Source organism: Ruegeria atlantica (assembly GCF_001458195.1).
GTDB lineage: Bacteria > Pseudomonadota > Alphaproteobacteria > Rhodobacterales > Rhodobacteraceae > Ruegeria > Ruegeria atlantica.
In genome coordinates this window covers 54194-107274 of sequence record NZ_CYPU01000070.1, presented here as the reverse complement: position 1 = coordinate 107274, position 53081 = coordinate 54194, and the positions used below count along the sequence as shown (strand labels likewise).

Genomic DNA, 53081 nt, shown 5'->3' with positions numbered 1-53081 from the left:
GCCCAAATAAGGCGCCCCTAAGGGCGCCTTATTCAATTAGATCAGTTCGCGGCAATCAATTCGGCCTGCGCCACGATCACCTCGGCCTGTTTGATCGAGGCGATGTCGACCAGACGGCCTTTGTAAACGGTTGCGCCTTCGCCATTGGCTTTGGCCTGCTCCATCGCAGCCAGGATTTCGCGTGCCTCGGACACGGCTTCATCCGACGGGGTGAAGACCTGGTTGGCCAACGCGATCTGCTTGGGGTGAATGGCCCATTTTCCGACCATACCCAGGGTAGCCGAACGTTTTGCCTGGGCGATGTAGCCTTCGTCGTCTGAGAAGTCGCCAAAGGGTCCGTCCACGGGCAGAACGCCATGTGTGCGGCACGCAGCAACAATGGCCGCCTGCGCCCAATGCCACGGGTCGGACCAGTGTTTTTCGCCTTCGCGCAGCATGTAATAGTTTTCTTGCGTGCCGCCGATACCGGTGGTCTGCATCCCCATCGAGGCTGCAAAATCAGCTGCACCCAGGCTCATCGCTTGCATGCGCGGAGACGAGGCCGCGATCTCTTCGACATGGGCAACGCCGGCTGCGGATTCGATGATGACCTCAAAGCTGACGGGCTTTGTACGGCCCTTGGCACGCTCGATGGCGGTGACCAGCGCGTCTACGGCATAGACATCTGCCGCGCAGCCGACCTTGGGGATCATGATCTGATCCAGCCGGTCGCCAGCTTGTTCCAGCAGGTCCACCACATCGCGGTACCAATAGGGTGTGTCCAGTCCGTTGATGCGCACGGACATGTATTTGTTGCCCCAATCGACGGTGTTCAGCGCTTCGATCACATTTGCGCGCGCGGCGTCCTTGTCCGACGGCGCGACCGAGTCCTCAAGGTCGAGGTTGATTACGTCTGCGGCAGACGCGGCCATTTTCGGGAACAGCTTGGTGTTTGATCCCGGTCCGAACAACTGGCAACGGTTGGGGCGCGCGGGGGCGGCGGGTTGGATGCGAAAGCTCATCTGGACCTCGTGCGAGAAAGGAAATTACGATTTTCTTGCCTCATGGGGTATTAAATTGCGCAAGCCATAGCAAGCATCTTTGTGCAGGTGCGGCAATGCAATCGCAGCAATTGCTGCAATACAGGGTCAAAACAGTGATTAAAGTTTAATCGCTTTGAAAACTTGCAAGATCAGTGCGCCATTTAGGGAGGGGGCGCAAAAATTTCCCACGTGACGGGGCGTTGTCAGACGAAAACGCGAAACACTCGTGGAAATCGTCCCCTAGATTGCGCCAGAATCAAAGGAGTAAACCGCAATGATCGAGACACCGTACCTGCTGTTTTTGGGCGATGCGCCCGACCAATTGGCGGCCAAAGTTGCAATCGGCATCAAGGACTGGCGTCCTGAGAATGCCGTTGGCCAGTACCGTATGGAAGGTTGCAAGGCTGATCTGGGCCTGACCGACATGTCCCTGACCGAGGCGAAAGAAGCCGGCGCCAAGACGCTGGTTATCGGCGTTGCCAACCGTGGTGGCGTGATCAGCCAAGAATGGAAAAAGGTTCTGGTCATGGCGTTGGAGGAAGGCTTTGACCTGGCCTCGGGTCTGCACAACCTGCTATGCGACGAACCCGATTTGGTAGCTGTTGCTGAAGCCACCGGCCGCAAGCTGCACGATGTTCGCGTACCTTCGGTGGAATACCCGATTGCAAACGGCATCAAGCGCAAGGGCAAGCGCTGTCTGGCTGTTGGCACCGATTGTTCTGTCGGCAAGATGTACACGGCGATGGCGATGGATGCCGAGATGCGCGAGCGCGGCATGAAGTCGACCTTCCGCGCAACCGGTCAGACAGGCATTCTGATCACCGGGGACGGTGTGCCGCTGGATGCGGTCATTGCCGATTTCATGGCCGGTTCGGTCGAATGGCTGACGCCTGACAACGATGACGATCACTGGGATCTGATCGAAGGGCAGGGGTCGCTGTTCCACGTGTCTTATTCCGGTGTGACCATGGCGCTGATTCACGGTGGCCAACCCGATGCGCTGATCCTGAGCCATGAGCCGACCCGCGACCATATGCGTGGGTTGCCGACCTATCAGTTGCCGACATTGGAAGCGCTGCGCGACACGGCGCTGGGTCTGGCCAAGGTCGCTAATCCGGATTGTCAGGTCGTCGGTATTTCGGTCAACACCCAGCATATGTCCGAAGAGGACGCCACCGCATATCTGGCCAAGGTTGAGGCCGATATGGGCCTGCCCGCGACTGACCCGTTCCGCTTTGGTTCGGGCAAGCTGGTGGATGCGCTGGCCGCACTGTGATCTAAGCGGCGCGTCGGAGGCGGGCTTGTCCGCCTTCGGCGAAAGTATTTTGAAAAAGATGAAGGAGCTGGCGCGTGCAGGTAGAAGTCTCTCGTGACGTGTTTCGGCTGGCGCAGGTCTTTACGATCTCGCGCGGGTCTCGGACCGAGGCCAAGGTGCTGACGGTTCGGATTTCTGACGGTACCCATCAGGGGTGGGGCGAATGCGTGCCCTATGCCAGGTATGATGAAACGCTGGATTCGGTCGAGGCCGAGATCGCAGCTTTGCCTGCCGAGTTTACCCGCGACAGCCTGATGGACCTTTTACCTGCCGGGGCGGCACGGAATGCGGTTGATTGCGCCCTTTGGGACCTTGAGGCCAAGCGCGCAAGAAAGCGGGCCTGGGATCTGGCCGGGCTGCCGGTTCCGGGGCCAGAAATCACAGCGTATACGCTGTCGCTGGACACCCCGGAAAAGATGCAGGCGCAGGCCGCAGCCAATGCGCATCGGCCCTTGCTGAAGATCAAATTGGGCACACCGGATGACATGCCCCGGCTGGAGGCTGTGCGCGCAGGTGCACCAGATGCCACGATCATCGTGGATGCCAACGAAGGCTGGTCAGCTGCGGTTTACGCCGACCTTGCCCCGCATCTGGTGCGTTTGGGTGTAGCCCTGGTCGAGCAGCCTTTGCCCGCCGGGGAAGATGATGCCCTGATTGGAATGGAGCGCCCCGTGCCGGTGTGTGCTGATGAGTCCTGTCATGATCGCACAAGCCTTCCGGGCCTCAAGGGCAAGTACGATGTGGTCAACATCAAACTGGATAAAACGGGCGGCCTGACCGAGGCGCTGGCCCTACGCCAGCAGGCGCTGGCTGAAGGCTATCGCGTGATGGTCGGCTGCATGGTTGGCAGCTCTCTGGCTATGGCACCTGCGACACTGTTGGCACAGGGTGTGATGGTGACAGACCTTGACGGCCCGCTTCTGCTGGCCGAAGACCGCGACAACCCGCTGATTTTTGATGATGCCGGAGTGCACCCGCCCAAGGCGGACCTCTGGGGCTGAGGAGACAAGACATGACCCGCACCGTTTTTGTAAATGGCGAATACCTGCCCGAGACCGAGGCCAAGGTGTCCATCTTTGACCGTGGTTTTCTGTTTGCAGACGCCGTCTATGAGGTCACCAGCGTTCTGGATGGCAAGCTGATCGATTTCGAAGGTCATGCCGTGCGTCTGAAGCGGTCACTGGATGAGTTGGAGATGGCTGAGCCCTGCACCAAGGATGAGCTGCTGGAAATTCATCGCAAGCTGGTGGAACTGAACGGCATCGAAGAAGGGCTTATCTACCTGCAGGTCAGCCGTGGATCGGATGGCGACCGCGATTTTGTGTTTCCGTCGGCGGATACCAAGCCCAGCCTCGTGCTGTTCACTCAGAACAAGCCCGGCCTGGCCCACAGTCCCGCAGCCAAGAAGGGTGCCAAGATCATCTCGATCGAGGATATCCGCTGGGGCCGCCGCGACATCAAGACCGTTCAGCTGCTGTACCCGTCCATGGGTAAGATGATGGCCAAGAAGGCTGGCTGTGACGATGCGTGGTTGATTGAGGACGGTTATGTGACCGAAGGCACCAGCAACAACGCCTACTACGTCAAAGATGGTAAAATCGTCACGCGTCCGCTGTCGAATGACATTCTGCACGGCATCACCCGCAAGGCCGTCCTGCGCATGGCCGCCGAAGCGCAGATGGAAGTGGAAGAACGCCTGTTCACTATCGACGAAGCCAAAGAAGCCGACGAAGCTTTCACCACCTCGGCCAGCGCTTTTGTGATGCCGGTGGTTGAAATCGACGGAGTGACATTGGGTGATGGAACACCCGGCCCAATCGCCAAGCGTTTGCGGGAAATCTATTTGGACGAAAGCCGCAAGGTCGCAATCTAAAGAAAAGGCCCGCCAGGTTGGCGGGCCTCTTTCGTTTTGGGCGTCAGCCCTTGTTCGTTACATTCTCTTTGAACGCGACTTTGAAGGCGGCCTGTTTTTCCGCGCTGGCGTCGGTCTGGTATTTGGCTTTCCACTCATCCATGGTCATGCCGTAGAAAATTTGACGGGCTTCGTCCTTGCCCATCTGAATACCTTTTTCGTTGGCTGCTTCCTGATACCACCGCGACAGGCAGTTGCGGCAGAACCCGGCCAGATTCATCATGTCGATGTTTTGCACATCAGTGCGGTCCTCCATCAGATGCTGTTGCAAGCGACGGAATGCGGCGGCCTGAAGTTCGGTTTCGGTTTGCTTGTCCATGGTCTGGCTCCGGATGACAGAAATACGTGCTGTATGTGACCTAGCGGCCCGGGGGCGATGATTCAACAATCAGCGTATCAGGCCAGTTTCAAAGCCAGCCATGGGGTGATGCAGAAGATCAGCGTCAGGATCTTATAATTTGCCAGGTACCGGAAGTAAGCCCGTTTCACTGCGGGGCGCTCCATCTGGAACATTTTGCCGTGAATGCCAGCGATCCAGTCCTGCAACAGCAAGATCATCAATGTGGTGAACAGCAGAACCGCGATGTTGAGCACGGCCATCCAGCCAAAGACGGACGTCAGAAATTCCTGAGTCATAGTGGCCTCCTTTACCCCTATAATATGGGGTCTGGGGTTGGCTCTCACAATTAAGTGAGGGCTTTTGTCACAAGCCGCTTTGGTCCAGCGCGTCCTGCAGGATAGGGGCTAGCCGCTCGGCCCATTCTCGCTGTCCTGCGTGTTCGGCAATCAGATCATTGCGCAGTTCGATCAGTGCGTTGGGGCGACCAAAACTGGTACAGTGTTTGTCAATGGCATCACCGGGCAGCACGCCGGTATAGGGTTCATTAACGCCGACGCAAAGGTCACCTTCGGCCTCAAGGCGGTTGATCAACGGGCCCGAGAACCGTTCGTCCGGAGTATGCAAAACCCCGACATGCCAGGGGCGGGGATCACGACCCCTTAGTTGCCGCGTGAACGAGTGCATCGACACGATCACTGCATGCGGCAACGCGGCCATCTGCGCCAGCGCGTCATGATACGGGCGATAGCACATGTTCAAACGCCGCTCTCGTTCTGCCGCATCGGCGTGCCGGTTGCCTGGAATGATCGACCCGTCATAGAGCTTCATCAACAAGGTCGGATCATCTTCGCCGCGGTTCGGATCAATCACGAGGCGGGAAAAATTGGCTGCGATCACGGACGCATTCAAAAGCTCACCCAGATGCTTTGACACCTCGTAGGCACCTACATCATAAGCGATGTGGCGTTCCATATCTTCACGAGGCAGGCCAAGGTCGCCACCGTGGATGTCGGGCGGAACCAAGTTGGATGCGTGGTCGCATGTGATCAGCCAACGCGAGGGCCGATCCGCGCCATGGATAAAAAACGGGGAATACGTCATAAGCCTGTCATCTAGTTTGTCGCAGGTTTAGGGCAGTTGCTTTGAAAAGGGAATTGCGCAATAAGCAGGCGGAGCAATGTTTGCGGTAACATTTGCGCAGAATCAAGAGAAGACGGTAGGAGAGCCAGACCAATGCGACGCCTGAGAAATGTGAAAATCGTGGCGACGCTGGGACCGGCGTCAAATGACTATGACATGATCCGCGCGCTGTACGAGGCAGGCGCAGACGTCTTCCGCCTGAATATGAGCCACGGCAGCCATGATGAGATCCGCGAACGCCACCGGATCATCCGACAGATCGAAAAAGACCTGGACAGGCCAATCGCAATTTTGGCCGACCTTCAAGGACCCAAGTTGCGTGTCGGGGTCTTCACCAACGACGCAGAAGAACTTGAAGAAGGCGCGGCCTTCCGTCTGGATCTGGACCCTGCGCCCGGAGATATCAACCGCGTTTGCCTGCCGCATCCCGAGATTTTTGCCGCGTTGGAGCAGGGTGCGCGGCTTCTGGTCAACGACGGCAAAATCCGTCTGACCGTGCAGGACTGTGGCCAGGATTTTGCCAATTGCACCGTTGAGGTCGGCGGTACAATCTCGAACCGCAAAGGTGTGAATGTTCCTGACGTGGTGCTGCCACTGGCAGCTCTGTCGGCCAAGGATCGCGACGACTTGGAATTCGTCTGCCAACTGGGTGTGGATTGGCTGGCATTGAGCTTTGTGCAGCGTGCCAAGGATGTGTTTGAAGCGCGCGCGCTGGCCGATGGTCGCGCCTCGATCCTGTCCAAGATCGAAAAGCCTGCAGCGGTCGAGGCATTCGACGACATTCTGGATGCCTCTGACGGGATCATGGTCGCGCGCGGCGATCTGGGTGTCGAGCTTCCGGTGTCGGCGGTGCCCCCGATCCAGAAGCGATTGGTGCGCAAATGCCGTGGGGCGGCTAAGCCTGTGATCGTGGCCACTCAGATGCTGGAAAGCATGATCGAAAGCCCGATGCCAACCCGGGCCGAAGTTTCGGACGTGGCGACAGCAATCTACGAAGGCACGGATGCGATCATGCTCAGCGCGGAATCCGCTGCGGGTACGTACCCAATCGAGGCCGTGCAAACCATGAACAAGGTTGCGATCGAGGTCGAAGCGGACCCGACCTACACGCAGATTATCGCAGCGTCCCGGACGGCAAAGGGGACCACTATTGCCGATGGTATCGTTGCCGCCGCGCGTGAGATTGCAGAAAAAACAGATATCAAGGCGATTTGCTGTTTTACCCAAAGCGGCACCACCGCGCTTCTGACTGCCCGCGAACGTCCAGGCGTTCCGATCATCGCGATGACGCCTGCCACGGGAACCGCGCGGCGTCTGTGTCTGAGCTGGGGCTGTCATTGCGTGATGACGCCCGAGCTTGAGCGGTTCAAAGGCGCTGTCGTCAACGCGGCCCGTGCGGCCCGTGCCGGTGGGTTCGCATCCGAAGCCGATCAGATCGTGGTGACTGCCGGAGTGCCTTTCAACGTCCCGGGAACGACCAATATTTTGCGTATCGCGCCTTGCGATGAACGGCTGATCTACAACACTGATCCCGGGTGACAGTTGCGATGCAGGGCATTGAAAAGCTGGTATCAAACCGATACGCCTAAATTTTAGGCGGAAAAAGTATATAAATTTCAATAACATGTCGAAATAACGGATGTGTCTGGAAGATAACTCTCTGTTTTTGAGGGTTTTTCCGGGATACTCGGGCGCATGGGCGGTCCACTTAATAAGTTCCAGGTTCCGGCTGCCCTGCCGGGGGCACGGGTCCCGGCATAACCAAAATTATTGGAGGAACGTTATGACAACGAAAATTGTCATTGGACTGGACGGGACAGAAACCGGAGAACACGCCATCGCCTTTGCCAAAGATCTGGCTGGCCGAATTGGTACGTGTGAATTGCTGGTTGTTTATGTCATCGAATGGTCCCCATTTACTTTTCAGACCCCTGAAGAGAACGCATTGCGGCACAAGCGGCGTGAAGAAGAAATCGAACTTGCGACGAACCGAATTGTTACCCCGGCTGTCGAAGCCCTGACCGCAGATGGTTACACAGTTCAGGGCATCGTGCGTCATGGCGACGTGGCTGAAACTCTGAACGCAATCACCGTCGAGAATGGCGGTTCGCAGATCATCGTCGGGCGCGCCTCGGCCGATGGGTTCAAGAAACGCTTGTTTGGCAGCTCGACCCAAAATCTGGTCATGCACGCCGATGTGCCAGTCACTGTTGTGAACTGACGGGAGGGATGAGAATGACTATGTTGAAACATCTCTGGTTGGCTGTAATCGCCGCCTTGATCGCCGCTCCTGCAATGGCGCAAGACGCGCCTGGACTAGACGACAAGATCAATCAGGCATTTGCCGATTTCACCGGGCCATTTGTCAGCTTTATCTTTGCGCCGTTCCCGGGAACCAGTTTCCCGTGGATCGTGGGTTGGTTGGTCGTCGCGGCGACTGTCTTTACGCTGTACTTTGCCTTTGTGCAGCTCAGGTTCTTTGGCCACGCGATCAGCCTTGTCAAAGGCGACTACTCCGATCCCAATGACGCGGGTGAGGTCAGCCACTTTCAGGCTCTGGCCACGGCGCTGTCGGGGACGGTTGGCCTAGGCAACATCGCCGGTGTGGCGGTTGCTGTCGGCATTGGCGGACCGGGTGCCACCTTCTGGATGATTGTCGCGGGCCTTCTGGGCATGGCGTCGAAATTCACCGAATGTACGTTGGGCGTGAAATACCGCAACGAATACGAGGATGGAACCGTTTCCGGTGGCCCGATGTATTATATGTCCAAGGGCTTTGACGAGCTTGGCTTGCCTGGAGGCAAGATTCTGGCCGTCCTGTTCTCGATCTTCTGTATTCTGGGCGCGCTGGGCGGGGGCAATATGTTCCAGGCCAATCAGGCGCATCAACAGATCGCGGGTATCACGGGCGACTATCCCGGATGGATCACAGGGGTTGTCTTTGCAATCATCGTGTTCCTTGTCATTGTGGGTGGACTGAAATCCATCGCACGGGTGACCGAAAAGGTCGTTCCATTCATGGGCATCCTGTATGTGGCTGCTGCGTTGGTGATCATCATCATGAATGCTGATCAAATCGGCTGGGCGTTCGGCCAGATTTTCGCAGGTGCCTTCACCGGCCTCGGCGTTGCTGGTGGTATGGTCGGGGCGCTGATCCAAGGCTTCCGTCGTGCTGCGTTCTCGAACGAAGCGGGCGTGGGTTCTGCAGCGATTGCACACTCGGCGGTGCGGACCAAAGAGCCGATCACCGAGGGATTCGTCTCGTTGCTTGAGCCGTTCATCGATACGGTCGTGATCTGTACGATGACTGCGCTGGTCATCATCATCACCCAGCAGCTGATCGTCGATCCGGAAACCGGCAACTACATGCTGAACGAAGCGGGTAATGCCATTGCGACTGTTGATGGCAACTCGGGCGTCAGCCTGACCTCGGCGGCCTTTGGTAGTGCCTTCAGCTGGTTCCCATATGTACTGGCGATTGCGGTGGTCTTGTTTGCCTTCTCAACCATGATCAGCTGGTCCTACTATGGCCTCAAGGCCTGGACTTATCTGTTCGGGGAAGGCCACGCCAAGGAGCTGGTGTTCAAGGTCATCTTCTGCATCTTCGTTGTTATCGGCGCGGCGGCCAATCTTGGCCCTGTCATCGACTTCTCGGATGCGGCGATCTTTGCGATGGCGGTCGTGAACGTGTTTGCGCTCTACTTCCTGATGAAGGTGGTGCGTGAAGAACTGGCCAGCTATGCGAGTCGACTAAAGACCGGCGAAATCCGCAAATTCGAACACTAAATCAAACCACCGGGGCGGCCTTTGTCGCCCCGGTGCCTGATCAGCCTGTAAAAAGCGCAGATTCTGGTCCAAACCCCCTTGCCAGTATAGTCGAACTTGCGTAAACGGCGCTTCTGATCGCGTGACCGGCCGAGATGGCATGCCGAGTCGCGTCTGAAACCGAACCCCGAAAGGAGACGGAAATGCCTAAGATGAAGACAAAGTCGAGCGCCAAAAAGCGCTTTAAGGTGACTGCGACCGGTAAGGTCCTTGCTGGCCAGGCCGGCAAACGTCACGGCATGATCAAGCGGACCAAAAAGTTCATCCGCGACGCCCGTGGCAACACCACCCTGTCCGCCCCCGACGCCAAGATCGTCAAGGGCTACATGCCCTACGACCGCTAAGAGGAGATTAAGAGATGTCCCGCGTTAAAGGTGGAACCGTAACTCACGCCCGTCACAAGAAGGTTATCAAGGCCGCCAAAGGTTACTATGGCCGCCGCAAGAGCACCTTCAAGGTTGCCCGTCAGGCCGTCGACAAGGCGAACCAGTATGCAACCCGCGACCGTAAAAACCGCAAGCGCAACTTCCGCGCGCTGTGGATCCAGCGTATCAACGCTGCTGTCCGTTCGCATGACGAAGCACTGACATATTCCCGCTTCATCAACGGCCTGACCTTGGCTGGTATCGAAGTGGATCGTAAAGTTTTGGCCGACTTGGCCGTGCACGAACCGGAAGCGTTCGGCACGATCGTCGCCCAAGCTCAGGCTGCTCTGGCTGCCTGATCCTCTCTTAGCAGAGACAGTGAATGAAAGGCCGTCCCATTTGGGGCGGCCTTTTTCATTGATAGCCGAAAGTGGACTCAGCAACACTTCGAGAATTAAAAGCGCACAATGGCCATGGTGATACTCCGACGGATCACTCCTGCACTGGCGGTACCGCCCGCTGATAAAGATGCCATGTGGTGTGGCCAAGGATCGGCAACGTAAAGATCAGGCCCAGAAACGCCGGAACCAGCGACAACAGCACGGTAACTGAGATGATCGCGGCCCAAGTGAGCATGACACCCGGGCTTTCCGCGACGACGCGCAAAGAAGTCAGCATGGCCGAAACAAAATTGGTTTCCCGGTCGAGCAGCATGGGCATGGCAACGACAGTCACCGAGAATAGTACGGCCGACAAAAATGCGCCGACGCAGGTGCCAATGGCAAGGAAGGTCCAGCCCTGAGGTGTGAAGAATACGATATTCAAGAACCCTTCAAAATCCGAAAAGGATGCGTTCTGCAGGGTGATCGCTAGCCAAAGCCGAATCTGGTAAATCCACACCCAGAAAATGAACAGGGTGACAAAGGCCATCCATCCCATTTCGCGTTTGCGTTGATTGGCCATCACGGTCAGGATTTCTGACCAGCCGAACCTCTCTCCGTTCTGCAACCGACGGGACATTTCATAAAGCCCAGCGGCAGCGAAAGGTGCGACCAGAGGAAAACCAACAATGGCGGGAATGATCATCCAAATCTTGCCGAGCCAGACCAAGCTCCAAACCATCAGGATTCCGAAAACCGCATAGAACAGGCCGAAGAATCCGCTCATAAAAGGGCGTGCCAGAAAGTCGGAAAACCCTGCCTTCAGCGATGCGGTGATATCACTTGTCGTTACCCTATTGATTTGGGGCATAGCCGCTTGTTGCGGCGTCAGGTTGTCCGGTGGTGTGGACCCTGTAGCTTTGGATGCCATGACACACTCCTCTCAAAGAATGGTGTCGCGCTGGGTGGTCTGCCAACTTGCTAAGTGGTGAAGCAGATATCCTTCCTGATTCAAGTCTGCATCAGTGGAGGCATAACGGCAAGAGATAGGATGGCGGCCAAACTTTGGCTGGCGTGTTTCGCTAATTTTTAGCGGAGCCATAAGCCTATTTGCTTGGGTCTTTCTTTACCAACTGCGCTGCAAACGCCACGCCGGTTCCCGGACCGGCATAGGTGACCATGATCACGTCATCCAGGTAGACTCCGTTGAAAATCCCCGCCGAGACGTCTTCGCCCGAAATCCCGGCCTCGGCCAGAACAAAGCGAGTGGGATCGTCCAGGCTGAAGGTGCCCATTGCTTCTTCGACGATCCACTCGGTGTCACCGATGCGCCGCCAGCGATTGGTGGCGGTGATTAGGTTGCCGTCCAGCTTGGTGACTTCCAGCTCCATCTCGGTTTTCAGCAGGCCTTTCCCGTGGTTTGGGTTCGATTTGGCGAAAGCGACCAGATAGGTGCCGTGCCAAGTGCCGACGATCTGGGGAAAGCCGCTGCCTTCATCAGCGCCGGAAGGGGTGGCGACCGCAAGGATGGCCACGGCGGCGAGGCTTCGGATGAGCTTGAGTACCATTGGACACGTCTCCTGCAAGGGGTGTGATAGCCACAAGGTACTTGAGTTGGCGCTTTTGACAAACCCGCGTGTGTAAACACAAAAAAACCGGCGCGGTGGGCGCGCCGGTTTAAGTTCATCTGCCGTTATTGCGTGAGTGGTGGCAGATGTTTTCAGTTACGTTCAGCCGAATACACGACCCAGTGCGCCGTCGACCGCATCAGTGATCTGGTCGATGTCGTCTGCGGTTGCAATCAACGCAGGCGAGAAGCACAGCGTGTTGTTGCGGCTGGGGATCGAACGGTTGGTGGCCCCGATGATGACGCCCTGCGCCATACAGTCGGCAACAACCGCCTGAACCTTTTTCTCGTCCATGGGCTCTTTGGTGGCCCGGTCGGAAACCAGTTCGGCACCCAGGAACAGACCCTTGCCGCGCACGTCGCCGATAACTTCGTGCTTATCCATCAGCGCCTGCAGGTTGCCCAACATCCGGTCGCCCATATCAATGCAATTCTGCAGCAGGTTCTCGTCTTCGATAATGCGCATGTTTTCGATTGCCGCAGCTGGACCGGCGGTGCAGCCACCAAAAGTCGAGATGTCGCGGAAATAGCTCATCGGGTCCGACATGTCGTCTTTGAACATGTCAAAGACTTCCTCGGTGGTGACCATCACGGCAATCGCCGCATAGCCCGAGGCAACGCCTTTGGCCATGGTCACGAAGTCCGGCTTGATCCCGTACTGCTGATAACCGAACCAGGTGCCGGTACGGCCCACGCCGCAGACAACTTCGTCAATATGCAGCAGGATGTCGTACTTTTTGCAGATTTCCTGCACGCGTTCCCAGTAACCTTCGGGCGCTTCGATGACGCCACCACCGGCGGTCACAGGCTCAAGGCACAGCGCACCAACGGTTTCGGGGCCTTCGCGCAGGATCACCTCTTCGATGGCGTCTGCCGCGGCTTTGCCGAATGCTTCGCCGGACAGCTCTTCCAAGCCCAGCTCGTGCTTGCGGTATTCCATGCAATGCGGAACGCGGACAAAGTCTGGTGCGAACGGACCGTACTGCGCCGTACGCTCGTCCTGGCCGCCTGCAGACATGGTTGCCAGGGTCGAGCCGTGATAGTCGCGGTCACGGTACAGGATCTTGGTTTTTTTGCCGCCGTAGCGCTTGTGCGCGATCTGGCGAACCATCTTGAACGCCTTCTCGTTCGCTTCGGAACCGGAGTTGGTGTAATAAACGCGGCTCATGCCCGGCATTTTGCTGATCAGCTTTTCAGCAAAGATCGAACCGGGGATAGACCCTGCGGTATTGGCGAAATAGCACAGCTTCATCAGCTGGTCGTGAACCGCCTTACAGATCGATTCGCGGCCATAGCCGACGTTAACGGTCCAGACGCCACCGGACACGGCATCCAGATGCTCTTTGCCGTTCTGGTCCCAGACACGCATGCCTTTGCCTTCGACAATGATCTTCGGATCGTTGCTTTCCAATGGCTTATGCTGCAGCAGGTGGTGCCAGATATGGGCGCGGTCGGCTTCGACCACGCGCGAGAGATCGTTTTCGTTGAACGTGCCGTCCATGACATGTCCTTTCAGAATGGCTGGGGCGCGGGCGGCGAAAAGGGCCGTCCCGGCTTTGTGTTTTCGATGGCTCAGATCACCGCGAAAGCTCTGTCGGAGATAGGGCCAGATTGCACCATCCCGTAATTCCAGTCCATGGCCACGCCGTATTTTTACGGGTTTGTCAGAGGAACGACTTTGTGCTCAATTCGCCGGAACCGCAGAGGGAGGGTCAGCAAATGACACAAGCCAGCATCTATGAGCGTCATTTGGACAAATGTCGGGCAAACTATACACCGTTGTCACCGCTGAGTTTTATCGAGCGGACAGCGCACATTTACCCGGACTATCCTTCCGTGGTTTACGGCGCGCGTCGCTATACATGGGCTGAAACCTATGCCCGCTGCCGCCGGCTGGCAGGCGCATTGTCCGCCCGCGGAATCAGCACGGGCGACACGGTTTCAGTCATCGCGGCCAACATTCCGGAAATGTATGAGGCGCATTTTGGCGTGCCGATGGCAGGTGCTGTTCTGAATGCCATCAACACTCGATTGGACGCACCGATCATTGCCTTCATTCTGAATCACGCGGAATCCAAAGTCCTTCTGGTCGATCCCGAGTTTTCAGGCGTGGTCAAAGAGGCGCTGAAACAGGTGGATCATGATGTACTGATCGTCGATATCGAGGACCCGAGCTTTGGCGGTGGTGAGAAGCTGGGTGGCCTGACCTATGACGCCTTGCTGGCCGAGGGCGACCCTGAATTCAACTGGTCCTTACCCAAAGAAGAGTGGGACGCGATCACGTTGAACTATACCTCGGGGACAACAGGCAATCCCAAGGGCGTCGTGTATCACCACCGGGGCGCTGCGCTGAACGCGCAGTCGGACCTGCTGGACTGGAACATGCCAAAGCATTCGGTCTATTTGTGGACCCTGCCGATGTTCCACTGCAACGGCTGGTGTTTCCCCTGGGCGATGGCCGCGAATGCAGGCGTTTCGGTCTGTCTGCGGGCCGTGCGGGACGAACCGATTTACGCGGCGTTTCGGGATGAGAAGGTGACCCACTTCTGTGGCGCGCCGATCGTGCTGAACATGCTGGCCAACGCGCCCGATCACCTCAAGGACTTCGATCACGAGATCAAGGTAATGACCGCTGGTGCACCACCGCCTGCCGCAGTTATCGAAAGCATGGAAAATATGGGTGTCGAGGTTACCCATGTCTATGGATTGACTGAGACTTATGGTCCGTCGGTTGTCTGCGCCTGGAAAGACGAGTGGAACGACAAGGGGGCCGAAGACCGCGCCGCGCTGAAGATCCGTCAGGGTGTGCGCTATACGGCTCTGTCGGGGCTGATGGTTGCCGACCCGGACACGCTGGAACCTGTGCCCTCTGATGGCGAGACGATGGGTGAGATTTTCATGCAGGGCAACGTCGTCATGAAAGGGTACCTCAAGAACGCCGAAGCCACAGATAAGGCGTTCCGGGGTGGATGGTTTGCCTCGGGTGATCTGGGGGTGATGCATCCGGACGGCTACATCGCGCTTAAGGACCGGTCCAAGGACATTATCATTTCAGGTGGCGAGAATATCTCATCCGTCGAGGTTGAGGATATCCTTTACAAACACCCAGCCGTTATGGAGGCAGCCGTGGTCGCCCGCCCGGACGACAAGTGGGGTGAAACACCCTGTGCGTTCGTTGAACTAAAGCCAAACGCACAGGCGAGCGACGCGGATATCATCGGCTTCTGTCGGGAAAACATGGCCCATTTCAAGGCCCCCAAAACGGTGGTGTTTGGACCTTTACCCAAGACCTCGACCGGCAAGATCCAAAAGTTCAAATTGCGGGATCAGGCAAAGGCGCTGACTTAAGCGCCCACCTTGTCAAAGATCGACAGATCAAGATCCAGCATTTCACCCATCCAGATGGCCCGGTCCCGATGATCCGCCAGATGGTCGCCGGTTTCGGGGTGGGTGAAGATGGTCAGGCCCTGTCGGTTCAGCATTAGCCACGGCATGACTTGATCGAACGCGTCCGGGCCAAAGCCCAGCTGGCAGCTCCATCGCGGGTGGGGGCCTACATTTTTGGCATGCATGCGCCCCATTTGAACAGGAAACAGGCCGGCGACCTCTTCACAGACCTGCCGGGCAATGGCTTGCGTATTTGCGTCGTAATAGACATGGGCGTGATAGCCGGTGATCTCTGACATTGGGACCTCTTGCATACGTTTCGAACAAGGTACTGCGCTGCAAATGGTATCGCCACTTGCGCCGTCACACAGGCTCTGTGCGCCAGGTCAAGAGGGTGCGTGGATATCTGGGTGGGCTGCGGCAAAGGCGGGATGTTCGGCACAAGCGATCTCGGCGCTTAGACTGCGCGGCAAGTCCGATAAATCCACGTCCCAACGGCGCGCATTATACATTTGCGGGACCAGGCAAACGTCGGCCAGTCCGGGCTTGGCCCCGGTGCAATAGGGCGCTTGTTCGAAGCCCTCGAGAAGCGCCTCAAAAGCCAGTAGGCCGGGGCGAATGAAATGGCGCATCCAGGTGCCGGGCATCCCGTCAGCACCATCACTCAGCGCGGCCGCATACTGCGCGACGGACAAATTGCAGACCGGATGCACATCGACCGCGATGGATTGCGCCAAAGCCAGCGCATGTGCCCGGGCCGCCGGTTCCGGAGGCAACAGTCCAAGGCCGCGAGTTTGGTCAAGATAGTCGATAATGGCCAGAGATTGTGTCAACCGCAGCCCGTCAATCTCGAGCACGGGGACCAGCCCCTGTGGGTTACGCGCCAAGTGGTTGTCGGACCTTTGTTCGCCCGCAGCCAGATCAATTGACACGCCGCGATAGCTGATCCCAGCCAGGTTCAGCGCGATGCGCACCCTGTAACTGGCCGAAGACCGCCAAAAGTCATACAGCACCACGCCGCTCATCATCGATCTCCTCAGTTCGTCAGGTGTCCTTCAGCGTGGCGGCTTTCAGGGCGCTAGACAATACATTTGCGTTCCCAATGTGATTGGCCAGGACCAGAACCAGACGTGCGTTCAGGGCGTCACTGTCGGCTTTGTCCAGCCCATCATGCGCCGCAACCAGATCGGCATAGAAACCGTCGGCATTTTCCAGATTGGGGGAAAGGATCAGATCGGTCATGTCGCTTATTCCTTGCCGGTTGCCCGGCGGATCGCCTGCCGGAATGCGTTTTCTTCGAACGTGTCGCGGCGCGCGGCGACGTGCTGGTCAGGTCGGATCAGATAAACCGCACCCGGGGCTTCGCCCAGATACCTGCGCTTCAACTCCAAAGTCAGGTCATCCTTGACCGAGAGAGCCAGTCGCGTGGCCGTAACGTCGCCTTCTTTTAGACTGTCAGGAGCGTCCGCATCTATAGTCAACAAAGTGAATTTCCCGGCCAACTTGGGCAGCAGAAATTCCTCGCCCAAAGGCGCGTCCGGGCAGGCGGAACCGGGGCGCGTGATCTCTGGCCCGGTCAGAGCATCCGCAGAACTCAGCGATGATCCGGAATATGCGCATGGTGTGCTCAACCGGCCGGAATTGACCAGCGGGCGCGCAAACGCGTAGTGCTCGCTGAGGTCCAAAACCGCATCCCGCAAAAGACGCGACATATCGGATTTGGGCGTGATAAATTCCGTCGATAGGGTGGACATGCGAATGTTCTCATCAGCGGCTTCGACCCGTTCGCGGTTATAGCTTTCCAGCAAAAGCTCGGGGGCTTCGCCGTCTATAACCATCTTTAGTTTCCAGCACAGGTTGTCTGTGTCCTGCAGACCAGAGTTGGCCCCGCGCGCGCCAAAGGGGCTGACCTGATGAGCGCTGTCGCCAGCAAACAAAACGCGACCATGACGGAACCGCTCCATCCGACGGCATTGGAACGTGTAGATCGAGACCCATTCAAGTTCGAAATTGATCTCTTCGCCCAGCATCGCTTTTAGGCGAGGGATCACGTTTTCAGGTTGTTTTTCCTGCTCGGGGTCGATGTCCCTGCCCAGTTGCAGGTCGATCCGCCACACGTTGTCGGGTTGCTTGTGCAGCAGGGCAGACTGTCCGCGATTGAACGGCGGGTCGAACCAGAACCAGCGTTCGGTCGGGAAATCCGCCTGCATCACCACGTCAGCGATCAGAAAGTTGTCTTCGAATACGCGGCCTTCGAAGTCCAGGCCGAGCATGCGGCGGGTGGGCGAGTTCGCACCGTCACAGGCAATCAGCCATTCCGCCTCAACGTTATAGGGGCCTTCGGGAGTTTCGACTTCAAGCTTGACGTGATCGTTGTGGGTACCGACGGCTTCGACCTTGTTCTGGCCGCGAATTTCAATCGGCGCGCCCTCGGCCTGCAATTCCCGCACCCGTTCAACAAGCGCTTTTTCAAAATAGTATTGTTGCAGATTGATAAAGGCGGGGTGCGCATAGCCTGCGTCGGGTTGCAGGTGAAACTCATAGACCTGGCGGTTGTCAAAAAAGACTTTGCCGGCATCCCACAGCACGCCTTTATCGACCAACTTACCCCCGGCGCCCAGACGGTCGGCGATTTCCAGAGAGCGCTGTGAAAAGCAGATCGCGCGGCTGCCAAAACTAACCTTGTCATTGTCGTCCAGCACGACGACAGGAACCCCTTTCTGGGCCAGGTCAATGGCTGCGGCCAACCCAACCGGGCCGGCACCAATCACGATAACCTTGTGTCGTACCGAGCTTGCCGTGTCCTGATCCGGGCTGCGTTGATAGGCATAGAGTGGAACTTCGAAAATCTTGTTCATGGGCTCTCCCCCGATACTCAGGCGCCGTGGGCGCACTAGATCCCGCCCTCTGGCACATGTGCGCCAGAAGGCCTTGCCCTATGATTCCACCTATTTCCCCTGTGCAAAACGATCTGGATCAAATTTGCCCGTCTTCTTCAGCCTTGCAGGGCCTCCCACATCTCAATATCTCGCTGGGCGGTCCAGATACGGGGCGTGTCGATACCGCGTCCTTCGTCATAGGCGCGGGCGACATTGAAGGGCAGGCAATGTTCGTAGATCGCATAATCGGCGAATTTCGGATCGCACTCTGTGCGCACTGCATCCCATGCCTCTTTCAGAGATCCACCGCGTGCCGCCACTTTCGCAGCAGGGCGATAGGTGCTTTCGACAAAGTCACGGGTGTTTTCGATGGCTGCATTGACCATGTCCTTGCCGACCAGAGCGTCTCCGCGACCCGGTGCGATGGCATCAACGTCGAACCACTTGATTTCATCCAGCGTATCACCCCAATCGCTGAAATGCCCGTCGCCGCAATAGCAGGCCGAGTGGTATTCGACGATGTCACCGGTGAACATGATATTCTGATCGGGTACGTGAATGACGATATCACCTGCGGTGTGTGCGCGGCCCAAATGCATAAGATCGACCCGGCGATTGCCCAGGTAAACCGTCATCGTGTCGCTGAATGTGGTGGTGGGCCAGGTCAGGCCGGGGATGCTTTCATGACCTTCGAACAGGCGGGGGAAACGCTGAAACTCACTATCCCAGTCCTCTTGCCCGCGTTCAACGACCATGGCGCGCGCCATGTCGGACATGAGGATCTGTTGCGCACCAAAGGCGCTGGCCCCCAATACGCGGACTGCGTGGTAGTGGGTCAGCGCAACATGCGTGATCGGTTTGTCGGTCACGGATCGCACACATTCGATCACCTTGTTGGCCAGACGCGGTGTCGCCTGCGCCTCGACAATCATGACGCTGTCATCGCCAATGATGACGCCGGAATTTGGATCGCCTTCGGCGGTGAAGGCATAAAGGCCCTCGCCGACCTCGGTGAAAGAGATCTTCTTTTCCGACATGTCCCCTTGGGACGCGAATGCCTTGGACATGATGAGTTCCTTATCGGGCGTATGGGTTTTCAACGGCGGGCAGCAGGGTCCCGACACAGTCGCCAAACCCGATGGTGTAACCTTTACCCTTGGCGGCACCTGTCAGGGTCAGTGTGTCACCGTCCTCGATAAATGTGCGGGTTTCACCGGTATCCAGCGTCAGCGGTTCCTTTCCACCCCAGCTGAGTTCCAGCAGCGAGCCCCGCTCTGGTTTTGTTGGACCGGAAATCGTGCCAGACCCAAGCAGATCGCCCGTGTTCATTGGGCAGCCTGAGGTCGAATGATGTGCCAGTTGTTGGGCGGCCGAGTAGTACATTTCGTTGTAATTTGTTCGGGCAATGACTGTGGCGTCCTTGCCGTCGGGCTCCATCGTGACCTCCATATCAATGTCATACAGCATCGGACCGCAGTCTTTGATGTGATCCAATAACTCGAATTCACGCGCAGGCGTGTCGCAGCGAAAGGGTTCCAGCGCCGCCTTTGTCACAATCCACGGGCTGATCGAAGTGGCTGTGGCTTTGGCTTGAAACGGCCCCAAGGGTTGATATTCCCAGGCCTGAATATCGCGTGCGGACCAATCGTTCAGCAGAACGTAGCCAAAGATGTTGTCGTCGGCCTCCTGAACCGAGATGGGTCCGTCCGAGGGTGTACCGACAATCGCGCCCATCTCAAGCTCGATGTCAAAACGACGGCTAGGTAGAAAAGCGGGCATGTCATGATCGGGCGACTTGAGCTGACCCCAAGGCCGACGGATATCGGTGCCCGACACTACAACGGAAGAAGCCCGGCCGTTATACCCGATGGGGATATGCAACCAGTTCGGCGGCAGGGCATTTTCCGGTCCGCGGAACATGGTGCCAACGTTTTGCGCGTGGTGACGTCCGGCATAGAAATCGGTGTATTCGCTGACGGCGAAAGGCATGTGCATTTCGGCGTCGATCTGGGCAATAAGCAACGGTTCAACCTGCGCCTGTTCCTCGGCGCCTTCGGCCAATAATGCGGTCAGGCGGTTGCGCAATGCAGCCCAGACGGCAGGACCTTCCTCCATCAGCGGGTTCCAGAAAGGCAGATCGAAGAGCGGCTCGTCTGCCAGTTCGATCAGGCCCCCTGCCTCAGCTGCGGTGACGTCTAGAATCATGTCGCCAATCGCCACGCCGCACCGCGGATCACCTCCTTCGGTCGAGAAAACGCCGTATGGCAGGTTGTTCAGAGGAAACGGGTGATCGGCCTCATTGGCCGAGGCCACCCAGGATTTCATTAATGGCATGTATTCAAACCTCTTTTGGGTGTCACTTTTTGCCCGGCGTGCCGTCGAACTTTTTCTCAAGCGACGTCCAGCAGTCGATGTAATCATCCTGCAACGGGGCTTCGTTGGCTGCAAATGGTGTCAGATGCTGCGGGAAACGGGTTTCGAACATGAAGGACATCGTGTTGTCCAGCTTGTCTGGCCCGAGGTTCGCGTTTGATGCTTTTTCAAACGCTTCCCGATCCGGGCCATGCGGCAGCATCATGTTGTGCAGACTCATGCCGCCCGGAACAAACCCCTGCGGTTTGGCATCGTACTGGCCGTAAATGTTGCCCATCAACTCGGACATGATGTTCTTGTGATACCAGGGCGGGCGGAACGTATCCTCGGCCACCATCCAGCGTTCGCGGAACAGGACAAAATCGATGTTAGCCGTGCCCGGTTGCCCTGAGGGCGCGGTGAGGACAGTAAAGATCGACGGATCGGGATGGTCGAATAGAATTGCACCGACCGGACAGTAGGTGCGCAGGTCATATTTGTAGGGCGCGTAGTTCCCGTGCCACGCCACCACGTCCAGCGGGCTTTGGCCGATCTTTGTGGTATGGAACTGCCCGCACCATTTGACCGTCACGGTCGAAGGCACCTCGCGGTCTTCAAACGCCGCCACCGGAGCCTTGAAATCGCGTGGGTTGGCCATGCAATTGGCCCCAATTGGACCGCGGCCGGGCAATTCGAACTTCTGGCCGTAGTTCTCGCAGACAAATCCGCGCGCCGGACCTTCCAGCACCTCGACACGGTACACGAGGCCACGGGGGAGAATGGCGATTTCCTTGGGTTCCAGATCAATGATTCCGAGTTCGGTCGCGAACCGCAGGCGACCTTCCTGTGGCACCACCAACATCTCGGAATCGGCCGAGAAGAAATAGTCATCCTCCATAGAGTCGGTGACCAGATAGATGTGGCTGGCCATGCCCACCTGCGTGTTCACATCCCCCGCCGTTGTCATGGTGCGCATACCGGTGAGCCATGTCAGCCCCTCATCGGAATGAGGCACTGCGTCCCAGCGGTATTGGCCAAGGCTGATCACGTCCGGGTCAACGCAGGGCGCGGATTTCCAATGTGGCAGTTCGATTTTTTCATAACGGTGCGAATGCTTGACCGACGGGCGAATGCGATAGCACCACGTGCGCTCGGGCGGATTTGCTGTAAAGGCCGTGCCGCTAAGCTGTTCACCATAAAGGCCGTAATTGCAACGCTGCGGGCTGTTCATGCCCTGCGGCAGCGCGCCGGGAAGGGCCTCGGTTTCAAAGTCGTTTCCAAAGCCGGGCATATAACCCGCGTGCGTGCCAACGGACGTGCCGGCTTGCGTCATTTTGTGCGGATCCGTCGGATGGTTCATCCTGTGTTCCTCCAATTGCTGCTTGTCGAGTAATAGTTGATTTTGTAACTAACAAGCATGACTCAGGACAAATCTGCCAAAAAAGATGACTTTGATCTGCAGGAATTCCTGCCGTATCTGCTGAACCGTGCAGCCGAAGAAAGTTCGCTGGAGTTTCAGCAGGTCTATAAGGACCGTTACGGAATGCTCCGCACCGAATGGCGCGTCTTGTTTCATCTGGGAAATTACGGCGAGATGACTGCGAAAGAAATCGGTGAGCGCGCCAAAATCCACAAAACCAAGGTCAGTCGTGCAGTTTCGAAATTGGAACAGCGCCGATACTTGGCCCGTAATCGCGACACATCCGACCGCCGGGTTGAACAATTGACGCTGACATCCGCAGGTCAGACGGTTTACAGGGATTTGCGCCTGGTGGCCGAGGCCTATGATACAAAGCTGGCCAGCCTGTTTTCCCGGGACGAAGCAGAACTGTTGCGCAAAATGCTTCGGCGTCTGGCGCATATGAATTGACCACTGGTAATTTACTGCCTCAATTCCCAGATGAAGCCCAGAACAAAAATGGGACAAAACATGACGACCTTGGATGCCGATACGGCAAAATCAAGCGATCTGATCAACTGGCTGGTGGCGCGCGGGCTTGAGGGTGTCGAAAAAGAAGAACTGCTGGAGGAGTACTGCAATCGCCTGGTGGAACTGGGCGTTCCACTAATGCGATTTCACGCGGCCCAATCGACCCTGCACCCGATTTATGGCGGAACCGGCTATAGCTGGTATTACGGCAAGGGCGGGGAATATCAAAAGTTCGAATACTCTGAACAACCCAGCGATCAATGGCGTGCTAGCCCTCTGTTTGCTGTTCTGAACGAAGGCGAAAGCGTTGTGCACGAACGGTTGGTGGATCAGAACGAGCCCAGCCGATTTCCCTTGCTGAATGAACTGCGCGAACATGGCGCCACTGAATATTACGCGACGGGTGTGTCCTTTGACATTCCGACTCATAATCAGCCGAAGGACGCCAAAAAGGCGGTGAACGGTGTATTGTTGTCCTGGACGTCAAACGCGCCCGAGGGGTTCAAGGACAGCGATCTGGCGTTGATCAATACAGCCCTGCCGCATCTCGGATTGGCTTTGAAATCGGCAAACAACCAGCGGATATCAAAGGACCTGATGCGCGTCTATCTGGGTCGCGATGCCGGTCGGCGCGTTTTGTCCGGCGAGATCAGGCGCGGGTCGCTTCAGCAGATCGATGCAGTGATCTGGAACTTTGACCTTGAGGGGTTCACCAGCCTGTCCGAAGAGCTGCCGGGTGATGCGCTTATTGAGATGCTAAACGAGTATCTGGCCGCTGCGATAGACGTGGTCCACAAATGCGATGGAAGCATCCTCAAGTTCATGGGCGACGGGCTAATGGCCATGTTTGATGTGGGCGAGATCGATGCGGACGCGCGTGCGGCACTGGCGGCCGTCGCCGAATTGGAGACGTCGATGGCGAAACTGAACGCGCAACGTTCTGCCGATGGCCTGCCTGTGTCGAACTATACGCTGGCGCTGCATGCAGGTGAGATTCTGTACGGCAATATTGGTTCTGAGAACCGCCTGGACTTCACCGTCATCGGCCCGACCGTCAACCAGACCGCGCGGATTGCCGGAATGCACCGGTCGCTGGGGCAACGGATCCTGATCTCGGACGATGTGGCAAAGGCTGCACGACCTGCCGCGTCAGAGCTGGTCTCTGTCGGTCGCTATATGCTGCGTGGAGTGCCGGAACCGAAAGAACTGTTTACGGTTTACAAGGCGAATGACGCACGGGATTGAGTTTGCGTTTCGTGGCCGAAATTAACTGCGGCTTGGGACTATCCACTTGTGAACAGGCCCAAGCAATGGTTTCTGGCTCAGACGTGATCGTCCTTAACCAACGCGCCGCGCCCGTGGCCGGCCATACCGCCAGAGACTTCTTCTGTCGCCTCATCAGCGAGTGTCTCTGGCAGGATCAGGTTAAGCACAATAGCGATAAACGCTGCTGGAAGGATGCCTGACGCGCCCAGGACCCGCAGGGTGTCGGGCAGGTGCTGTAGCGCATTTGCCGATCCGGGTGCCACGTTCATGACTTCGAGTTGAAGCCCCAGACCAATCGACAGCGAAACCGCAAAGATCACCATGTTGCGACGGTTCCATACAACATCCGACAACATGGATACGCCTGCGGCGACAACCATGCCGAACATGACTATGACGCCGCCACCCAGCACTTCGATCGGAACCGTTCGGATCAACCCGCCGACCTTGGGCACCAGACCGCACACAATCAGGAAAATGGCACCAATGGTGACCACGTGGCGGCTCATGACGCCGGTCATAGCGATCAGACCGACATTCTGGCTGAACGAGGTGTTCGGGAAGCCGCCAAAGACACCAGCAATGGCAGAGCCGAAACCGTCAGCATATGTGGCGCCCTGTATCTCTTTGTCGGTGGCCTCACGACCTGCGCCACCTTTGGTGATCCCCGAGACATCGCCGACCGTTTCGACAGCGGACACAAAGGCCATGAGGCAGAAACCGATTACTGCGGCGAACGAGAACTCGAAGCCGTATTTGAAAGGCTGCGGCAGTGCGAAAGCCGCAGAGCGTTCCCACGAGCCTGAGATCACTTCGACAGGCAGCTTCCCAACCAGCAGGCAATAAACATAGCCCACCAAAATACCGACCAGGACAGCCGATACGGAAAGCATGCCACGCGCGAAAAACTTCAGCCCCAAGGTGACAAACACAACGATCAGCGCGGGTGTCCAGCTGGACAGCGAGCCATAGCTTTCCGCGCCAGAGGCCTTGGCTGGGACACCTCCGGCTGCGTATTCGATGCCGACCTTTACCAGCGCAAGACCGATCATCGTTACGACCAATCCGGTCACCAGCGGCGGCAGTGCAAAGCGTATCCTGCCGATTACCGTGCCCAATAGGGCATGAAACAAGCCACCGATAATCACACCCCCAAACAGGGCGGCAAGACCGTCCACGCCTTTTCCGGCAACCAGAGGGATCATGATCGGAATAAAGGCGAAGGATGTACCCTGTACGATCGGAAGCGCCGCGCCAACCGGGCCAAGTGTTACCGTTTGCAACAGCGTGGCAACGCCAGCAAAAAGCATCGACATCTGGATCAGATACAGCAACTCGGGAAAGTCTGGGCTGTTTGAGCCAAAACCAAAACCCGCCGCGCCGGCAACGATAATCGCCGGAGTAACGTTCGACACGAACATTGCAAGCACGTGCTGTACCCCCAGCGGTACGGCCCGATAAATGGCTGGAAAGTAGTTTGGATCCCGAAGTTGCTCCGGCGTCCCAATGGATGAATCGGTCATGGCTGTCCTCCCGTAAACGCGCGACTTGGCGTCCTGTCCCTTGATAACCCGGTGTGGAATTCACATCCTGATCCATTCAAAGTTGTCTATTATTGGATCAGGTGGATAGTGGTGATTATCAAAAATACCAAAAAGGTGCTTTGGGTAGTTGTATTTTTGGTAAAGAAACCAATGGCGGGTCAGAGTCAGCCTTAACGCGACGCTGAAGCTTCAGGCTACCAGTATTGTCAAAACTCATTGCCCAAAAGGGCAGGGGCGTACCCGATCTACGATTTTGGCGAGGTATGGCAGCGCTGGGGTTGGAGCGCCCGAACGGAGTCGTTAAAAGTCGATCTCAACGCCCGGCAGGTTCAGTTCTTTCATCATGTCGCGCAGCTCTTGCCGTGCAGCGATGTTTGAAATGTTCAGCTGTTTGACCCCAATATCCTTGAGGTCCAGCAAGGTCAGGCCGCGTGGGAAAAGCTCGCGGAAGATAACCCGCTCGGAGAAACCCGAAGCGACGCGGAAGCCGATGCGCTGGGACAACATCTCAATCGCGCGCTGCATCTTTTCCTTGTTGACCATGCGCTGGGTGCCGACGCGGTTGCGGACAACCACCCAGTCGATGGGCTTTAGTCCCGCCTGCGCGCGCAGTTGGCGCGCGTTCCACACCATTTCTGAATAGACTGACGGGCCCAGGATTTTTTCACCCTTCGAGTCGATCCGTGCCAGCAGGTCAAAGTCGATAAAGCTGTCATTCAGCGGCGTGATCAGTGTATCGGCCAGCGAATGTGCCACCTGACTTAGGCGGGTGTGCGATCCGGGACAATCGATCAGGATGAAATCGCTGTCGCTTTCCAGTTCGGACACCGCGGCGGACAAGCGGTGATCATAGATATTCTCGCCGGGCTTCAGTTTGGACGCATCAATCTCGGGCAGGTCATGATGGCGGGGGGCGGGCAGGGTCAGGTCCGCGTTTTTCAGAAAATTGCCGCGGTTCTCGAAGTACCGACCAAGGCTGCGCTGTCGAAGATCAAGGTCCAGTGTGCTGACCTTGTGACCCAATCGCGCCAGTGCGGTCGCTACATGCATCGACACGGTCGATTTGCCTGCGCCGCCCTTCTCGTTCCCCACTACGATAATATGTGCCATGCTTGTATTCCCACGTCCCGCCGTGCTTAACCACACGTTGTTACCGACCACTATATGTTGTGGAGGCCGGGAAGGGAAGAACCCCAAGCGCCCGCGCAGAGCAATATCAGGCTCTAATTTGGAAAACTCAACCGGCTGGGTCGGTTAGGACCCGCGCTTGCCAAAGCGAATAGGCTGTTTCACAGTTCAAATCAGGGTTTTGCAATAGGGGAACCGGTTGGACCATCTGTTTTTGAACGTTTTGAACGTGGTTCTGCCGGTGCTGATCTGCGCCGGAATCGGCTATGCCCTTGCCGCGATCAAGGCACCGTTCGACAATAAAGTTATCGGTGGGATCGTTTCGCGCGTTGGGTACCCGACGCTGATCATCTCGCACCTGTCCACAACCAAGATCGCGTTAGGCACCTTTCTGGACGTCATGACTGCCGCAGCGCTGGCCATTGCGGGGTTCGGAGTGTTGGGATTCCTGGCACTTAAAACCATGCGTCTGCCGGTTCGGGCCTTTTTGACGCCGCTTATGCATGGGAACGTGGGCAATATCGGGTTGCCTATCGCCTTGCTTGCGTTGGGTGATGCGGGAATGGCCTATACAATGGGATTTGTCGTGGTGGTGCTGATCAGCATTTTCACCGTCGGCATGTGGATCCCGGCGGGGGAGTTTTCACCCAGAAAGCTCGTCACGTCCCCGATCATTTATGCAGTGATCCTATCCCTGATCCTTATGGCGAGCGGATCAAGCTTGCCTCAACCGCTGGCAAAATCCTTCGACATTCTTGGGGGGCTCTCGATCCCACTGATGCTGCTGACATTGGGCCATACGCTGGCAACGTTGCGGATCAAAAGCCTGGGCCGGGCGGTGCTGTTGACCGCTCTGCATCTGGTCATGGCGATTGCAATAGCCAGCGCTTTGGTATGGGTTTTTGGTTTCACCGGGGCTGAGCGCGGCGCGGTGATCCTGTGTTGCCTGATGCCGTCCTCGGTTGCGACTTACCTGTTCATTGACCAGCACATGCCGGAATACGGGCCGGATGTTGCTGGTTTCATTCTTGTGTCGACGCTGGCCACGATCATCGTCCTGCCGGTGGCTCTGTCTTCCTGGATCTAAAGTCGACCCTATGCGCAGCGACAAAAATCGCTAAACTGCTGATTAATTGCTTTTAAGAACAATGAGTTTTGGGGTGGAATTATGACCGACAAGACGCCTTCTGACCCATCGCACGAGGGGGGTGCCCGCGTTGTGCTGGCGATGACGGCTATTTGTATGATGGTTGTTGGGTTTAACACAACGGCTGTTGCGACCATCCTGCCCAACCTCAAGGCCGAGTTCGATTTGACGCCATCCGGTCTGCAATGGGTGATGGCAACCTATACCGTGGCCAGCGCCACGCTGGTCACAATCGTCAGCCGGTTGGGCGATATCACAGGCAAGATGGGCGTGTTCTTTGCAGGTATGATTGTCTTTGGCATTGGGTCCGCCTCGGTCCTGTTTGCGCAGGATGGCGCGATGCTTCTGTTTGGGCGCGGCGCGCAGGGCGCGGGGGCTGCGGCCCTGTTTGGCACGTCTCTGTCACTGCTGACCGCCGCAACACCCGAAGAGCAGCGCGCAGGTGTTACCGGCGCATGGGGCGCAATTGTCGGTCTTGCCATTGGCGTCGGCCCGATCGTCGGCGGTGCCTTTGCCCACTATGTCAGCTGGCGCGCGGTGTTTGCGACCGATCTGGTGTTGCTGGTGTTCGCCTTCCTGATTGGGCTGCATGTCAGCCGACGCGGGTACGTGCCGGACACGCGTCAGGCCGGGGCCAAGTTTGATTATCCGGGCGCTTTTGCGTTGCTGTTGTTCCTTGGCCCGCTGTCCTTCGCACTCAGCAATGGGGAAAGCAGCGGGTGGGCAACGCCGATGACATTGATGCCACTGGGTGTTGCGGCGGTTGCGGCAATCATCCTTGTTATCGTGTCCCGCCGCAGCGACGATCCGTTGATCGAACTGCGATACTTCAAGCATCCGCGTTATTTTATGGCCGCCGTTGGCATGTTCTTCACCGGCTTCACGCTGTTCTGTTTCTTTGTGTACTTCAACACGTTCGTTCAATCTCCGGATGCTTTCGGATATTCGCCCATCGGCGCAGGTTTGGCGATCATGCCGCTTAGCCTTAGCATGTTCGTGATCTCGGTCACCGCACCCCGGTTTCTGGCGCCCTACAGCTTTCAATGGCCTATCGTGATCGGCTTGGGGGCGATGGCCTGTGGGTTCATGCTGTTGATGACAACTTCGAACTCCACCCTATATGCCGAGATCTGGTGGAAGCTGATGATCGTGGGCATTGGATTAGGTATCTGTTTTTCACTGTTACCCCGGCTCGGTCTGCGCGTGTTGCCAGAAGAGCATGTGGGGCAGGGATCCGGGGTGATTAACGCCTGCCTATATTTTGGCGCGACACTGGGCGCCGTGGTCGGAGGTTTGGCCGAAGCAATAACGACCCGCAGAGGTATTTCCGAGGTCATGAATGCTTTGCCGGCCGGATCCGCCCAGCGAGAAGATCTGGCCCATGCCCTAACCCATGGGACGCCGAGCCAAATCCAACAACTAATCGCTAAAATGGATCCTGAAACTAGCAGCGCTTTGGCCAAAGCCCTTAGGGACTTGCAGGACAACGCCTTCGACAGCGCGATGCTTGTTGCGGCGGTGGCGGCTCTAGTCGGGATGGCTTTGGCGTTGATGTTGCTTCGGGGCCCGGTCCCGCCCGTACACAGCGCAGCCGAGTTGACGCGTGCGAAGAGTTGAGTTCGCTACCACTAATCGGAATTCTTCTACTGGAAATCCGGCTGTGATAGTAGGCCTCCATGGTTGAGTTTGCGCTACTCTCTCAAAAAACCCTGGGCCCTTTGGCGGCTTTGTCTGTGCGCGAAAATCAGGCAGGGTTTGTCGCGACAAATCTAATGACGATGGCGCAGTCGATTTTCGAACCGGGGTCAGAAATCTATGGCATTTGGGATGGCGGCGATGCGGTGGGATTGCTTGCCATTGTCGACATGGCACATCCCGATGCAGAATTGGATGACGAGGATGACCCGGATGGCGTCTATATCTGGCGGCTGATGGTCGATGAATCTCGTCAGGGCCGGGGCTATGGAATGGCCGCATTGGATTTTGCAAAATCCGTGGCTTTGAAAAAGGGTCGCTCTAACCTGGTGATCAGCGTCGTCGACGAACCCGGCAGTGCGCTGCCGCTTTATCAATCGTTCGGGTTTGCGCCGACTGGCCGGCTTGTCGATGGTGAGGTCGAATTGATCATGCGGCTGGCTTAGCCACTTATTTCTGGCAACGTTCTACCCACAAAAAAGGCCGCCCCGGTGGGCGGCCTTTCGCATCTCAAACGGGTCTGGCTTAGAAGCCCAGACCTTCGTATTTCTTCTTGAACTTCGACACACGGCCGCCGGCGTCCAACAGGCGCGACGAACCACCGGTCCATGCAGGGTGCACAGAGGGGTCGATTTCCAGAGCCAGCTGATCGCCTTCGGCGCCCCAGGTGGATTTCATCTGAACTACGGTGCCATCGGTCATTTTGACGTCGATGACGTGATAATCGGGATGGATGTCTTTTTTCATCTTTCCGTTCCTTACGCTTCGGCGCCAGCCTTGGGCTTGTAGTTGGTGACTTCTGCGATACGCGCGGATTTACCACGGCGCGAGCGCAGATAGTACAGTTTGGCGCGACGGACGCGGCCACGGCGGACAACGGTGATGCTGTCGATGTTGGTCGAATACAGCGGGAACACACGCTCCACACCTTCGCCAAACGAAATTTTGCGAACGGTGAACGCACCGGCGATGGTGTTGCCGCCTTTGCGGGCGATGCAGACGCCTTCGTAGTTCTGTACACGGGTGCGCGACCCTTCGGTCACTTTAAAGCCGACACGGATGGTGTCTCCGGCTTTGAAATCGGGGATGTCTTTCCCCAGGGCGGCAATCTGTTCCGCCTCAAGCTGTGCGATCAGGTCCATCGCATTTCTCCTATCTGCTCGTGGTTGGTCCACGAAGTTGAGCACGGCCTGAGAGCTCTTGGTCTTCACCGGGTCCTGCGTACAGCCCGCCAGAGGTCAGATCGAATATTCCTTTGGTCCGGTCCGCCCTGCCGCGCCGTGGCCGAAGAAAGCCGGGCGTCACGCCATGATGCAAACCAAAACACCGGAGTCGCATGTCGCGGCACCGGATTGCGCTGCTTTACGGACTTTATGGGCAGGGATCAAGCCTGAATCGCAAGAATGGTCAGGGCCAAATGGTAAGATTTCGCCACCGGCCAACAACACCGTTGCCTTGTCAGGCAGATCAGGCATTCTAGAGGGAATTATAAGAGCAGAAATTTAGAACAGGAACATACCATGCGCACAGCATTGATGCTGGCTGTTTTGGCCTTCGCGACCCTGTCCTGCGGTCGCAGCAGCCCTCCGCCCCAACAGGTCGAAGCTAAGGCATTCCTGAGCACCACGTCGCCCTCGGTCATTTTTCCAAGCTTTGGGGATGCCAAGCCGCATGAGTGGGAAGGCCGGCATCCGGGGCACTATCCGGTTCACGGGCTCGATGTTTCGCGATGGCAGGGTCCGATTGACTGGCGCAGGGCCAAGTCCTCCGGTGTCAGTTTCGTATTCATCAAGGCGACCGAGGGGGGCGACGTGGCCGATCCTTTGTTTGATGATCACCGGCGCGGCGCGCAAGCCGCGGGTGTTCCATGGGGGGCGTATCACTATTACTATTTTTGCCGACCGGCGCATGAGCAGGCAAAATGGTTCATCGAGAACGTGCCCCGAGGTGCCGACCTGCCGCATGTGCTGGATATGGAATGGACGCCACATTCCAAGACCTGCACCATCAGACCCGATGGCGCCACCGTCCGGTCCGAGGCGAAGCGGTTCCTTGATATCCTGGAACGCCACTATGGCCGCCGCCCGATCGTCTATACGACCGTGGATTTCTACGGTGACACCGATATCGCCCGCCTGCCCAAGACGGAATTCTGGCTGCGGTCGGTCGCCGGGCACCCGCGCAACGTTTACCCCAAGGCCGCGTGGCGGTTTTGGCAGTATACGGGCACGGGTTTGGTTCCTGGCGTTCAGGGGAAAGTGGACATCAACACATTCAACGGCCCGCCTGAGATATGGGCCAGATGGAAGGCGGGGGGCGCTTAGCCGATTGGTGCCCCATAAGTTTCAATGGTTCCTCCGGCCACAAGGTGATCCAGACGGCGTACCCGTTCTTCGCCAGATGTGTGATGCAGCCAGAACCGCTCTCCATCAGTCAGTTCGCGTCGCTCGAAGCCAAGTTCGGTCATGCAGCGGTGCACCTGGTCAATTTCACCCTGTGAGCGAAGCTTATCGTCGAAGGGCGCCGTGACGATGGGGCCCAGGATCACGCCCCACAATAGGATATTCGTGGCGTATCCACCAATCACCGCGCTGTTGCCCCCAATATCTTCCTCGGCGGCGCATGATTGCACGGCGACCTTTGCGGAGTGCAGGTTATGGCCCGCCTGAGTGGGCACTGCCATCTCAAGAGGTTTGGTTGTGCAAGCTGAAAGGGCAAGCACAGCTAAGCATATGATTTTTTTCATTTAGCAGCCTGTTATGCGTTGAATTGAAATCGCATTTTTCAATATCTTAAAGATGAGTATTTTTTCATAACATCAGCTTCAAGTGGTGTTCGCTAAATACAGGAACGTGCTGCAAACAAGCCACACTCGGGGTATCAATCCTGTGTGTCGTCCCCGGATTCCTCATAGCGTTCCCACAGATCAGGGCGTCGCTTGCGGGTGATCTCTACAGACATCTGGTGCCGCCATTCGGCAATGCGCCCGTGATGACCAGACATCAGAATGTCGGGGATCGGGCGGCCTTTCCAATCTGCGGGTCGGGTGTATTGCGGGTGCTCTAAAAGACCCGAGGAAAAGCTTTCGTCTTCGGCTGAGGCCTGGTTGCCCAATACGCCGGGAATCAACCGCACAGTTGAGTCAATCAGCGCCTGGGCCGCAATCTCACCTCCGGTCATCACGAAATCCCCAAGGCTGACTTCCTGAACGCCGTAATGTTCCAACACGCGTTCATCGACGCCTTCGAACCGACCGCAGAGCAAGGTCATGCCGTCGCAGCGTGCGAGGTTTTGCATCATACGTTGATCCATGCGGCGACCGCGCGGGCTGAGGTAGATCAATGGCCAGTTGCCCTGCACGCCAGCCATTGTGTGTTCGATTGCCTCACCCAGCACGTCTGCGCGCAACACCATACCCGCCCCGCCGCCAGCCGGCGTGTCATCGACATTGCGATGCTTGCCAACGCCGAACTGGCGCAGATCCACGGTCTCTAATTGCCACAACCCTTCTTGCAAGGCTTTGCCCGTCAAGCTTTCGCCGAGAACGCCGGGAAAGGCGGAAGGGAACAGGGTGATGATTTTTGCCTTCCAGACCCCGTGCAGATCAGGTGTCGGAGTCATCAATTCACGCGGCTTCAGCGTGGGTCGGATTGCCTTGCGCCCATGAGATTTGCTTGGCTTGTCTGTCATATTGTGCCGACCATCGCGTTCTTTGCCCGCTCTACTACCAGCGCTTTTTGCCGGGTCAACTCCGCTTCGTCCAGATGGGATCGGTTCAGCGTCAGCAATTCCGCCAACACGCTTTCCGGTAGCCTGCTGTTAGATTTTGTGGGCGGCACCAAAAGCTGCGCTTTTTCCCTAGGCAAGTTCAGGAATTCGGCAAAAGGCGTACCGGGACCAAAGCGTCGCAAATGCGTCTCTTCCAGGCACTCTTCGGTCACAGTGACCGACGGCAGTTTTTTGCGAATGTCCGAGACGGTTTCCTCGAGCGGGGGCAGGTGATCCATGTTCGCGCGGAAGATGTCGAATTCCTGGACCTCGCGGGTTCTCTGAAGATCGTGTGCCCAAAGGCTGCGCAACCACGCCCCGCGCTGTCGCAGGGACAGGTAGATCGTGATATCGACCTCCTGATCCTCGAACCGATCGCGGATGGCATCCACCAGACAAGCGGCCAGATCCGGTGCGGCGGCATATCCCTGTTCGATATTGCGGCTGGGACGCAGGCCGCTGAAATTCTCTTCGCTGACGATCAGGCCGCGTTTCGTGCCGAAGTTTCGCGTGGCCAGATACTCTCGGGTCTGCGAGCTGAATTCGGACAGCGTTCCCACGGTTCCATAGATGGAATGGCGGGTCGCGGCACCTGACAGCCCCAATTTGCGCGTCTTGTAAGGCAGCAACAGCGCAAAATGTGGCCAGATCAATTCGCGGTTTTCATACAGAAACGATTGTGCTGCAGTGGTTCCGGTCTTGTGTAGCCCCAGATGCAGCAGAACGCGTCGCATCAGATCAGCCCCTCGGGCGGGTCTGCGATGATGCGGCCTTTGTCCAGATCCACAGTTGGAACAACCTCAAGCGTGAAGGGCAGAAAAACGGTGCCTTTCAACCCCGGCCCGTGCAGTTCCAGCAGATCTGCGGCGCCGTGGTTTTGTACCGACTTCACACGACCCAGCAGCGTTCCGCCGGTGTCGTAGACCTCAAGCTCGATCAGGTCGGTGTGATAGAATTCGTCATCAGGCAAGGACGGCAGCTGATCACGCCGCGCGAACAGGCGGAGGCCGTTGATGGCGTCTGCCTGTTCTTTGGTCTCGATCCCACCCAAACGCGCCGCAAAGCCGTTTTTGATTGGGCGGGTCAGCACCAGCGGATAGCGTTCCTTGCCGTCTTCGTCAGTTAAGGGCGAATAGGTCTCGATATCCTCAGGGATGGCGCAAAAACTTTTTAGCCGCACTTCGCCGCGCACGCCGTAAGACCCCGCAACGCTGCCCACGCAGATCAGATCAGTCATTTGGCTCTTCCGTCGTTACACATAATCCGTCCTGCCAGTCTCCAAGCGGGGCACATGCCTCGCGTTGGTTATTGCGCTCAAAGAACACGCCCACAATAAAAGCGATCAGTAACAGGATGGGAAGCCGTATCAGTCCGAACATCTGGCATTACCGCGTTTCGATATGCAACCGGGCGCTGCGCTGTTCCCAGCCGGCACGCTCAAGTTCGGGTCTTTCAGACATTTCTTCCGGCCAGCCCACACAATAGTAGCCGACCAGAGACCAATCGTCAGGCACAGCCAGATCGCGTTTCATCTGTTCTGGATCAAGGATTGAGACCCAGCCCAGACCCAATCCCTCGGCCCGCAAGGCGAGCCAGAACAAGGTGATCGCGGCGACGACAGAATAGCGGCGCATCTCGGGCATCGTGCCCGCGCCCAGCCCCAGACCTTTGTTGGTCGTCTCATCAGAGAACACAGCCAGCTGAACAGGCGCTTCCTGCATGCCGGACAGCTTTAGGCGGCTGTATTTCAGCGCCTTGTCGCCCGAATAGCCTGCAAGGGCCTTTTCATTGGCGTGTTGGAAATTTTGCAGCGCTGCGGCACGCGCCGCTTCGCTTTCGACGCGAATGACGCGCCAGGGTTCGCTAAGCCCCACGGAAGGGGCCAGACGAAATGTGTCGAGGCAGCGCGTAAGCACCGCCTCGTCCACGGGATCGGTGCGAAACCGGCGCACATCGCGCCGGAGCCGCATCAACAGTTCAAACTGCGTGCGAAAATCGTCGGTGAAATCCTGATCCTGCACGCGCTGACCTGCTTACTCTTCTGCCGCTGCTTCTTCAGCCGGAGCAGCAGCTGCCTCGGCGGCTTCAGCAACCTTTGCAGCTTTCTCTTCTGCGCGTTCCTGAGCTTTCTTGCCCGGGGTACCCTTGTTGGGGTTGTTGCGCTCGGCCTTGTTAAGGGTGCCGGCAGCTTCCAGCATGCGTGCAATACGGTCGGTGGGTTGTGCGCCCTGATCCAGCCAGTACTGAATGCGCTCCATGTTCATTTTTACGCGCTCTTCGCTGTCTTTCGGCAGCAGCGGGTTGTATGTGCCCAGCTTTTCGATGAAGCGGCCATCGCGGGGCATACGGCTGTCAGCCGCTACGATGCGATAGAAAGGACGCTTTTTTGAGCCGCCGCGGGCGAGACGAATTTTCATTGCCATGGTGGTATCTCCTTTGAATGGCGTATCCGGTGATTCACCGGTTTAGTTCTGGTGTTTCTTGTGGTGTCGGATGACTTCCTGAATGATGAAGTTCAGGAAAGCCTTGGCGAAATCTGGGTCCAGATGGGCCTTGTCCGCCAGGTCTTCTAACCGTGCGATCTGCGCGGACTCGCGCGATGGATCGGACGGGGGAAGGTCGTGTTCGGCCTTGAGCTTGCCAACGGCCTGGGTGTGCTTGAACCGCTCGCCCAGAGTGTAGACGAGGATCGCGTCCAGCCGGTCGATGCTTTCGCGATGCTCTTTCAGCAACGTCGCAGCCCGAGTCACAGGGTTGTTCATTGGCCGGTCCTTTCGGTGGTCAAAGCGGTGTCAGAGAATTCGAGCTTCGGGTGCCGCCAAACCTGACAGCGTTGACCCACAACCTCGCCCTCGCGTTCATAGGTGGCGCCAAGACGTTTGGCCAATGCGCGCGAGCGGTTGTTTTCATGGGCGATGTACGAAATCGGGCTATTGACCCCCTGGTGTTGGGCGGCATAGGCGCGCGCAGCCATCGCGGCCTCGAACGCAATTCCTTTGCCTTCGAAACCACCGAAAATGACCCAACCCAATTCGGGCTCATCCCAGCCCGGCGCGTTGATGATGCCGGTCCAGCCTGCAAAGGCGCCGCTGGCCTTTTCGACGATGTGCCAACCACCGTAACCCATAATGGCCCAATGCCCGAACCGGCCCAAAAGGGACCGCCATGCTTCCAGTGGCGTTTTTGGGCCGCCGACCATGCGGCTGCGGTCCGACGCGAAGAAGGTTGTCATCGCGGGCAGGTCACCTTCTTGTGGTGCCCGCAGGATCAGTTTTTTTGTTTCAACGGTGGGGATGGTGTACGACGTCATGCGTAGGCCTCGATCCCGCCATTCACCAGATCGGCCGGGGCAGGGTGCCGCCAGACTTGCATCGTACCAAAAGCCGGATGTTCGAAAGTGTAATCGAACTGGGCACCCAGACGTTCGGCCACGGCCTTGCTGCCCAGATTCTCCGGGTTGATCAGCGAAATTGCCGTTTCCCAACCCAGCACATCATAGGCATGCGCGCGCGCGGCCAGCGCGGCCTCGGTCGCGTAACCTTTACCAGTTGCGTTATTCATCAACGTCCAGCCGATTTCAGGTTCGGGCCAGCTGTGCGGGCACCACAGGCCGACGTGGCCGACATAGGAGCCTGTGTCCTTTTCCTCGACGCCCCAGAACCCGTAGCCGCGCATGGCCCAATGACCCAGCAGCATGGCAATGGCGCGCCATGTTTCATCAGGGCGCAGGGGGCCGCCGACGAATTTCGATGCATCGCTGGCAAAGAATTCGGCCTCGGCTTCCAAGTCCGCTTCGCTAGGGGCCCGCATGATCAGGCGTTCGGTTTCCAACCTGGGGATCGACGGTGTCATGCCTGCACCTCGCCATAGCGCCAGACATGCTGATCTGCGTCAAAGGCGCTCTCGGCCGCTGCGTCCCGGGATGCGCCAAGGCGTTGCGCCAACGAATTCGAACGCGTGTTCGACCGCGAGACATAACTGACGAACTGGCCCGATCCGAGCAGGTCGAAACCGAAGTCGCGTACGGCCGCGCAGGCCTCAGTCGCGTAGCCTTGCTTGCGGTGTTCGGCGCTGAACATATAGCCAAGCTCGGGTTCGCGGTCATCCCATTCCAGTCCTAGCAAAACGAAACCAGCGATCTGATCGTCGTTCTTCAGGGTCACCGTGAACAGGCCATGCCCATGTAGAAGCCAGCCGGAGGTATAGTAGGAAAACTCGGTCCAAGCCTCCTGTTCAGAACTGCCAAAGCTCTCGCCGCAAACTGTGGTCCAAACAGGCAAGTCATCCAGAGTGGGTGCACGCAGAACCAGCCGCCGGGTCTGAATGACCGGCAGGGCCGCGCGATACTGCGCTGCTGCCATCGCCGCCTTTCCGGACGGGGGCTGGGTGCAGCGTGCTGGTGTCACTTTTTCTTACCGAAACCGCTCAGACCCGGGGGCAGGGCCATGCCGCCACCCATTCCAGGCATACCGGGCATCTTGCCGCCCATCGCTTTAGCCGCCTGTTCCAGCGCCTTGGGGTCCATGCCTGCGGCCATGTCTTCGGGGCTGGGGCCACCTTTACCGAACATGCCTTTCATGGCCTGTTTCAGCATCTTGCCTTTGCCCATTTTGCCCATCTTCTTCATCATGTCCGACATCTGCCGGTGCATTTTGAGCAACTTGTTGAGGTCACTAACCTGCATCCCAGAACCGGCTGCGATCCGTTTTTTGCGGCTGGCTTGCAGCAGTTGAGGGTTGGCACGCTCGCGTTTGGTCATGGACTGGATCAGGGCGATCTGGCGCTTGAGCACCTTGTCGTCCATGCCCGCCTCTTCGACCTGCTTGGCCATTTTGCCCATGCCGGGCATCATGCCCATCATGCCCTGCATGCCGCCCATCTGGACCATCTGTTCCAGCTGCATCTTCAGGTCGTTCATGTTGAACTGACCTTTGACCATGCGCTTCATCATGCGCTCGGTCTGTTCCATCTCCATCGTTTCCTGGGCTTTTTCGACCAGGGCAACGATGTCGCCCATGCCCAGAATACGACCGGCGATCCGGTTCGGCTCAAAGGTTTCGAGCGCGTCCATCTTCTCGCCCAAACCGACAAAGCGGATCGGCTTGCCGGTGACCGCGCGCATAGACAGCGCCGCACCACCGCGCCCGTCACCGTCCATTCGGGTCAGGACGACGCCGGAAATGCCGACCTTGGCCTCGAATTCCTCGGCCACTTCAACGGCGACCTGACCGGTCAGGCCGTCGACCACCAGCAGGGTCTCGCGCGGATCAACAACGTTACGAACCTGCTCGACCTCGTTCATCAGCACTTCGTCAATGTGCAGACGGCCAGCAGTATCCAACATATAGACGTCATAGCCACCCAGCGTCGCCTGTTGCTTGGCACGTTTGGCGATGTCGATGGGTTTTTGGCCGGGAACGATCGGCAGGGTATCGACGCCGACCTGCGTACCTAGAACGGCCAGCTGATCCATCGCCGCCGGGCGATAGACGTCGAGCGAGGCCATAAGGACCTTCTTGCCCTCTTTCTCTTTCAGGCGTTTGGCCAGCTTACCGGTCGTGGTCGTTTTACCTGAGCCCTGCAGGCCGACCATCAGGATCGGAGCAGGCGGGTTATCGATTTTCAGCGCACCTGGATCTTCTTCACCGCGCAGTGTGTCAACCATCGCGTCGTGCACGATCTTGACGACCTGCTGTCCGGGGGTGATCGACTTGGTCACCGCCTGACCGGTGGCCTGATCCTGCACTTTCTTGACGAATTCACGTGCAACCGGCAGCGAGACGTCAGCCTCAAGTAAGGCCACGCGCACTTCGCGCAGGGCGGTTTTTACGTCCTCTTCGGACAGGGCACCCTGTTTGGTCAGCCGGTCAAAGACGCCAGAGAGGCGTTCGGATAGATTTTCAAACATGCCTTCGGCCTCCTTAGCCGGTTATCTGATGGCAGTTCCTAGGTAGGAAGCGCCGGTTAAATGCACAATTGCCCCCACGGGCGTGACACGCTGGTGGGGGGCGATCCCTGAACGACTCAAGGGACCGGAAGATCAGACGCTTCCGGATGTTTGACTGCGATTTAGGCCGATTGGCTGTCCGAGTCAACCTCTCGCGCGGGTAGCCAGTTGTTGACCGCATCAACCATCCGCTGTGCGCCGCGCCCGCTGACATAGGCTTCGACGATCGGGTGACGACCAGCACTCATGCCTTTTTTAAGGACTAGAACGGGGCGATGCATCTTGGACGTGGTCCTGTCGCGGGTCGAGGTGGTGGTTTCCACCTCGGCATGGGACAGGTTCGACAACTCATGTTCTTCTGCGTCATATCCAAAGATCGATTGGCGACGGATCAAGATACTATTGCTGTTGCGGTCCAATATGACCTGTACGCGGCGCACAAAGACGCAGAATGCGCCAAAGCCCAACCCGCCACCGAACAGCGCAAAGAAGATGCCGAACAATATGCCCTCGCCACCCTCGCTGACCATGAATAAACCAGCCCCAACAAAACAGAGGATAAAGAGCACCAGCGTGATGCCGATGAACCATGGCGTGTTAGTCAGGATCAGTCGGTCCGGGGTGTTGCGCGTCACTTTCATGGCGGCACGCTAACACTCAATTTTGGCACTGTCGTGGCTTGAATTCATCCTCGTGTTGCGCGATGAGCGCATCCAACAGGAGGTTCCCATGGACGCGTCATCCGCTTTTCAAGACACGTTGCCGATCAGTTCAGACGCGCTGTTGCAGCGGTTGGATGACTGGGGGCTGAGCTATCGTCTGCTCACGCATATCCCCCTGCGCACGGTTGAGGATGCCAAAGGCGTTGAAGAGCAATTCCTGGTACCGGGCGAAAACTCCCTGCGCCTCAAGAACCTGTACCTGCGCGACAAGAAAAAGCGGAACTATCTGGTGACGCTCGAACAAAGCCGCGAGATGGACCTCAAGGCGCTGGGCACAGAGCTGGGGATCGGTAATCTGTCCTTTGGATCAGCGGAGCGGTTGTTCCAGAACCTCGGTATCCGCCCCGGCGCGGTCAGTCCGCTGGCCATGATCAATGGTGTGCAAAACGATGTGCGGTTCTTCATGGACGCCACCGCGCAAAAGGCGGACGTCATCTATATGCATCCTCTGGTAAATGACCGGACCGTCGCCATGACACGCGATGAACTGATTGCATTCTTCGATCAGGTCGGATGCGCAGTCACCTGGCTGCCGTGATCAATCGCTCAGCGCCTCTTCGAGGGCTGCGGCGACATGGGCGGCGGACGGGTTGACGAACAGGTGGCCGTCGGCCTCAAAAACAGGGTCATCCACGTGGTCGGGAAAGGCCAGCGGCAGTTCGGTGCACGCCAGCAAGATCGCAGTTCCAGGCTTTGCGTGCTTGTCGCAGAAAGTTAGTAAACGAGCGCGCGCTGTGGCTGATGCGCCGCCGTAGAAGTCACTGTCGATCATCGCCTGCATCTCGGCAATTTCCGTTTCGGGCAGGCGATCATTTGCAGTGATCCCTTCGGAGGCCAATCGGTCTGAATAATTGCTGGCCTGCATGGTCACTGTCGTTCCCAGAACCAGGGCTGTGGACGCCCTGGCAGATGCTGTGGCCTCAGCGGTTGCATCGAAAATGCTGAGAATGGGCATGGTGATACCTTGCCGGATCGCATGCAGTCGCGCGTGCGGAGTGTTCGAGGCGATGATGCCAAAGTCGCAGCCTGCGTTTTCAAGCGTCAGCAATGCCTCGCGAAACACCGCGTCGAACCCGGACCAACTGGTCTCATCCCCGGCGGTTCCCCGCAGGGCGCGGGTTTTGGCCTGCGTAACGGATTCGATTGTCATAGGCGGGATCGGCAGAGGCGAGCCGTGGCCGCGATTGGCAAAGTGCCTGCTGGCCCCTTCTGCGATCGCTCGGTAATAATCCACGGTCGAGGCCCAGCCCACACCGCCCAGAATGCCGATTTTCTTCATGATGAACGCCCAGTCTGCAAATCTCGCTTAAGGCAGACTGGACGTTTCACAAGACAAAGGCCAGAGGTGGGTCAGGCGGCGAGTTGAGTTACCGCTTTTTGGGCGTTCGCCAACGCGGCGTCCGCATCCAGCGCCATCTTGTCAGCCGCAATCACGTCGACGTCGTGGATACCGATGAATCCTAGAACGTGCTTGGCATAGTTGGTGGCAAAGTCGATCTCGGACCCTACCTCGGTGCCGCCGGACGCGATTGCCAGCACGGCGCGCTTACCTTCCAGCAGGCCTTTGGGGCCGGTTTCCGAATAGGCAAAGGTCAGACCCACGCGGGCGACAAGGTCAATCCAGGCCTTGAAGGCCGCAGGCACCGAGAAATTGTAGATCGGCAGCCCGATAACAATGGTGTCGGCGTTTTGCAGCTCGCTTACCAACTCGTCGGACAGGGCCAGCAGATCGCGTTGAACCTCGTCACGCTGATCGGCGGGGGTGAAGTTGGCGTTGATCCAGTCTTCGGTAAGCAGAGGCAGGGGGCTGGCAAGATCGCGGCGGATGATGCGCCCGGCGCCAAGATGCCCGATAATCTGGCCGGAAAGGTCGCGAGTGGCGGATCCGGTGCGGCGGGCCGAGGCGTCGATATGCAGGATGGTCTTGGTCATGTCAGGGTTTCCTTTTTGGCGGGGTAACTGTTTCCGGTTCCAATATGAGTGTTGCGTCAGCGAACGAAGCGCGGATATACCAACAGGTATTGTTGGAATTTGCACAGTGGGCTTGAGCATGGATAATTGGGACGAAGTCAAAACCGCCTATCAGGTCGCTCGGATGGGCACTGTCAGCGGCGCGGCCGAAATCTTGGGCGTGCACCATGCCACCGTGATCCGCCATATCGACGCGATCGAGGCGCGGCTGGGCGTCAAACTGTTTCAGCGCCACGCGCGTGGCTATACCCCAACCGATGCCGGAGAGGACCTTCTGCGCGTGGCTCAGGCCACCGAAGATCAGTTCAATCAGTTGGTGGGCAGAATGAAAGGGCGTGGCGATGATGTGTCGGGCGAATTGGTTGTGACGTCTCTGGCCTCGCTGGCGCCCTTGGTCGTTCCTGCCCTGTCCGAGTTCCAATCAATGCATCCGGGCCTGATCGTGCGTTACCTCACCGGGGACCGCCTGTTCCGCCTGGAATACGGCGAGGCGCATGTGGCCATCCGTGCGGGTGCCGCCCCGGACCAACCCGACAATGTTGTGCAGCCGTTTATCGAACAGGAGGTCGGCTTGTTTGCCAGCAAGTCATATATCGAGCGCCGAGGCAAACCAGCGAGCATTGACGAATTTGCAGACCACTTGTTTGTCGGCACGGACGATGAAAACAGCCGCGCTCCGTTTTCCAAATGGTTGCGTGCCACTGTCCCGGCCGAGGCCATCGCATTCCGCTGTACCAACAATTTCTGCTTGCGCGAGGCGGTTCTAGCCGGGGCCGGGATTGGTTTCATGGCACGATGGGAGGCATCGCGCGATCCGGAACTGGTCGAAGTTATTGAGCCATTGCCCGAATGGTTCGGCAAACTTTGGCTGGTGACCCATGTCGATCTGCACCGCACGACCAAAGTGCAGGCCTTCCTATCGTTCCTTAAGAAAGAGTCCAAAGGTTGGCTCTCGTGACACCGCAGGGGCGTGGTCATTTGGCAATGATCACATTCACTCTGCTGGTGGCGGGTAGTTTCTCGTTGGGATCGATTGTGGCCAACCAGATTGCGCCGTTGGCGATTACAGCCGGACGGTTTCTGATTGCGGCCGTCATCATCGGCATTGCCGCGTTAGCCACCACCGGTTTGCCGCGCAGCGCTGCGCAAGCGCCGTGGCGATACGCCGTTTTGGGCGGGCTGTTTGCCACTTACTTTGTTCTTATGTTTTACGGCCTAAAAACCGCCGACCCGGTCAGCACATCTGCGGTATTCACCCTGACGCCGGTCATGTCTGCGGTCGCCGGATGGGTTCTGCTGCGCCAGATCACCACTCCGCGTATGGCTTTTGCCCTGACGGTGGGGGCTACCGGGGCTTTGTGGGTTATCTTTCGCGCCGATTGGCAGTCCTTTCGTGCATTCGAGATCGGTGGCGGAGAGATCATCTTTTTCTGGGGCTGCATGGCGCATGCAATCTACACGCCGATGGTGCGCAAACTGAACCGGGGTGAGCCCGCGGTAGTCTTTACATTTGGAACACTGGTTGCTGGCTGCGTGATCCTGACGATTGTCGGCTGGTCAGACATCCGTGCAACCGATTGGGCGAACCTGCCGCTGATCGTCTGGGTCAGTCTGCTGTATCTTTCTATCTTCGCAACGGCCTCCAGTTTCGTTCTGGTCCAGTTTGCAGCGCTACGCCTGCCGTCGGCCAAGGTTATGGCCTACACTTATCTGATCCCCAGCTGGGTGATCCTGTGGGAAATCGCGCTTGGGCGGCCTGCGCCAACTGTCATGGTGCTGGTTGGTGTCGTTTTAACCGCGATCGCGCTGGTTCTGCTGCTCAAAAGCGAAGAGCAACCTGCGAAAGACACTGCACCGATCTCGGAATGACCCTTGCCATTTGGCCGTAATCTAACAACCCTCGGGTCTGATGAACCATCCTGGAGGGAATGATGAAGCAAGCTATTCTATTTGTCGTCGGTGCGATGTTATCCGCCTGTACGCAAGGAGGGGGGCAGGGGTCGTCGGAGACCGACCTTCAAGGCAGTTGTGAGGCACTCGTGTCGGCTGAGACTGGTGTTCAGGCCGCTGACGTCAACGCGGTTTCGACCGAGTCCGTGCCGACTGGAACAATCACAACAATTGAGGTCACTGGCGCTCAGGCACCGTGGTTGTGTCTTGCGGATGCAACGGGTGTGATCATCGGCGTCGAGTATAGTCAGGAAGGCTAGCTGGGAACCGGCCAAACCGAATGAAATGGTCGGAGTCATCTACATGAGACAGATCAAAGTACTCTATTCCTGAGCCCGCTAACATCGGCGGCAGGAGGAAGATGCCATGTTTAGTCACATTATGATCCCGGTCGATATTCATCTGCCACCGGAAATTCGTAAAGCTCTGGATGTCGCTGCGCAAATGGCGAGATGGCAAAACGCCCGGATCACAATCGTCAGCGTGACCGGAACCCAGCCGGGCGACGTCACGCATTCAGACGCGAAGATCAGCACCGAGCTGCAAGCCATTGTGGATCAACTTACTGAGCAGAGTGGCTCCGAGGTTTCAGCGCGCAACATCCACTCGGTAGATGTAGCTGCAGAGGTCGACGGTGATTTGACCCGCGCCGCTGAAGAGATTGGGGCCGACCTAATCGTCGTTGGGACGCACGCACCGCGCATCACGGACCACATCTTTTCCAGCCATGCCGGATATCTGGCCAAGCATGCCAAAGTATCGGTGTTTGTCGTCAGATAGGTCTAGGGATCGTCTGTTGCTGGTAGTTCGACTTCCAGAAATCGTTCAAACGCATCCAGATTGACCGGTTCGAACTGACCGAACCCCTGCATCCAGACGGATGCCGCGCGCAGCGCATCCGGTTCCAGCTTACACCACTTCACCCGCCCGCGCTTTTCCTGGCTGATCAACCCGGCCTTGGTCAGGATGATCAGATGTTTCGAGATCGCGGCCAGCGACATCTCGAACGGGTCGGCGACGTCGGTGACGGCCATGTCATCCTCAAGCAGCATCGCAAGGATGGCGCGGCGGGTCGGGTCGGCGAGGGCCGCGAAAACGGTATCGAGGTCATTGGACATGCTATCGCTCAATCACAGCGCCCGGTTTTGGTCAACCATTTGGTTGAATATACGAATTGAGGGGTTTTTACGCGCGCCGATGGATCGGGACATCTTAATGGCGCTTCAACTTCATGAATAAATTGCATAAAATCAATTACTTAACCTGCGGCAAGTCGGACATTTAACACCGTTGACTCTGTGCCTTGCGCCCCTTAGCACCCTACCCAAGACTGTGCGAGGGAATTGCCCGTGACCGATGATGACCAAAAGCAGCGTATGGCGCAGCTGGAGGCCAAGATCACAGCGGCGAAAAAGGCCAAAGCGCCAAAGCCTCGTGCGGATGCTGACGTGTCCGGGGGCGAGCTTGCCTGGAGGATGGTCATCGAAATGGTTTCCGGTCTTGGGATCGGATTTGGCATCGGATACGGGCTGGACAGCCTGCTCGGGACAATCCCGATCTTCCTGGTGCTGTTCACATTGCTGGGCCTTGTCGCGGGCGTGAAGGTTATGCTCCGCAGCGCGAAAGAGGTTCAGGAGAAACAAGCGGCTGCTGAGGCGGCCGATAAGGACGAGAGGGACTGAACGTGGCAACTGAGACCACCGCAGCAGAAGGCAGCAGCCTGGTTTTCCATCCGATGGATCAGTTCATCGTTAAACCGCTTTTCGGTGACGGTGCGATTGCGTGGTACACGCCGACCAACGTGACTCTGTGGTTGTTTCTGGCTATTGCGGCGATCTTTGCCCTGCTGGTTCTCAGTACCTCGAAACGCGCCATTGTTCCGACCCGGATGCAGTCTGTTGCTGAGTTGGCCTATGGCTTCATCTACAAGATGCTGGAAGACATTTGCGGCAAGGAAGGCGTGAAGTACTTCCCCTATGTCATGACCCTGTTCATGTTCATCGTCTGCGCGAACTTCCTGGGCATGTTGCCCATGTCTTTCACCACCACATCGCATTTCGCCGTGACCATCCCGCTGGCGCTGGCTGTGTTCCTGACCGTAACCGTTCTGGGTTTCGTCAAGAACGGCGCAAGCTTCCTGGGTCTGTTCTGGGTGTCCAGCGCACCGCTGGCACTGCGCCCTGTCCTGGCGATCATCGAGCTGATCTCGTACTTCGTGCGTCCGGTCAGCCACTCCATTCGTCTTGCCGGTAACGTCATGGCAGGCCACGCGGTTATCAAGGTTTTCGCAGGCTTTGCCGCGATTGCCGTGATCTCACCGGTGTCCGTTCTGGCGATCACCGCAATGTACGGCCTCGAGGTCCTCGTGTCCTTTATTCAGGCCTACGTCTTCACCATTCTGACCTGTGTTTACCTGAAAGATGCGCTGCATCCTTCGCACTAAGGTCCGATACCCAAACATCGAAACTTCCAATTCGTAAGGAGAAACATCATGGAAGGCGATCTCGCACACATCGGCGCAGGCCTGGCAGCAATCGGTTCCGGCGCAGCCGCAATCGGGGTGGGCAACGTAGCAGGCAACTTCCTGGCCGGCGCCCTGCGCAACCCTTCGGCGGCTGCTTCGCAGACCGCAACCCTGTTCATCGGTATCGCATTCGCAGAAGCCCTGGGGATCTTCGCATTCCTGGTCTCGCTGCTGCTGATGTTCGCCGTCTAATCTGCGGAACCTGATCCTTACGCGCAGGTGGGCCCAAGCCATAGCGGCCCACCTGTTGTAAAGACAACGTTCCGACGGAGGACATCATGGCGACTGAACCCCTTGCCAAAGAAGTAGCTGGCACCTGCGTCGACGCCTACGGCTCGGCCATCGGTATGCCGCAGCTCTGCTTCGATTGGTTTCCCAACCAGATTTTCTGGCTGGTCATCACGCTGGTCGTCATCTTTCTGGTCCTGTCTCGCGTGGCCTTGCCCCGCATCGCGGCAATCCTGGCGGAACGTCAGGGGACCATTACAAATGACCTGGCTGCGGCCGAAGATCTGAAGGCCAAAGCGGTCGAGGCTGAAGAGGCCTATAACAAGGCGCTGGCCGATGCCCGTTCTGAGGCACAGCGTATCGCAGCGGAAGCCCGCGCTGAAATTCAGTCTGGTCTGGATGACGCGATTGCCAAGGCAGACTTGGAAATCGCTGCAAAGGCGGCTGAATCGGAAAAGGCAATTGCCGATATTCGTGCCGGCGCGCTGGAAAGCATTCAAGTGGTTGCCAAGGATACGGCAGCTGAACTGGTTACAGCACTGGGCGGCGAGGCAGATGCCAAAGCCATCGACAGTGCAATTGACGCGCAGACGAAAGGATAAGTGACATGCGGAATACTCTTGCCCTTATCCTGACCGTCGGCGCCGCCAGCCCCGCGCTGGCTGCAAGCGGCCCGTTCTTCTCGCTTGGCAACACCGACTTTGTGGTCACTCTGGGCTTCATCGTTTTCATCGCGGTCCTGTTCTATTTCAAGGTTCCGGGCATGATTGGTGGCGCGCTGGACAATCGCGCCGACGGCATCAAGTCCGAACTGGACGAAGCCCGCGCCCTGCATGATGAGGCACGCAGCCTGTTGGCCTCGTACGAGCGCAAGCAGCGTGAAGTGCAGACCCAAGCGGATGCCATCGTGGCTGCAGCCAAGGAAGACGCTATTCTGGCGGCAGAACAGGCAAAGGTCGATTTGGAGAAATCCATCGCCCGCCGTCTGGCAGCAGCTAAGGACCAGATCGCTTCGGCTGAGGCGTCAGCTGTCAAGGAAGTCCGCGATCAGGCTATCACCGTTGCGGTATCGGCTGCCAACGCGGTTCTGGCCAAGCAAATGACCGCGGCACAGGCGAACAAGCTGATCGACGCGGCCATCGCGGATGTTGGTGACAAGCTGCATTGATAGCTTCCAACGCCGTTTCGACAAAGAGTGACCCGAAGGCTGAACGCTTTCGGGTTTCTTTTCTTAGGGAACTGCTCTTGGCGATGTTTTTGGCGTGAAATACCCTGCGCGAAACCTGACGGAGAGTTGCTATGATTGACACAGCACCTGCGATTGCCGATCCAGCACCGGTCTGTCTGTTCGCTTTCAACCGACCCGATCACACTGAGCGGACTTTGCGGGCGCTTGCTGCGTCGCCTTTGGCTGCGCGCACCGATGTAATTGCTTATCTAGATGGGCCGCGTTCGGCAGATGATGTTATCCCGGTTGCGGAAACCCGCAAAGTGATTGAAGCGCAGACAGGCTTTGCCACCCTTACATTGCGCGCACGTGATGCTAACGCCGGGTTGGCCCAGTCGATTCAGGAAGGCGTTACCGCGACGATGCAAACTTATGGCAGGGCGATTGTTGTAGAAGATGACATTGTGACCTCGTCCGCGTTTCTCACCTACATGAACCGCGCGCTGGATCGATACCAAGATGACCCGCGGGTCTGGCATATCGCAGGATTCAACGAAGACCTTCCTCCCTTGTTGGATCGGCGTGGTGCGGTTTTCTGGCGCTTCATGAGCTGTTGGGGATGGGCCAGCTGGGCCGACCGCTGGCAGCATTTCGAACGCGACCCGAAAAAACTGGTTCAGCAGTTTTCCGATGATGACATTCATCGGTTCAACCTGAGCGGGGCCGAGGATTTATGGGGTCAGGTACAAGGCAATTTGCGCGGTGACATTCGGACCTGGGCGATTTTCTGGTACGCAACGATTTTCGGGCAGGATGGCCTTTGTCTGTCGCCTTGCAGGTCTTTTGCCGAGAATATCGGCCTGGACGGGTCTGGTACCCATTGCGGACCAGTGGACGAGGTTAAGCCAAAAGATCTCTGCCATGACTTTGACCTGCCACTTCCCGACGATGTCACCGAAGACAAGGTCGCGCTCGAGGCGCTGCGGGCGCATTTCAGCTATAGACCGGATCGTTTGACCCGTTTAAGACGCAAGATCAGAAGGCTGGGGGCTAAACTTCTTGGTTAATTGGCGTCATTTGAAAATGGGGATGTCAGTTGGCGACGACAATCCAAAGGCTCTGACGTTTGTACGTCGGACATCCTCACGAAATTTGTTCCAATGCGCGTAAACCATATTAGCCATAGCTATTCTGGCGGAGGTGCCGCCATCGCTGCCCACAGGCTGCATCTTGCCTTGCTGTCCAAAGGGACGAATTCGCACATGACCGTCGTCGATGGCCCGGACGAGGATCGGATCACAAAATTCGCGCCGCGGAAAACACTAAAGCGGCTTTGCCAGCGTGAGTACGCACGTCATCTGCGAAAGAAATATGCAAGAACTCAGGTCAACGGGTTGGCGTCTCTTGGTCTGGCAAGCTCGGGTCTGGCCGCGTATCTGAACAGCCAACCGTCGCAAATTTTGAATTTGCATTGGGTGAATTCCGACATGATTTCGATTGCCGAGATCGGGGCGGTGAAACATCCCGTGGTCTGGACGTTTCATGACATGTGGCCGTTCTCCGGGGCCGAACATGTGAGCGAGCTGGACAGATGGCGTGATGGTTACGTGTCATCCGAATTCAGTGGGTTTGACCTGAACCGCTGGGTCTGGAAAAGAAAAGCCGCGCATTGGAAAAAACCTTTTCAGATCGTTTGCCCCAGCAATTGGCTGGCTGACTGTGTTCGGCAAAGTGCGTTGATGCGCGATTGGCCTGTCACCGTGATCCCCAACGCAATCGATACCGATTTCTGGGCACCTGTCGAAAAAGCCCAGGCGCGCGCTGATCTGTCGCTGCCTCAGGACGCTCCGCTGGTATTGTTTGGTGCCGTCCAAGCGACTCAGGATCCCAACAAAGGCTTTGCCCACCTTGTCGAAGCTATGCGACGGGTGCATTCCGCCGTTCCTGATGTTCAGGCAGTTGTATTTGGTAGCGACAAGATCGATGCCGAATTTCCTTATCCGATCCATTTCATGGGGCGGATTAGCGATAACCGGGTGCTGAAGCGCATTTATTCGGCTGCAGATGTCTTTGTGTTGCCATCCCGGCGCGAAGTGCTGGGATATACAGGTGTCGAGGCCATGTGCTGTGGCGTTCCGGTCGCAGGTTTCAAAACCAGTGGGCTGTCGGATCTGGTTCCAAATCAAAGCCTGGGGTATTTGGCGCGCCCATTCGAGGCAGAAGACCTCGCACGAGGTGTTATCTCGATCCTCCAGAATCGCCACAATGAAACCGGGTTGGCCATGTCAGGTACTGCCCGGCAACATGCCGTGGACAGCTTTGCAGAGGCTGTGGTCGCTGGCCAATATCAGGCGCTCTATGAAGAGATCGCTGATAGCACTGAGTATGGATTTGGCGCAATATCAGAGCGTTGACGCCCGCCTAATCTTCGGCCTCGTGCATCAATTTTTGTTTGGCGATGTCTTCGTTGCGTTCGGCCTTCTTCCCGTCCCAAAGACATTGTTCGACATAGGTTAAGTGCATGTCGACAGCGGCACGGGCAGCGGCCGGGTCGCGTGCCTGAAGCGCGGTGTTGATGGCGCGGTGCTGGTCCAGGATGGCCTCGCGCGTAGTTTGCTGCTGGAACATCATCTGGCGGTTATAGAACACGCCTTGCCGCAACAGATCGAACATTGACCGCATCATATGTAACATGACCACATTATGGCTGGCCTCGATGATAGCCATGTGGAATTGCGCGTCCAGCTGCGCCTCATCTTCGGTCGCATTGCTGGTATGGGCGGCTTCCATCTTTGCAAAAATCGTCTGTACCACCTTCAGGTCGCTGTCCGACCCTAACCGGGCCGCGCGTTCGGCCGCCAACCCTTCCATGTCGCGCCGGAACGAGAGGTAATCGAACACCGCCTCGTCATGGCTGCCGAACAGCCGGATCAGCGCCGGGGAGAAGGCTGAGCCCAGAACCTCGGCCACATAGATCCCGGATCCTGCTTTTGCTGTCAGCAACCCTTGGCTTTGCAGGTCCGCGATCGCGTCGCGCAGGGACGGCCGGGATACGCCCAGCCGCTCGGCCAATTCGCGTTCGGCGGGCAGACGTTCGCCGGGGCGCAGTATGCCGCGCAGTATCAGCAGTTCAATCTGGCGAACTACCGCGATTGAAAGCTTTTCGGTCTGAACTTTTTGAAATGGCATGCGGGCGTCATTCCGGAAATTGGTCAAATGATATGACCACGGATGGCGGCGAGGTTCAAGAATGCGGGGTCACGTGGTCTAAAATATTAGGTCAGTATTGTTGACTTTTTGATGTTCCTCTCTACGCTGGCCGTGACTGAGAGCGGAGGAGACTCATGTCTACGCACGAATTGTTCGCCACGCGGGCATCCCGGATGAAAGCGTCTGAGATACGCGAATTGTTAAAGCTGTTGGATCAGTCGGGGATCATCTCTTTTGCAGGCGGCATCCCCGATCCCGCGTTGTTTCCAGCCGAAGGGTTCGCGGCCGCCTTTCAAGCTGCGTTGGGGCCTGACCAGCAGGCTCAGGCGCTACAATATTCCGTCAGCGAAGGTTACGTCCCGCTGCGGGAATGGCTCGTCGACCACATGCGTTCAATCGGAGTGGAATGCGGGCTTGAGAACATCCTGATCACATCAGGCTCGCAGCAGGCACTGGATTATCTGGGTAAACTCTATCTGTCGCCGGGTGATACTGCGCTGGTCGGATGGCCGACCTACCTGGGCGCATTGGCCGCATTCAATGCCTATGAACCACGTTTTGACCGACTCAGCATCAATGGCAACCGGGGCGCGGCAGAATACGCGGCGTCAGCGGGCGAAGGCGCGGTCAAATTTGCCTATCTCTCGCCTGATTTCGCCAACCCGACAGGCGAAACCGTGGATCTGCGGGGGCGAGAAGCGCTGCTGGATCTGGCAGATGAGTTGAACTGTGCGGTGATCGAGGATGGCGCCTATCAGGCCCTGCGTTATGACGGGGATGCCATCCCCTCGGTTCTGGCACTGGAATTGGCGCGCAAAGGGTCGATTGAGGATTGCCGCACGATCTATTGTGGAAGCTTTTCGAAAACCTTGTCTCCGGGGTTGCGGGTTGGTTGGGTCGTGGCGGCAAAGCCAGTGATTTCTCAATTGGTGTTGATGAAACAGGCTGCCGATCTGCATTCGGCAACCATCAACCAGATGGCCATTGACCAGGTGGCACGGGCTTGTTTCAACACGCATATCCCGATGCTGCGTCGTGTCTACGGTGCTCGCCGCGACGCCATGTTGCAGGCGTTGGAGGACCATATGCCCGATGGCGTGCAGTGGACCAAGCCGGAAGGTGGCATGTTCGTGTGGTTGACATTGCCGGTCGGTACAAACGGGGCCGAACTGTTGGCCCGGGCGCTGGACACGGTCAAAGTCGCCTTTGTCCCGGGTGGAGCCTTTTTCCCGGACGGCAGCGGAACCAACACAATCCGGTTGAGTTTCTCGAACTCGGATGAGGATACAATCCGCGTAGGTATTCGGCGATTGGGCGAGGTTCTGCGCGCCTGCCCGGCGGAAAGGTTTTGTTAACCTTGATGGCGCATTGCTGGGGTATGATCCGGTATCTGTCCCTTCTAGTGCTGGCCGCTTGCTCGGCCGGCACGCCCCACTTTCGCGATGTGCCTGCGACCCGTGTGGCGGTGAACGGCAGTGTATTTGATGTGCGGGTCCGCGATCAACTGGCCGAGGCCGTACGCATCAACTCTCAATATGCTCCGCGCCTTGGCCCCATTCGCGACCGGGCAGCACTGGCTATGGCACAGGTGTCGGGTTGCCCGTTGTTGCATGTTCTGGGCGACGCTGCGGTCACCGTGGGCATTCTAGGTTGTGACCGGGAATTGGGGGAAAAGCTGATTTTCGGCAGCCTTCTTCGCCGTCCCTATGAATGCACCGACTATGGCTACTATGAAGACTATGGCTATCAGGTTTTTGAGTGCGCTCCTTACTGAGATACGCGCTTTTTTGCGTATTTTGGCAAGATATTGTGGATAACTTGGCGTGAAATCCCATATCCTGCGTTACTCCGTTGACTCACCCCCAATGGGTTGCGCAGACTTCCAGATATAGGAATCATGGGACGAGCGGCCTTTGCGGTTCAGCAAACTTAAACTCACCGGCTTCAAAAGCTTTGTTGACCCGACCGATCTGATTATCGCGGATGGGTTGACCGGTGTGGTGGGCCCGAATGGTTGCGGCAAGTCCAATCTTCTGGAAGCGTTACGTTGGGTAATGGGTGAAAACCGCCCCAAATCCATGCGCGGTGGCGCGATGGAGGATGTGATCTTTGCTGGGGCCGCAACGCGTCCGGCCCGCAACTTTGCCGAAGTTGTCCTGACGATGGATAACTCGGAACGTTTGGCGCCTTCGGGGTTCAATGACAGCGATCAGTTGGAAATTGTGCGCCGCATCACCCGCGATGTCGGCAGCGCTTACAAGACCAACGGCAAAGATGTTCGGGCGCGCGATGTCCAGATGCTATTTGCCGATGCCTCTACCGGCGCGCATTCACCTGCA

At 57.5% G+C, this 53081-nt stretch carries 66 protein-coding genes (1 of these 66 cut by a window edge); 31 read left to right on the top strand and 35 right to left on the bottom strand.

Going from position 1 to position 53081, the window contains the following annotated elements:
* Positions 1–41: 41 nt before the first annotated feature.
* The gene (locus RUA4292_RS19005; protein WP_058279015.1) at positions 42–1001 is read right to left on the bottom strand and encodes an L-malyl-CoA/beta-methylmalyl-CoA lyase; all 960 of its coding nucleotides are present in this window, start codon (positions 999–1001) and stop codon (positions 42–44) included.
* A gap of 295 nt (positions 1002–1296) precedes the next feature.
* Between RUA4292_RS19005 and dgcN the strand changes: the two genes are divergently transcribed.
* The 3 genes from dgcN to RUA4292_RS18990 all read left to right on the top strand — a co-directional run bounded on the left by dgcN (position 1297) and on the right by RUA4292_RS18990 (position 4210).
* A complete protein-coding gene (dgcN, locus tag RUA4292_RS19000) occupies positions 1297–2298 on the top strand; it encodes an N-acetyltransferase DgcN (protein ID WP_058279014.1) in 1002 nt (333 codons plus the stop codon).
* 74 nt (positions 2299–2372) lie between these two features.
* Positions 2373–3338: an N-acetyl-D-Glu racemase DgcA gene (gene dgcA, locus RUA4292_RS18995; protein WP_058279013.1), complete on the top strand. Its 966-nt coding sequence runs from the start codon at positions 2373–2375 to the stop codon at positions 3336–3338.
* 11 nt (positions 3339–3349) lie between these two features.
* Complete coding sequence (locus RUA4292_RS18990; RefSeq protein WP_058279012.1) at positions 3350–4210, top strand: D-amino-acid transaminase; 861 nt, start codon at positions 3350–3352, stop codon at positions 4208–4210.
* A gap of 43 nt (positions 4211–4253) precedes the next feature.
* On the opposite strand, the gene RUA4292_RS18985 is transcribed toward RUA4292_RS18990, so the two are convergent.
* The 3 genes from RUA4292_RS18985 to RUA4292_RS18975 all read right to left on the bottom strand — a co-directional run bounded on the left by RUA4292_RS18985 (position 4254) and on the right by RUA4292_RS18975 (position 5690).
* Positions 4254–4568, bottom strand: coding sequence for a DUF1244 domain-containing protein (locus RUA4292_RS18985; protein WP_058279011.1), 315 nt, complete (start codon positions 4566–4568; stop codon positions 4254–4256).
* A 77-nt stretch (positions 4569–4645) separates the two neighbouring features.
* A complete protein-coding gene (locus tag RUA4292_RS18980; protein WP_058279010.1) occupies positions 4646–4885 on the bottom strand; it encodes a DUF6868 family protein in 240 nt (79 codons plus the stop codon).
* 67 nt (positions 4886–4952) lie between these two features.
* Positions 4953–5690: an N-formylglutamate amidohydrolase gene (locus RUA4292_RS18975; RefSeq protein WP_058279009.1), complete on the bottom strand. Its 738-nt coding sequence runs from the start codon at positions 5688–5690 to the stop codon at positions 4953–4955.
* Positions 5691–5822: 132 nt separating this feature from the next.
* Between RUA4292_RS18975 and pyk the strand changes: the two genes are divergently transcribed.
* From pyk to rplT, 5 genes are all read left to right on the top strand, one after another.
* Entirely contained in the window at positions 5823–7268 is a 1446-nt protein-coding gene (gene pyk, locus RUA4292_RS18970; RefSeq protein WP_058279008.1) for a pyruvate kinase, read from the top strand.
* A gap of 244 nt (positions 7269–7512) precedes the next feature.
* A complete protein-coding gene (locus RUA4292_RS18965; protein ID WP_058279007.1) occupies positions 7513–7950 on the top strand; it encodes a universal stress protein in 438 nt (145 codons plus the stop codon).
* A gap of 14 nt (positions 7951–7964) precedes the next feature.
* Positions 7965–9515 (top strand): alanine/glycine:cation symporter family protein, encoded by a 1551-nt coding sequence (locus RUA4292_RS18960; RefSeq protein ID WP_058279006.1) that lies wholly within the window; start codon positions 7965–7967, stop codon positions 9513–9515.
* A 182-nt stretch (positions 9516–9697) separates the two neighbouring features.
* The gene (gene rpmI, locus RUA4292_RS18955; protein ID WP_010443552.1) at positions 9698–9898 is read left to right on the top strand and encodes a 50S ribosomal protein L35; all 201 of its coding nucleotides are present in this window, start codon (positions 9698–9700) and stop codon (positions 9896–9898) included.
* A gap of 14 nt (positions 9899–9912) precedes the next feature.
* Entirely contained in the window at positions 9913–10278 is a 366-nt protein-coding gene (rplT, locus tag RUA4292_RS18950; protein ID WP_058279005.1) for a 50S ribosomal protein L20, read from the top strand.
* 133 nt (positions 10279–10411) lie between these two features.
* Here the strand turns inward: rplT and RUA4292_RS18945 are convergent, their stop codons facing one another.
* From RUA4292_RS18945 to RUA4292_RS18935, 3 genes are all read right to left on the bottom strand, one after another.
* Positions 10412–11230 (bottom strand): DUF2189 domain-containing protein, encoded by an 819-nt coding sequence (locus tag RUA4292_RS18945; protein WP_058279004.1) that lies wholly within the window; start codon positions 11228–11230, stop codon positions 10412–10414.
* A gap of 175 nt (positions 11231–11405) precedes the next feature.
* On the bottom strand, positions 11406–11867 hold the full coding sequence (locus RUA4292_RS18940) for a hypothetical protein (RefSeq protein ID WP_058279003.1): 462 nt from the start codon (positions 11865–11867) through the stop codon (positions 11406–11408).
* Between the two features lie 162 nt (positions 11868–12029).
* Positions 12030–13427, bottom strand: coding sequence for an aminotransferase family protein (locus RUA4292_RS18935; RefSeq protein WP_058279002.1), 1398 nt, complete (start codon positions 13425–13427; stop codon positions 12030–12032).
* A gap of 3 nt (positions 13428–13430) precedes the next feature.
* Here RUA4292_RS18935 and RUA4292_RS25500 point away from each other — a divergent pair, with 3 nt between their 5' ends.
* A complete protein-coding gene (locus RUA4292_RS25500; protein ID WP_267885466.1) occupies positions 13431–13553 on the top strand; it encodes a hypothetical protein in 123 nt (40 codons plus the stop codon).
* 92 nt (positions 13554–13645) lie between these two features.
* The gene (locus RUA4292_RS18930) at positions 13646–15274 is read left to right on the top strand and encodes an acyl-CoA synthetase (RefSeq protein ID WP_058279001.1); all 1629 of its coding nucleotides are present in this window, start codon (positions 13646–13648) and stop codon (positions 15272–15274) included.
* Here the strand turns inward: RUA4292_RS18930 and RUA4292_RS18925 are convergent.
* The 7 genes from RUA4292_RS18925 to hmgA form a co-directional block, all read right to left on the bottom strand.
* Complete coding sequence (locus RUA4292_RS18925) at positions 15271–15612, bottom strand: DOPA 4,5-dioxygenase family protein (protein ID WP_058279053.1); 342 nt, start codon at positions 15610–15612, stop codon at positions 15271–15273. The genes RUA4292_RS18930 and RUA4292_RS18925 overlap by 4 nt on opposite strands.
* A gap of 87 nt (positions 15613–15699) precedes the next feature.
* Positions 15700–16338, bottom strand: coding sequence for a maleylacetoacetate isomerase (gene maiA, locus RUA4292_RS18920; RefSeq protein ID WP_058279000.1), 639 nt, complete (start codon positions 16336–16338; stop codon positions 15700–15702).
* Positions 16339–16357: 19 nt separating this feature from the next.
* Entirely contained in the window at positions 16358–16555 is a 198-nt protein-coding gene (locus RUA4292_RS18915; protein ID WP_058278999.1) for a DUF2783 domain-containing protein, read from the bottom strand.
* A gap of 5 nt (positions 16556–16560) precedes the next feature.
* Positions 16561–18171: an FAD-dependent oxidoreductase gene (locus tag RUA4292_RS18910; protein ID WP_058278998.1), complete on the bottom strand. Its 1611-nt coding sequence runs from the start codon at positions 18169–18171 to the stop codon at positions 16561–16563.
* 137 nt (positions 18172–18308) lie between these two features.
* Positions 18309–19259, bottom strand: a complete 951-nt coding sequence (locus tag RUA4292_RS18905) for an MBL fold metallo-hydrolase (protein ID WP_058278997.1) — start codon at positions 19257–19259, stop codon at positions 18309–18311.
* Positions 19260–19269: 10 nt separating this feature from the next.
* Entirely contained in the window at positions 19270–20526 is a 1257-nt protein-coding gene (fahA, locus tag RUA4292_RS18900; RefSeq protein WP_058278996.1) for a fumarylacetoacetase, read from the bottom strand.
* 22 nt (positions 20527–20548) lie between these two features.
* Complete coding sequence (gene hmgA, locus RUA4292_RS18895; RefSeq protein WP_058278995.1) at positions 20549–21904, bottom strand: homogentisate 1,2-dioxygenase; 1356 nt, start codon at positions 21902–21904, stop codon at positions 20549–20551.
* 57 nt (positions 21905–21961) lie between these two features.
* Here hmgA and RUA4292_RS18890 point away from each other — a divergent pair, with 57 nt between their 5' ends.
* Positions 21962–22414, top strand: a complete 453-nt coding sequence (locus tag RUA4292_RS18890; RefSeq protein ID WP_058278994.1) for a MarR family winged helix-turn-helix transcriptional regulator — start codon at positions 21962–21964, stop codon at positions 22412–22414.
* A 60-nt stretch (positions 22415–22474) separates the two neighbouring features.
* Positions 22475–23719 (top strand): adenylate/guanylate cyclase domain-containing protein, encoded by a 1245-nt coding sequence (locus RUA4292_RS18885; RefSeq protein WP_058279052.1) that lies wholly within the window; start codon positions 22475–22477, stop codon positions 23717–23719.
* A 77-nt stretch (positions 23720–23796) separates the two neighbouring features.
* Here the strand turns inward: RUA4292_RS18885 and RUA4292_RS18880 are convergent, their stop codons facing one another.
* Together RUA4292_RS18880 and RUA4292_RS18875 are read right to left on the bottom strand one after the other, a co-directional pair.
* A complete protein-coding gene (locus tag RUA4292_RS18880; protein ID WP_058278993.1) occupies positions 23797–25263 on the bottom strand; it encodes a uracil-xanthine permease family protein in 1467 nt (488 codons plus the stop codon).
* Between the two features lie 321 nt (positions 25264–25584).
* Complete coding sequence (locus RUA4292_RS18875) at positions 25585–26394, bottom strand: division plane positioning ATPase MipZ (RefSeq protein ID WP_058279051.1); 810 nt, start codon at positions 26392–26394, stop codon at positions 25585–25587.
* Between the two features lie 217 nt (positions 26395–26611).
* Between RUA4292_RS18875 and RUA4292_RS18870 the strand changes: the two genes are divergently transcribed.
* The 3 genes from RUA4292_RS18870 to RUA4292_RS18860 all read left to right on the top strand — a co-directional run bounded on the left by RUA4292_RS18870 (position 26612) and on the right by RUA4292_RS18860 (position 29700).
* Positions 26612–27499 (top strand): AEC family transporter, encoded by an 888-nt coding sequence (locus RUA4292_RS18870; protein WP_058278992.1) that lies wholly within the window; start codon positions 26612–26614, stop codon positions 27497–27499.
* Between the two features lie 81 nt (positions 27500–27580).
* Positions 27581–29176, top strand: coding sequence for an MFS transporter (locus RUA4292_RS18865; protein WP_058278991.1), 1596 nt, complete (start codon positions 27581–27583; stop codon positions 29174–29176).
* 59 nt (positions 29177–29235) lie between these two features.
* A complete protein-coding gene (locus RUA4292_RS18860) occupies positions 29236–29700 on the top strand; it encodes a GNAT family N-acetyltransferase (RefSeq protein ID WP_058278990.1) in 465 nt (154 codons plus the stop codon).
* 79 nt (positions 29701–29779) lie between these two features.
* Here RUA4292_RS18860 and rpmE read toward each other — a convergent pair whose 3' ends face one another.
* Both rpmE and rplS read right to left on the bottom strand, forming a co-directional pair.
* Positions 29780–30001 carry a 50S ribosomal protein L31 gene (rpmE, locus tag RUA4292_RS18855; protein WP_010437577.1) on the bottom strand — a complete coding sequence of 74 codons (222 nt, stop codon included), beginning with the start codon at positions 29999–30001 and terminating at the stop codon, positions 29780–29782.
* An 11-nt stretch (positions 30002–30012) separates the two neighbouring features.
* Entirely contained in the window at positions 30013–30396 is a 384-nt protein-coding gene (rplS, locus tag RUA4292_RS18850) for a 50S ribosomal protein L19 (RefSeq protein ID WP_058273331.1), read from the bottom strand.
* A 378-nt stretch (positions 30397–30774) separates the two neighbouring features.
* Between rplS and RUA4292_RS18845 the strand changes: the two genes are divergently transcribed.
* Complete coding sequence (locus tag RUA4292_RS18845; protein WP_058278989.1) at positions 30775–31578, top strand: glycoside hydrolase family 25 protein; 804 nt, start codon at positions 30775–30777, stop codon at positions 31576–31578.
* Here the strand turns inward: RUA4292_RS18845 and RUA4292_RS18840 are convergent.
* The 13 genes from RUA4292_RS18840 to RUA4292_RS18785 all read right to left on the bottom strand — a co-directional run bounded on the left by RUA4292_RS18840 (position 31575) and on the right by RUA4292_RS18785 (position 39610).
* On the bottom strand, positions 31575–31937 hold the full coding sequence (locus RUA4292_RS18840) for a hypothetical protein (protein WP_158507067.1): 363 nt from the start codon (positions 31935–31937) through the stop codon (positions 31575–31577). The genes RUA4292_RS18845 and RUA4292_RS18840 overlap by 4 nt on opposite strands.
* A 197-nt stretch (positions 31938–32134) precedes the next feature.
* Entirely contained in the window at positions 32135–32944 is an 810-nt protein-coding gene (gene trmD / locus RUA4292_RS18835) for a tRNA (guanosine(37)-N1)-methyltransferase TrmD (protein WP_058278987.1), read from the bottom strand.
* Positions 32941–33756: a hypothetical protein gene (locus tag RUA4292_RS18830; RefSeq protein ID WP_058278986.1), complete on the bottom strand. Its 816-nt coding sequence runs from the start codon at positions 33754–33756 to the stop codon at positions 32941–32943. The genes trmD and RUA4292_RS18830 overlap by 4 nt, the downstream gene beginning before the upstream one ends.
* Positions 33756–34259, bottom strand: a complete 504-nt coding sequence (gene rimM / locus RUA4292_RS18825) for a ribosome maturation factor RimM (RefSeq protein ID WP_058278985.1) — start codon at positions 34257–34259, stop codon at positions 33756–33758. The genes RUA4292_RS18830 and rimM overlap by 1 nt, the downstream gene beginning before the upstream one ends.
* The gene (locus RUA4292_RS25030) at positions 34252–34401 is read right to left on the bottom strand and encodes a hypothetical protein (protein ID WP_199520026.1); all 150 of its coding nucleotides are present in this window, start codon (positions 34399–34401) and stop codon (positions 34252–34254) included. Before RUA4292_RS25030 ends, rimM begins: the two co-directional genes overlap by 8 nt.
* Positions 34402–34407: 6 nt before the next feature.
* Positions 34408–35043 carry a 5,6-dimethylbenzimidazole synthase gene (gene bluB / locus RUA4292_RS18820; protein ID WP_082637193.1) on the bottom strand — a complete coding sequence of 212 codons (636 nt, stop codon included), beginning with the start codon at positions 35041–35043 and terminating at the stop codon, positions 34408–34410.
* 12 nt (positions 35044–35055) lie between these two features.
* The gene (gene rpsP, locus RUA4292_RS18815) at positions 35056–35445 is read right to left on the bottom strand and encodes a 30S ribosomal protein S16 (RefSeq protein WP_058273326.1); all 390 of its coding nucleotides are present in this window, start codon (positions 35443–35445) and stop codon (positions 35056–35058) included.
* Positions 35446–35487: 42 nt separating this feature from the next.
* Positions 35488–35784 (bottom strand): chorismate mutase, encoded by a 297-nt coding sequence (locus RUA4292_RS18810; protein ID WP_058273325.1) that lies wholly within the window; start codon positions 35782–35784, stop codon positions 35488–35490.
* Complete coding sequence (locus RUA4292_RS18805; RefSeq protein ID WP_058278984.1) at positions 35781–36332, bottom strand: GNAT family N-acetyltransferase; 552 nt, start codon at positions 36330–36332, stop codon at positions 35781–35783. The genes RUA4292_RS18810 and RUA4292_RS18805 overlap by 4 nt, the downstream gene beginning before the upstream one ends.
* Complete coding sequence (locus RUA4292_RS18800) at positions 36329–36874, bottom strand: GNAT family N-acetyltransferase (RefSeq protein WP_058278983.1); 546 nt, start codon at positions 36872–36874, stop codon at positions 36329–36331. The genes RUA4292_RS18805 and RUA4292_RS18800 overlap by 4 nt, the downstream gene beginning before the upstream one ends.
* On the bottom strand, positions 36871–37383 hold the full coding sequence (locus RUA4292_RS18795) for a GNAT family N-acetyltransferase (RefSeq protein ID WP_145975022.1): 513 nt from the start codon (positions 37381–37383) through the stop codon (positions 36871–36873). The genes RUA4292_RS18800 and RUA4292_RS18795 overlap by 4 nt, the downstream gene beginning before the upstream one ends.
* A 41-nt stretch (positions 37384–37424) precedes the next feature.
* Positions 37425–38930: a signal recognition particle protein gene (gene ffh / locus RUA4292_RS18790; protein ID WP_058278981.1), complete on the bottom strand. Its 1506-nt coding sequence runs from the start codon at positions 38928–38930 to the stop codon at positions 37425–37427.
* Positions 38931–39091: 161 nt separating this feature from the next.
* On the bottom strand, positions 39092–39610 hold the full coding sequence (locus RUA4292_RS18785; protein ID WP_058278980.1) for a hypothetical protein: 519 nt from the start codon (positions 39608–39610) through the stop codon (positions 39092–39094).
* 88 nt (positions 39611–39698) lie between these two features.
* On the opposite strand from RUA4292_RS18785, the gene RUA4292_RS18780 reads away from it, so the two are divergent.
* Positions 39699–40229 (top strand): prolyl-tRNA synthetase associated domain-containing protein, encoded by a 531-nt coding sequence (locus tag RUA4292_RS18780; RefSeq protein WP_058279049.1) that lies wholly within the window; start codon positions 39699–39701, stop codon positions 40227–40229.
* Here RUA4292_RS18780 and RUA4292_RS18775 read toward each other — a convergent pair whose 3' ends face one another.
* Together RUA4292_RS18775 and RUA4292_RS18770 are read right to left on the bottom strand one after the other, a co-directional pair.
* Positions 40230–40970 carry an aspartate/glutamate racemase family protein gene (locus RUA4292_RS18775; protein WP_058278979.1) on the bottom strand — a complete coding sequence of 247 codons (741 nt, stop codon included), beginning with the start codon at positions 40968–40970 and terminating at the stop codon, positions 40230–40232. It lies immediately after the preceding gene.
* Positions 40971–41041: 71 nt separating this feature from the next.
* Positions 41042–41623 carry an FMN-dependent NADH-azoreductase gene (locus RUA4292_RS18770; RefSeq protein WP_058279048.1) on the bottom strand — a complete coding sequence of 194 codons (582 nt, stop codon included), beginning with the start codon at positions 41621–41623 and terminating at the stop codon, positions 41042–41044.
* 118 nt (positions 41624–41741) lie between these two features.
* Between RUA4292_RS18770 and RUA4292_RS18765 the strand changes: the two genes are divergently transcribed.
* From RUA4292_RS18765 to RUA4292_RS18750, 4 genes are all read left to right on the top strand, one after another.
* Complete coding sequence (locus tag RUA4292_RS18765; protein ID WP_058273318.1) at positions 41742–42620, top strand: LysR family transcriptional regulator; 879 nt, start codon at positions 41742–41744, stop codon at positions 42618–42620.
* The gene (locus RUA4292_RS18760; RefSeq protein WP_058278978.1) at positions 42617–43531 is read left to right on the top strand and encodes a DMT family transporter; all 915 of its coding nucleotides are present in this window, start codon (positions 42617–42619) and stop codon (positions 43529–43531) included. The genes RUA4292_RS18765 and RUA4292_RS18760 overlap by 4 nt, the downstream gene beginning before the upstream one ends.
* Positions 43532–43593: 62 nt before the next feature.
* On the top strand, positions 43594–43872 hold the full coding sequence (locus RUA4292_RS18755) for a hypothetical protein (protein ID WP_058278977.1): 279 nt from the start codon (positions 43594–43596) through the stop codon (positions 43870–43872).
* Between the two features lie 106 nt (positions 43873–43978).
* Positions 43979–44392 carry a universal stress protein gene (locus tag RUA4292_RS18750; RefSeq protein ID WP_058278976.1) on the top strand — a complete coding sequence of 138 codons (414 nt, stop codon included), beginning with the start codon at positions 43979–43981 and terminating at the stop codon, positions 44390–44392.
* Between the two features lie 2 nt (positions 44393–44394).
* Here the strand turns inward: RUA4292_RS18750 and RUA4292_RS18745 are convergent, their stop codons facing one another.
* Positions 44395–44730: an ArsR/SmtB family transcription factor gene (locus RUA4292_RS18745; RefSeq protein WP_058273314.1), complete on the bottom strand. Its 336-nt coding sequence runs from the start codon at positions 44728–44730 to the stop codon at positions 44395–44397.
* 231 nt (positions 44731–44961) lie between these two features.
* Here RUA4292_RS18745 and RUA4292_RS18740 point away from each other — a divergent pair, with 231 nt between their 5' ends.
* From RUA4292_RS18740 to RUA4292_RS18710, 7 genes are all read left to right on the top strand, one after another.
* A complete protein-coding gene (locus RUA4292_RS18740) occupies positions 44962–45294 on the top strand; it encodes an AtpZ/AtpI family protein (protein ID WP_058273313.1) in 333 nt (110 codons plus the stop codon).
* A 2-nt stretch (positions 45295–45296) separates the two neighbouring features.
* Complete coding sequence (locus RUA4292_RS18735) at positions 45297–46055, top strand: F0F1 ATP synthase subunit A (protein ID WP_058278975.1); 759 nt, start codon at positions 45297–45299, stop codon at positions 46053–46055.
* Between the two features lie 48 nt (positions 46056–46103).
* Entirely contained in the window at positions 46104–46328 is a 225-nt protein-coding gene (locus RUA4292_RS18730; RefSeq protein ID WP_005981269.1) for a F0F1 ATP synthase subunit C, read from the top strand.
* 86 nt (positions 46329–46414) lie between these two features.
* Positions 46415–46966 carry a F0F1 ATP synthase subunit B' gene (locus RUA4292_RS18725; RefSeq protein ID WP_058278974.1) on the top strand — a complete coding sequence of 184 codons (552 nt, stop codon included), beginning with the start codon at positions 46415–46417 and terminating at the stop codon, positions 46964–46966.
* A gap of 5 nt (positions 46967–46971) precedes the next feature.
* Complete coding sequence (locus RUA4292_RS18720) at positions 46972–47532, top strand: F0F1 ATP synthase subunit B (protein ID WP_058278973.1); 561 nt, start codon at positions 46972–46974, stop codon at positions 47530–47532.
* 131 nt (positions 47533–47663) lie between these two features.
* The gene (locus RUA4292_RS18715) at positions 47664–48599 is read left to right on the top strand and encodes a hypothetical protein (protein WP_058278972.1); all 936 of its coding nucleotides are present in this window, start codon (positions 47664–47666) and stop codon (positions 48597–48599) included.
* A 93-nt stretch (positions 48600–48692) separates the two neighbouring features.
* Positions 48693–49946 (top strand): glycosyltransferase, encoded by a 1254-nt coding sequence (locus RUA4292_RS18710; protein WP_058278971.1) that lies wholly within the window; start codon positions 48693–48695, stop codon positions 49944–49946.
* Between the two features lie 7 nt (positions 49947–49953).
* On the opposite strand, the gene RUA4292_RS18705 is transcribed toward RUA4292_RS18710, so the two are convergent.
* Positions 49954–50721 carry an FCD domain-containing protein gene (locus tag RUA4292_RS18705; RefSeq protein ID WP_058278970.1) on the bottom strand — a complete coding sequence of 256 codons (768 nt, stop codon included), beginning with the start codon at positions 50719–50721 and terminating at the stop codon, positions 49954–49956.
* Positions 50722–50876: 155 nt separating this feature from the next.
* On the opposite strand from RUA4292_RS18705, the gene RUA4292_RS18700 reads away from it, so the two are divergent.
* The 3 genes from RUA4292_RS18700 to RUA4292_RS18690 all read left to right on the top strand — a co-directional run.
* The gene (locus RUA4292_RS18700) at positions 50877–52097 is read left to right on the top strand and encodes an aminotransferase-like domain-containing protein (protein WP_058278969.1); all 1221 of its coding nucleotides are present in this window, start codon (positions 50877–50879) and stop codon (positions 52095–52097) included.
* Positions 52098–52120: 23 nt separating this feature from the next.
* Positions 52121–52516, top strand: coding sequence for a hypothetical protein (locus tag RUA4292_RS18695; protein ID WP_058278968.1), 396 nt, complete (start codon positions 52121–52123; stop codon positions 52514–52516).
* A gap of 139 nt (positions 52517–52655) precedes the next feature.
* Positions 52656–53081: the 5' end (the start) of a chromosome segregation SMC family protein gene (locus RUA4292_RS18690; RefSeq protein ID WP_058278967.1), read on the top strand. 3030 nt of this gene lie beyond the right edge of the window; 426 of the gene's 3456 nt are visible here — the first part of the coding sequence; the start codon lies at positions 52656–52658; its stop codon lies beyond the right edge, outside the window.

Excerpts from the sequence above, each read along its gene's own strand:
- RUA4292_RS19005 (WP_058279015.1), bottom strand. The coding sequence starts at position 1,001 with ATGAGCTTTCGCATCCAACCCGCCGCCCCCGCGCGCCCCAACCGTTGC.
- dgcN (WP_058279014.1), top strand. The coding sequence starts at position 1,297 with ATGATCGAGACACCGTACCTGCTGTTTTTGGGCGATGCGCCCGACCAA.
- RUA4292_RS18990 (WP_058279012.1), top strand. The coding sequence starts at position 3,350 with ATGACCCGCACCGTTTTTGTAAATGGCGAATACCTGCCCGAGACCGAG.
- RUA4292_RS18985 (WP_058279011.1), bottom strand. The coding sequence starts at position 4,568 with ATGGACAAGCAAACCGAAACCGAACTTCAGGCCGCCGCATTCCGTCGC.
- RUA4292_RS18980 (WP_058279010.1), bottom strand. The coding sequence starts at position 4,885 with ATGACTCAGGAATTTCTGACGTCCGTCTTTGGCTGGATGGCCGTGCTC.
- RUA4292_RS18975 (WP_058279009.1), bottom strand. The coding sequence starts at position 5,690 with ATGACGTATTCCCCGTTTTTTATCCATGGCGCGGATCGGCCCTCGCGT.
- pyk (WP_058279008.1), top strand. The coding sequence starts at position 5,823 with ATGCGACGCCTGAGAAATGTGAAAATCGTGGCGACGCTGGGACCGGCG.
- RUA4292_RS18965 (WP_058279007.1), top strand. The coding sequence starts at position 7,513 with ATGACAACGAAAATTGTCATTGGACTGGACGGGACAGAAACCGGAGAA.
- RUA4292_RS18960 (WP_058279006.1), top strand. The coding sequence starts at position 7,965 with ATGACTATGTTGAAACATCTCTGGTTGGCTGTAATCGCCGCCTTGATC.
- rpmI (WP_010443552.1), top strand. The coding sequence starts at position 9,698 with ATGCCTAAGATGAAGACAAAGTCGAGCGCCAAAAAGCGCTTTAAGGTG.
- rplT (WP_058279005.1), top strand. The coding sequence starts at position 9,913 with ATGTCCCGCGTTAAAGGTGGAACCGTAACTCACGCCCGTCACAAGAAG.
- RUA4292_RS18945 (WP_058279004.1), bottom strand. The coding sequence starts at position 11,230 with ATGGCATCCAAAGCTACAGGGTCCACACCACCGGACAACCTGACGCCG.
- RUA4292_RS18940 (WP_058279003.1), bottom strand. The coding sequence starts at position 11,867 with ATGGTACTCAAGCTCATCCGAAGCCTCGCCGCCGTGGCCATCCTTGCG.
- RUA4292_RS18935 (WP_058279002.1), bottom strand. The coding sequence starts at position 13,427 with ATGGACGGCACGTTCAACGAAAACGATCTCTCGCGCGTGGTCGAAGCC.
- RUA4292_RS25500 (WP_267885466.1), top strand. The coding sequence starts at position 13,431 with ATGTCCTTTCAGAATGGCTGGGGCGCGGGCGGCGAAAAGGGCCGTCCC.
- RUA4292_RS18930 (WP_058279001.1), top strand. The coding sequence starts at position 13,646 with ATGACACAAGCCAGCATCTATGAGCGTCATTTGGACAAATGTCGGGCA.
- RUA4292_RS18925 (WP_058279053.1), bottom strand. The coding sequence starts at position 15,612 with ATGTCAGAGATCACCGGCTATCACGCCCATGTCTATTACGACGCAAAT.
- maiA (WP_058279000.1), bottom strand. The coding sequence starts at position 16,338 with ATGAGCGGCGTGGTGCTGTATGACTTTTGGCGGTCTTCGGCCAGTTAC.
- RUA4292_RS18915 (WP_058278999.1), bottom strand. The coding sequence starts at position 16,555 with ATGACCGATCTGATCCTTTCCCCCAATCTGGAAAATGCCGACGGTTTC.
- RUA4292_RS18910 (WP_058278998.1), bottom strand. The coding sequence starts at position 18,171 with ATGAACAAGATTTTCGAAGTTCCACTCTATGCCTATCAACGCAGCCCG.
- RUA4292_RS18905 (WP_058278997.1), bottom strand. The coding sequence starts at position 19,259 with ATGTCCAAGGCATTCGCGTCCCAAGGGGACATGTCGGAAAAGAAGATC.
- fahA (WP_058278996.1), bottom strand. The coding sequence starts at position 20,526 with ATGCCATTAATGAAATCCTGGGTGGCCTCGGCCAATGAGGCCGATCAC.
- hmgA (WP_058278995.1), bottom strand. The coding sequence starts at position 21,904 with ATGAACCATCCGACGGATCCGCACAAAATGACGCAAGCCGGCACGTCC.
- RUA4292_RS18890 (WP_058278994.1), top strand. The coding sequence starts at position 21,962 with ATGACTCAGGACAAATCTGCCAAAAAAGATGACTTTGATCTGCAGGAA.
- RUA4292_RS18885 (WP_058279052.1), top strand. The coding sequence starts at position 22,475 with ATGACGACCTTGGATGCCGATACGGCAAAATCAAGCGATCTGATCAAC.
- RUA4292_RS18880 (WP_058278993.1), bottom strand. The coding sequence starts at position 25,263 with ATGACCGATTCATCCATTGGGACGCCGGAGCAACTTCGGGATCCAAAC.
- RUA4292_RS18875 (WP_058279051.1), bottom strand. The coding sequence starts at position 26,394 with ATGGCACATATTATCGTAGTGGGGAACGAGAAGGGCGGCGCAGGCAAA.
- RUA4292_RS18865 (WP_058278991.1), top strand. The coding sequence starts at position 27,581 with ATGACCGACAAGACGCCTTCTGACCCATCGCACGAGGGGGGTGCCCGC.
- RUA4292_RS18860 (WP_058278990.1), top strand. The coding sequence starts at position 29,236 with ATGGTTGAGTTTGCGCTACTCTCTCAAAAAACCCTGGGCCCTTTGGCG.
- rpmE (WP_010437577.1), bottom strand. The coding sequence starts at position 30,001 with ATGAAAAAAGACATCCATCCCGATTATCACGTCATCGACGTCAAAATG.
- rplS (WP_058273331.1), bottom strand. The coding sequence starts at position 30,396 with ATGGACCTGATCGCACAGCTTGAGGCGGAACAGATTGCCGCCCTGGGG.
- RUA4292_RS18845 (WP_058278989.1), top strand. The coding sequence starts at position 30,775 with ATGCGCACAGCATTGATGCTGGCTGTTTTGGCCTTCGCGACCCTGTCC.
- RUA4292_RS18840 (WP_158507067.1), bottom strand. The coding sequence starts at position 31,937 with ATGGCAGTGCCCACTCAGGCGGGCCATAACCTGCACTCCGCAAAGGTC.
- trmD (WP_058278987.1), bottom strand. The coding sequence starts at position 32,944 with ATGACAGACAAGCCAAGCAAATCTCATGGGCGCAAGGCAATCCGACCC.
- RUA4292_RS18830 (WP_058278986.1), bottom strand. The coding sequence starts at position 33,756 with ATGCGACGCGTTCTGCTGCATCTGGGGCTACACAAGACCGGAACCACT.
- rimM (WP_058278985.1), bottom strand. The coding sequence starts at position 34,259 with ATGACTGATCTGATCTGCGTGGGCAGCGTTGCGGGGTCTTACGGCGTG.
- RUA4292_RS25030 (WP_199520026.1), bottom strand. The coding sequence starts at position 34,401 with ATGTTCGGACTGATACGGCTTCCCATCCTGTTACTGATCGCTTTTATT.
- rpsP (WP_058273326.1), bottom strand. The coding sequence starts at position 35,445 with ATGGCAATGAAAATTCGTCTCGCCCGCGGCGGCTCAAAAAAGCGTCCT.
- RUA4292_RS18810 (WP_058273325.1), bottom strand. The coding sequence starts at position 35,784 with ATGAACAACCCTGTGACTCGGGCTGCGACGTTGCTGAAAGAGCATCGC.
- RUA4292_RS18805 (WP_058278984.1), bottom strand. The coding sequence starts at position 36,332 with ATGACGTCGTACACCATCCCCACCGTTGAAACAAAAAAACTGATCCTG.
- RUA4292_RS18800 (WP_058278983.1), bottom strand. The coding sequence starts at position 36,874 with ATGACACCGTCGATCCCCAGGTTGGAAACCGAACGCCTGATCATGCGG.
- RUA4292_RS18795 (WP_145975022.1), bottom strand. The coding sequence starts at position 37,383 with ATGGCAGCAGCGCAGTATCGCGCGGCCCTGCCGGTCATTCAGACCCGG.
- ffh (WP_058278981.1), bottom strand. The coding sequence starts at position 38,930 with ATGTTTGAAAATCTATCCGAACGCCTCTCTGGCGTCTTTGACCGGCTG.
- RUA4292_RS18785 (WP_058278980.1), bottom strand. The coding sequence starts at position 39,610 with ATGAAAGTGACGCGCAACACCCCGGACCGACTGATCCTGACTAACACG.
- RUA4292_RS18780 (WP_058279049.1), top strand. The coding sequence starts at position 39,699 with ATGGACGCGTCATCCGCTTTTCAAGACACGTTGCCGATCAGTTCAGAC.
- RUA4292_RS18775 (WP_058278979.1), bottom strand. The coding sequence starts at position 40,970 with ATGAAGAAAATCGGCATTCTGGGCGGTGTGGGCTGGGCCTCGACCGTG.
- RUA4292_RS18770 (WP_058279048.1), bottom strand. The coding sequence starts at position 41,623 with ATGACCAAGACCATCCTGCATATCGACGCCTCGGCCCGCCGCACCGGA.
- RUA4292_RS18765 (WP_058273318.1), top strand. The coding sequence starts at position 41,742 with ATGGATAATTGGGACGAAGTCAAAACCGCCTATCAGGTCGCTCGGATG.
- RUA4292_RS18755 (WP_058278977.1), top strand. The coding sequence starts at position 43,594 with ATGAAGCAAGCTATTCTATTTGTCGTCGGTGCGATGTTATCCGCCTGT.
- RUA4292_RS18750 (WP_058278976.1), top strand. The coding sequence starts at position 43,979 with ATGTTTAGTCACATTATGATCCCGGTCGATATTCATCTGCCACCGGAA.
- RUA4292_RS18745 (WP_058273314.1), bottom strand. The coding sequence starts at position 44,730 with ATGTCCAATGACCTCGATACCGTTTTCGCGGCCCTCGCCGACCCGACC.
- RUA4292_RS18730 (WP_005981269.1), top strand. The coding sequence starts at position 46,104 with ATGGAAGGCGATCTCGCACACATCGGCGCAGGCCTGGCAGCAATCGGT.
- RUA4292_RS18725 (WP_058278974.1), top strand. The coding sequence starts at position 46,415 with ATGGCGACTGAACCCCTTGCCAAAGAAGTAGCTGGCACCTGCGTCGAC.
- RUA4292_RS18720 (WP_058278973.1), top strand. The coding sequence starts at position 46,972 with ATGCGGAATACTCTTGCCCTTATCCTGACCGTCGGCGCCGCCAGCCCC.
- RUA4292_RS18715 (WP_058278972.1), top strand. The coding sequence starts at position 47,664 with ATGATTGACACAGCACCTGCGATTGCCGATCCAGCACCGGTCTGTCTG.
- RUA4292_RS18710 (WP_058278971.1), top strand. The coding sequence starts at position 48,693 with ATGCGCGTAAACCATATTAGCCATAGCTATTCTGGCGGAGGTGCCGCC.
- RUA4292_RS18705 (WP_058278970.1), bottom strand. The coding sequence starts at position 50,721 with ATGCCATTTCAAAAAGTTCAGACCGAAAAGCTTTCAATCGCGGTAGTT.
- RUA4292_RS18700 (WP_058278969.1), top strand. The coding sequence starts at position 50,877 with ATGTCTACGCACGAATTGTTCGCCACGCGGGCATCCCGGATGAAAGCG.
- RUA4292_RS18695 (WP_058278968.1), top strand. The coding sequence starts at position 52,121 with ATGATCCGGTATCTGTCCCTTCTAGTGCTGGCCGCTTGCTCGGCCGGC.